Raw genomic sequence first — 55,533 nt, 5'->3', positions numbered from 1 at the left:
GAGCAGCGCTTCGGCCAGCGTAGCCTCATCGTTGAACGGCGCCGGATCGCTCCAGGCAAGCCCGCTGACGCCAACGATGCGGCGCACCAGCGAAAAGCCATTCGAATGCAGGCCCGAGGAAGCCAGCCCCAGCAGCACGTCGCCTTCGACAATATCGTCTGTCGGCAGCAACTGGCCGCGTTCGGCCGCACCGACGGCGAAACCGGCAAGGTCGTAATCCTTGTCGTTATACATGCCGGGCATTTCAGCGGTCTCGCCGCCGATCAGCGCGCAGCCGGCCTGTCGGCAGCCGATTGCTATGCCGCCGACGATTGCCGCCCCCTGGTCGGGGTCGAGCTTGCCGGTGGCGAAATAGTCGAGGAAGAACAGTGGCTCGGCGCCCTGGACGACGATGTCGTTGACGCACATGGCGACGAGGTCGATGCCGATCGTGTCGTGCTTGCCGGCATCGATGGCGATCTTCAGCTTGGTGCCGACACCGTCATTGGCGGCAACCAGCACCGGATCCGTGAAACCCGCCGCCTTGAGGTCGAACAGGCCGCCAAAACCGCCGATCTCGCCATCGGCGCCCGGCCGGCGCGTCGCGCGCACCAGCGGCTTGATCTTCTCGACCATGAGGTTGCCGGCATCGATGTCGACGCCCGCCTCGGCATAGGTGAGCCCGTTCTTGCGCTTGGCCCGGTCGCCCTTGCTCATCGTCGGCGCATCCCTGTTTCCCTCGGCGGCTCTTCGCATGAATGGTTTCGGGGGGCAAGGATGACGACAGGATACCGGGCTTTTGCCCAAGATAAATACGTGGACAGTCGCCCCTTCACCGCTGGTCCTTGCAGCCACAATCCATCTCCATCATCGATCTGCAGAACAAGCATGGCGGGACATGCCTTTGACCATTCCCAACCTCATCACCATCCTGCGCTTCGTGCTGGTGCTGGCGATGCTGAACATGCGCTGGGACTGGGCCTTTGCCGGATTTCTCGTTGCCGGAATTGCCGATGGCGTCGACGGCTTCATCGCCCGCCGCTTCAACCAGCATTCGAACTCGGCGCCTATCTCGATCCGATGGCCGACAAGGTGCTTCTGGTCTCGGTGTTCGTGGTCATGGGCTTCATCGGGCAATTGCCGCTGTGGCTGGTGGTGACCATGGTGTCACGCGATGCGCTGATCATCTGCGCCGTGCTTTTGTCCACGGTCATGGCGCATCCGGTCGAGATGAAGCCGCTCTATGTGTCGTAGGCCAACACCGCCGCCCAGATCGTGCTGGCGCCGTGGTGCTGGGCGAACTTGCCCTTGGCCTCCACCTCGACCCGCTCAGGCCTGCGCTCATATTGCTGTCCGGGGTCTTGACCGTGGCTTCGGCCGCGGCCTATCTCGTGGCTTGGCTGAGGCATATGAGCGGCTATGGCGAAGGCTCCACCCCGGGTAGTTGACAAGAATGCCGCGACTGCCGCGTTAGCAGACGCGGCTGCGTCCCTGGCGTTTCGCCGCCAGATTTTCTTCTGGCTGGGCACGGCAATCTTCCTGGTGCTGTTCCTCTACATTTTTTCCAGCATCCTGTTGCCGTTCGTTGCCGGCATGGTGCTGGCCTATTTCCTCGACCCGGTCGCCGACCGGCTGCAGCGCCTCGGCCTCTCCCGGCTGATGGCGACGGTGGTCATCCTGATCGCCTTCATCGTTCTTTTGGTGCTGGCCTTCGTCATCCTGGTTCCGGTTCTGGCCACGCAGATGGCCGATTTCGCCAGCAAGCTGCCGGAATATCTGACCCGGCTGCAGTCGCTGATCACCAGCTTCGATCCCAAATGGCTGGAGCAGAAATTCGGCGTCAATGCCAATGGCCTGCGCGACGGGCTGAATTCGCTGCTCACTTCCGGTTTCGGCCTGCTGAGCACCGTCTTCACCTCGATCTGGAGTTCTGGCGTTGCTCTGGTGTCGGTGGTCAGCCTGTTCGTGGTCACTCCGGTTGTCGCTTTCTACATGCTGCTCGACTGGGATCGCATGGTGGCGGTCGTCGACAGCTGGGTGCCGCGCGATTATGTCGGGACGGTCAGGGCGATCTCCAGGGACATCAACACCGCGACCGCCGGCTTCGTGCGCGGCCAGGGCACGCTGTGCCTGGTGCTCGGTGGCATGTATGCCACTGGCCTGACGCTGACCGGGCTGAATTTCGCCATCCTGATCGGCCTCTTCGCCGGGCTGATCTCCTTCATTCCCTATGTCGGCTCGCTGACCGGGCTGGTGCTGGCCGTCGGGGTCGCCTTCGTCCAGTTCTGGCCGGACTGGACCATGATCGTTGCTGTCGCGGTGGTCTTCTTCATCGGCCAGTTCATCGAGGGCAACATCCTCCAGCCGAGGCTGGTCGGAAAAAGCGTCGGCCTACACCCGGTCTGGCTGATGTTTGCGCTGTTCGCTTTCGGCGCCCTGTTCGGCTTCGTCGGCCTTTTGATCGCCGTTCCTGCTTCGGCGGCGGTTGCCGTGCTGGTGCGGTTTGCCATTGCCCGCTATCTCGAATCGCCTCTCTACAAGGGACACTCCACCGAGCCCGTCCCGCCGCTGCCCGCCGCTCGCGGCGGGGGCCACCGGTCGCCGCGCGGCTGAACGTGACGGATCATAAGACCGAACCGCCGCGCCAGCTGCCGCTCGACCTTGGCCACGGCACCGGCTACTCGCGCGACGAACTGGTGGTGTCGGCCACCAACCGCGAGGCGGCAGCCCTTGTCGACCGCTGGCCGGACTGGCCGTCGCCGGTGATCGTGCTCGCTGGCCCGGCCGGTTCCGGCAAGACACATCTGGGCTCGATCTGGCAGGCGCGGGCCAACGCAGTGGCGGTCGATGCCCAGCGCATCGGCAATGCCATCACCGGGCTTGGCGGCAGGCCCGCGCTGATCGACGATGTCGACAAGACAGCCATCGACGAGGCGGGCCTGTTCCATCTCATCAATGAAGTGCGCGGCGCCGGGGCCACCTTGCTGTTGACGGCGCGGCGCTTCCCCGCCGCCTGGGGGGTGACGCTGCCCGACCTGGCTTCGCGGCTGAAGGCGGCGGCAACGGTCGAAATCCACGAACCCGACGATTTGCTTCTGGCCGGTGTCATCACCAAACTCTTCGCCGACCGCCAGGTCGAGGTCGAGCCGCATGTCGTGCAATATCTGGTGCGCCGCATCGAGCGCTCGCTGGCCACCGCCATGCGCGTGGTCGAGCGCCTCGACCGCACCGCGCTCGAGCGCAAGACGCCGATCACCAGGGCGCTCGCCGCCGAAACCGTCAGCGCAATGGACGAAGGGCAGGGCGAGTTCGAGGTGTAGGCAGTGGAAGGAGAAGACTCCGCTCCTGTCCCATTTCGAGAAGAAACCTCTGGCATCCATCTTGCAACACTGCGTTTGCCGGCTGACCCCGGTCCTGATCGCGTTCCTGATCGGGTTGTAGGCTCGCCGGGAGTGATGATTGGGGTTCTCGCCCGGCGAGCTTACCTTCAGATAGAATCGCCGCAAGGCCTACGATTGCGCGCCAGCTGTCATTCAGACTTCACCAAGCCGCAAGATCTCATCGTCCTGCATTGAAATGGACCATTAGATGGTCTACTTTTTGAATATGGACCAGAGCATGGTCCATAAAGGAGTGGTCAATGCAGGTATCCGTTACAGACGCCAAGGGGCAGCTCACCGAACTGGTGCGTCGTGCCGAGGCTGGGGATGAAATTATCCTGACCCGCCATGGTCATGCAGCCGTGCGCCTTGTTCCCGTGAAGGCTGCCCCTGACAGGAAAGGCCGCCGGGCATTGCTGGAGGCAATGCGAGCATCCGGCGCTGCCAAGGCGAAGGCCGGGCCGGATGCAGCGCGCAGTCAGGATTTCCTCTATGGCGCTGATGGCCTGCCCGAATGATCGTGGTCGATACCTCGGCCCTGATGGCGATCGTTCTTGCCGAACCTCAATCCAGTGCCTGCATTGCGGCGCTGGAAGCCGAAGACGATATTCTGATCTCGGCTGGCACAGTGGCCGAGGCGCTGATCGTGGCGGATAGGCGCAATGTCGGTGAGGAAATGGCCGGCCTGATCGACGGGCTCGGCTTCGAGGTCACGGCGGTGACACCAGCCTCTGGCCGACGCATAGCCGAGGCGTATGGGCGATGGGGCAAGGGTATTCATCCGGCCGGGCTCAATTTCGGCGATTGCTTTGCCTATGAAGTGGCAAAGGATCGAGCCTGCCGCTTGCTCTATGTTGGCGACGATTTTTCGAAGACCGATATCGAGAGCGCTCTATAGAGCTACGCTTATGCCCACAACGCCGCCAGATACCGGACCAGCAGATAGACCACCGTATGCGCTGCCACGTAGCACGACGCGCTTTAGGTCAGATTGGTGCTCCGGCCGCCAACCCGGCCGGAGCAGGTCCAAAGCGATCGGATCAGCCGCAGACCCTGACCTCTTCGACGACCCTGTGGTGATGGCGCCAGTGCCTGACCAGTTCGATATGGCAGCGGTGATGGCGATGGTGGCGCCGCCATTGGCCATCCTGGTTGTCGCTGTAGTCGTCGCCATAGTCGTCGCTATGGTCTTTGTGGCGCTGGTGATGGCGAAGAATCTGTATATCGCCATCGTCGGACGAATATTGATCGTCGTCATCGGACTGGATAGTCAGACTGGCGGCTTGCGCCGGTGCGATCAAAGCCGCCGTTCCGGCGAACGCGATCATCGAGGCGATGAGAAGGGTTTTCATTGTTTGCTCCTTGGGTTGAACATACACAACTCTCGGAGCGAACTGGTGTTCCAATGTAGGGTCCGATCGGCGAGCGGCTGCTGCTTGGGCAATGCGTGCCGCCATGCGCTACCGGCGAGGCAGCCATTGGCGACCTTGGGAGTGATACCTTGGGCAAGGACTGGCTTTGTGGGAAAAAATGGTCGGAGTGGAGAGATTCGAACTCCCGACCCTCTGGTCCCAAACCAGATGCGCTACCAGGCTGCGCTACACTCCGAGGCCCTGCGGCGTATACGGTTCCGGACCCTGTCGCGCAACCCCTAAAACATCAAACGGGGCTTGGCGGTATGCGCTCCCGCGCAATCCTGGCTGCGATCGCTTTGGCTTGGATGCGGGCATTGGCGAAGCAGCCGCGGATGCTTGGCCGCATGCCGGTGAACCACAGGCCCGGCAGTCTCGGGTCGCTGTCGGCGCCGTTGAACAGCGGCACGCCCTTTTCGTCGAGCACGCCGAGCTTGCCCAGCATGGCCTCGAGCCCGGTGCGGTAGCCGGTCGCGGCGATGACGATATCCGGCTGGATCGTCGCGCCATCGTCGAAAACGACCGTGTCGCGGGTAAATTCCCGCACGGTTGGCAAGACGATGATCCTGCCGTCCTTGATGGCATCGACGGCGCCGTCATCGGTGGCGATGGCGGTATAATCCGACGCCAGCCGGCTTGCGCCGCCCGAAGGCGTCGGCGGCAGGCCGTAGGCCGTGAGGTCGCCGAAGGCCCACCGCTGCGTCGCCGCCATCACCGCATCGGCGAGCTTGAACGGCAGCCGCGCCAGGATCGGCGAAAACCGGTGGACGGCGATCTGGCCGAGGCGCTTGGGCAGCAGTGCCGGACCGTTGCGCGCCGACAGCCAGATCTGTCCGGTGCCGGCTGCCGCCAGGTGATTGAGCACGTCGAAGCCGGAATTGCCGGCGCCGACGACCAGCACTTTCTTGCCCGCATAGGCCTTGGCGTCGCCGAATGCGGCCGAATGGATGATGCGTCCGGCAAAGGCCTTCATGCCTTTCCAAGCCGGAATGAAGGGCTGCCGGTCGCGCCCGGTGGCGATGACGACATGGCGCGCCAGCCGCGGCCCGGCACTGGTCCGCACAAGCCAGTGGTCGCCCTCGAAGCCTATCTCCTCGACCGCAATGCCGAACTCGACCGGCAGCCGGTGCATGGCGTGGAATTCGTTCAAATGGCCGATGATGGTGTTTCGGTGCGGAAAGGCAGGGGTGCCGGCAGGAAAGGAAACGCCCGGCAGCGCCGAAAGGTCGCGATGCGTGTTGAGATGCAGTCGCTCGTGCCGCCCGTGCCATGGCTCGGCCAGCCGGGCTTCCTTTTCCAACACCATCACCGGCACGCCGGTCTTGAGCAGCGCATGGGCTGCGGTCAAGCCGGCTGCCCCGGCGCCGATCACGATCGCGCCGTCGAAAATCGCTTGGCTGTCGGCCTCGGCGTGCAAAATCCCTGCGTCCATGCCTCTTTGTGTCGCCATCATGACCATGACTTTTGATGCTACGCCAGTGTATCCAGCCTATGCCGCTGCCGAAGCGACCTGGTTGCAGGCCGCTTCGGCCTTGCCGTCGGCAGTGTTGCACAGTATTGACTGAAATAAGGCGGCGCTACCGCCAACGCAGCTACGAGGTGCCCATGTCCGCGCGAATTTTCAGCCCAGCCAAAACCGCGATGCAGTCCGGCAAGGCCAAGACCGGCCATTGGGTGCTGGAATTCGATCCCGCCCAACGCAAGAAGATCGACCCGCTGATGGGCTACACCACATCGGGCGACATGCTGAGCCAGATCAGGCTGACCTTCGACACCAGGGAAGAAGCGGTGGCCTATGCCGAAAAGCAGGGGCTGGCCTTCCGTGTCGAGGAGCCGAAAGAGACCAAGCGCCGGCAGATTTCCTATGCGGAAAATTTCCGCTATGACCGCAGGATACCCTGGACGCATTGACCGGCGGTCAGCGCCTGGCACATAGACACCAGCCGGCCAAGATGTCGAATGCCGGCCAGCGGTCCCGTAGCTCAGCTGGATAGAGCACCGGCCTTCTAAGCCGATGGTCACAGGTTCGAATCCTGTCGGGATCGCCAATTTTTCATTTTATGCTACAAGGGTCTCGCCGTCAGGCGTGACCCTCACTCACAAGGAATTTGCGCCCTGATCTTGCTTTGTGAGAGCTTTTGTAATCTATTTTCAGTGGGGTACGGACGGAGCAGGTGAAAGCTTGCTGGCTCGCGAGGGTCACTGTTACTAAGTGAGGCTTCGGCCTTAGCAATCAGCTGCATTCGGGCAACCGAGTGCTTAGTTATCCTTTGAGAAATTGCGTCCGTACCTCTTGGAGCTCTGATGTCGGAAGTAAGCCCCAAGACCGAAAATATAGAGGACAAGATCTGGATCACATCTCGCGTGAGGATGATCTCAGAAGCGCGGATGCTGCGCAACAACAACTGGTCGCTATTTTTGCTAGCATATTATTCAGTTTTCACCGTCGTTCTTGCGGTATTCCCAAAATATTTCGAGGCGTATTTTGTTTATTTTGATGGCATATCCGTAGCTGCTTCGGTGGCCGTTCTGGTAGCGTCCCTGGTGGTTGGTGGGTTTCGCTTCGAACGAACGGCGTCGCTGTTTCGTGATTGCTACCTTGCCTTGCAAAAACTTACGGACAGCGACGTTGATACAAATGCGAAGCGGCAGAGATATTCCGACATTCTACAAATGTGCCCGAATCACTCCAATGGGGACTACTACGACTTTATGGTTAGCCATACCTATCTGAACGGAAAAAGGGTCTGGAGCGCGGGTGAAGAAGTGAAATTTACACCCAACATGGTAAGATCGTACTATTTTCGTCAAATGGTTTTTTGTGTTCTAATGCTTTGCTTGGTTGCCGTACCTTTGGCCTTCGTTCTAGCCCCCCTAATTGCACCGATGGCAAAGGTTGCATGACGCCGCGCGAGCACTTTAAGAAGCAATTTACACCGACCAGCCTCAAGGCGATTTTTGAGGATCGCATTGTCCACACTGGTACTACTGGCAAGGACGGAGTTTCTCCAGCCGCGTTCGGGCAAATTATTGACAGTGAGATCAGTCGCATATTAGCGAAGGTTGGAAGTCGTTCGTACCGATTCACGACGTATAGACAAAAGCTCGTCCTGAAAGGCGCAGGAAAAGCTCCTCGCGAAATTTCTATTGCTACCGTTCGCGATCGAATTGTGCTTCGCGCGATCAATAATATCCTGATTGAATGCTTTTCAGATAAACGGCAAGCTGCTCCGCACCACTTCATACATGAAATATCTCAACTTATTGGACCTCTTGGTGACGAATTTTCGTTTGTTCAAGTAGACGTGCGGGACTTCTATCCAAGTATTTTACACGAAAAACTAATGGCCAGGCTTCGGTCGCGAATAAGGACCGTAGATCTCTTGGAATTGATCGAAGGGGCTATCCGCACGCCGACGGGATCGGCCAATTCCTCGCAGGTCACGTTAGCGGGTGTTCCGCAGGGCCTTAGCATCTCTAACATCCTGTCAGCGATCTATATGACCCGCTTCGATGACATGATGCACTCTCGCCACTCGTATTTTCGATACGTAGATGACATCATTGTCGTCTGTAAAACAGATCAGGCAAAGAAGACGTTTTCGTTTGTTGCTAAGCACTTGGAAAGGATTGGCCTCCTTTGCCATGAGCCGGCCAAGAATAGCAAGAGTAAGATCGTACCTTTAAGCGTCGGCGTCGATTATCTCGGGTACTATATCCGCCCCAAAGCAGTTTCTGTTCGGAATTCATCTTATCGGCGCATGATGGAAAATATCATGGCTGTTTTGACGGCTGCGAAACACACTACCAACAGCAGAAAAATATTAAGGCGCCTTAATATAAAGATTACTGGATGTGTTTTTGAGGAAAAGCGACTTGGGTGGATGTTTTTCTTTTCCATGACCACCGACCTCAGGCAGTTGCGAAGATTGGACGAATTTGTCTCCCAGGCATGGGCGAAAGCCGGAATGGAAAAATTCGGAACACCCAAGACATTCGTCAAGTCATACCACGAAATACGATACCGGCTTAATAAGACGAAATATATACCGAAGTTTGATGAATATACACAAGAGCAGAAAGCGGCACTGATAGCTGATATGGAGGGGAGAGAGGTAGAGGAAGTTCTCAGGTGGTCAAAAGAGCGTATAGATCGGACATTTGCGAAGCGAGTAAAAAAGGAGGCTTCGAAATTGGAGAAGGACATTACTCCATTTAGCTAGGACTTGGTAAATTTGTGAATTTACTAACGGAAAAGGCCTCAGGCATACGGCCTTTTCAGGCCGGTGGTTACAAGGTTCGAATCCTGTCGAGGTCGGAACGCCGCTCGTGTTCAAGCGTTACGGCTGATGGCACCGAAAACCCCGACCATTGCGCGCATCTGGCGCGGCAGGACCTTGCCCGACAGGGCCGACGCCTATGAGCGCTACAACTACGAGGTCGGTATCAAGCCGCTGATCGAGAAAGCGCTGGGCGTGCAGACTTTTCGCGAGGACACGCCGACGCATTCGGAATTCATCACCATCTCCTATTGGGAGAGCGTCGAGGCGATGGCCGCCTTTACCGGCGGCGATCCGCAAAGCATCCACCATCTCGACCGCGACAAGGAGTTCCTGATCGAATTGCCGAAGGGTGTCCAGGTGCTGCGAATCCGTTCCAGCCACGGAATGGTTGGCGGCAGCTGATGTTTGCGGGCTTTGACGCCAGGACCGTTCAAATGGAGGAGACATCGATCTTCGTCAGGGCCGGTGGCTCAGGGCCGCCGCTGCTGCTCCTGCATGGCTTTCCCGAAACGCATGTTATGTGGCGGGACATCGCCGTGGCATTGGCGCCGCACTTCAGCGTGGTTGCCGCCGATCTGAGAGGCTACGGACAAAGCGCCTGTCCGGCTTCCGGAGCCAATCATGCCGCCTATTCCAAACGAGCGATGGCGCGCGACATGGTGCAGGTTATGGACGTTCTCGGTTTCGACCGTTTCATGGTTGCCGGCCACGACCGTGGCGGTCGCGTCGCCTACCGGCTGGCGCTCGACCATCCCGAAACCGTGTCGAAAGTCGCCGTTCTCGACATCGTCCCCACGGCCTCCGCCTGGGATCGGGCCGATGCCAGGTTGGCGCTGGCCTTCTGGCCGTGGAGCCTGCTCGCCCAGCCGGAACCGCTGCCTGAGCGCCTGTTGTCCGCAGCACCCGACGCAGTTGTCGACAATGCGATCGCCGGCTGGGGCTCGGCTCCAGATGCTTTTCCCGCTGAGGTCAGGGCCGCCTATATCGAGGCGCTGCGTGATCCCGCCCATGCCCACGCCATCTGCGAGGAATATCGCGCCGCCGCAGGCATCGACCGCGAGCACGACGCGCAGGACCAGGCTAATGGCTGTCGCATCAGATGCCCGCTGCTTGCGCTCTGGAGCGGCGAGGGCGGGTTGGAGAACTGGTATGCGGAGGAGGGCGGCCCGTTGGCGATCTGGCGGCAATGGGCTGATAACGTCGGAGGCGGCTCGGTCAAGGGTGGGCATTTCTTCCCGGAAGAGCACCCCGAAGACACGGCTGCAAGGCTGTCGAGATTCTTCGCAAGCTGACTGCGGGCCGATTGCTAAAATCCGGGCCTGTGTGTTCCTGTGTCGACTATCTCAGATGGCCGAGGGATTGCAGGATCAAAGTGCTCGAAAGACCAAGCAGGGCGATACCGTAAAACCGGTCGATCCACACGGCGTTTGGCCCAGCCAGAAGCCTTGCAGCCCGCGCGCCAAGGGCTGCGTAAAACGTCAGCACAAACACATCGGCAAGCGCGGCGATAATGGCCAGGATGCCATACTGGATCGCGATCGGCTCATCCACGCGGACAAAATGCGGCAGGATCGCGGGGAAAAGCAGCCAGGCCGCCGGATTTGTGACCGCCACCAGGAAGCAGCGCCCAATGAGTGCCTTGGCTGAATGGCGTGTTTCGGGAAGGTTAGGGTTGAACGAAGGTCGGGATGCGGCGCGCAGGGTACCGATGGCGACGAAAAGCAGATAGCCCGCGCCGAACATCCTGAGAGCCGAGAGATAGAATTCCGAAGCCAGCAGAAGAGCGCCGAAGCCCAGCGCGACGATGCTGATAAGAACGAAATCAGACAGTACGACGCCGGCCATGCCGAGAAACGCGCGTCGAAAACCGTAGCGGGAGCCGTTGGTGATGGCGAGCACGACGTCCGGTCCCGGAACCGCCATTCCGAGCACCGACACGAAGGCAAATGTCACCAGCGGCAGGTTTCCCATGACGCCGCGTAATGTACCCGGCGCTCACCGTCCGTAACGCCCTTCACACAGCGGCTTGGCTATCGCCGATTGTTGTTGGCCACCTTGGCTCAGTGCCCGCCGCGCATCTTCACCACCGCAGTCCTCACCGCCAGCACCAGCACAGTGATGATGATCAGGATCACCGAGAGCGCGGCGATCGCCGGGTCGATGTTGTCGCGCAGGCCCATCCACATCAGCCGCGGCAGCGTGATGGCGTTGACCGAGGTGATGAACAGGGTGACGCCGATCTCTTCCCAGGACAGCACGAAGGACAGCAGCGCGGCGGTGACGATGCCGAACTTGATGTTGGGCATGATGATGCGCGTGGCGCGTTCCCACACGCCGGCGCCAAGGCCGCGCGCGGCAAGGTCGATGCGGCGGTCGAGCTGGCTGAGCGAGACCAGGATCAGCACCGTGGCGAAAGGCACCGTCATCACCGAATGCGCCATGGCGACGCCGAGCCAGGTGTCGTAGCCGAAGAACGAGCTCATGCCCGAGATCGACGTCAGCAGGAAGTAGAGCGTGATCGCCGAGACCACCGGCGGCACCACCATCGGCAACAGCACGAAGCCGACAAGGGTGGCCGTGAAGCGCGGCTGGAACATCCAGACGCCAAGGCTGAAGCACAGCGCCAGCACGGTCGAGATGACGCTGCTGACGATGCCGATGCGGACCGACAGCAGGATGGCGTCGAGCCAGCGCGGATCCTCGATCAGCGCGCGGTAGTGGCGCAGCGACAGTTCGCCCGTCGGCATAGCCAGCATGCGGCTTGGCGTCAGCGACACCGGGATGACCGCCAGCAGCGGCAGCAGCAGGAACAGCGCCACCAGCACGGCGAGGATCAGCGAGACGGGACCGGGGCGATAGGTCGGCATCAGATCAGCTGCTTCGGTCTGACATAGCGGAACAGCAGCGCCATGAGCGCGCCGACGAACAGCACCAGCACGACGCTGATCGCCGCACCCAGTCCCCAGTCGGGGCTTTGGAATATCCTGAGGTAGATCAGCTCGGCGATCATCACGCTGCGGCCGCCGCCGAGGATCGCCGGCGTGACGAAGAAGCCGAGCGAGAAGACGAACACGATCATCGCCGAACCGATGATGCCGGAGCGCGTCATCGGCACGAACACGGTCCAGAAGGTGCGCATGCGGCTGGAGCCGAGCCCGCGCGCCGCGAGCAGCACGCGCTCGTCGAGGCTGCGCATGGCGGAGGCCAGCGGGAACACCGCGAATGGGATCAAAAAATGCGTCATACCGACGATGACGCCGAACTCGTTGCGCACCAGCGCCAGCGGCTCGGAGATGAAGCCGATCGATTGCAGCCAGGTGTTGATCAGGCCGCGGTTGGACAAAAGCGCCACCCAGCCGAAGGCGCGGGTCAGCACCGAGATCCAGAAGGGGACGAGAATGCAGAATTCAGCGATTATGCGCTGTGCCGGGCTGCCGCGCACCCACACCATGGTGATGGCGTATGCCGCCGCCACGGAAACCACGGTGACGATCAGCGCGATGCGCAGCGTGCGGATGAACACAGACTGCACCAGGGCATCGGTGGCGAGCGCGCCATACTGGCCGAGCCCCGGTGTCGGCAAGGTGACGCTCCACTTGACGACGCCGAGGAACGGCCAGGCGTAGGCCAGCACAAGGAACAGCAGCAGCGGCGCCATCAGCACCGCCGCGCCCATCCTGTCGGAGAGGGTGCCTCTCATCGAAGCTCGTGCCCGGCCTGGTCAGGCCGAGATGATCTTGGTGTATTCGTCGAGTGCTGCCCCGTAATTCTTGGCGTACCAGTCCATGTCGAGCGCGATCTGCTTCTTCATGTTTTCGGGATCGACCGGGTTGATGCGCTTCTTGTCGGCGGGGATCAGCGCATCGGCGGCCGGATTGGCCGGACCCTGTCCGAGCTTGTCGAACATCACCAGTTGCTTCTCCGGATCCTGGGCGCTGGCGATGAACTTCATCGCTGCGTCCTTGCCGCCGGGGTTGCCCTTGAGCACGGCCAGCGCGCCGGGCGAAATCAGGCCCTGATCCCAGATGAACTTGATCTTGCCGCCCGAGTCCTGCTCGATCAGCGAGGCGCGGGTCGACCACACGATCGCCATCGAGGCTTCGCCGTTGAGCAGCACGCTCTGGCTCTCGGCGCCGCCGCCCCAGTAAGCCACGACGTTTTCCTTGAAGGCGGCGATCTTGTCATGCGCGCGCTTCAGGTCGAGCGGGTAGAGCGAGGTCGGCGCGATGCCGTCTGCGAGAAGTGCGGCTTCCCAACTCGACACGCCCCATTTGTAGAGCGAGCGCTTGCCCGGAAACTTCTTCACGTCGAAGAAGTCGGCCATGCCGGTCGGCGCGTCCTTGCCGTATTTCTCGGAATCATAGGCGATGACATAGGAGAAGAAATAGGTCGACGCCGCGTATTCCCAGCCGAACCCCTCGCGCATCTTCTTCTTGTCGACGACGGCGTAGTCGATCGGCTCGAGCGCACCCTGCGCGCCGAGCGTGATGGCCGAGAACGGGTCGACGTCGACAAGGTCCCAGGTCGGCGCGCCGCTCTTGAACTGTGCGGCAATCGCGCCTTCGGTCGGGCCCGAACCGTCCATCTTGACGGCGATGCCGGTCTCCTTGGTGAAGGCCTGGCCATAGGCGGCGTCATAAGCGGTGAGGGCATCGCCACCCCAGTTGACCAGCACCAGTTCCTTGGCCTGCGCAAACGCGCCGGTCGAGCGCAGCAGCATCGGCGTGCCGGCCAGCACGAAGGCTGCAAGCTGGGTGAATTGCCGGCGCGAAATCTCGCCGCGCACAGCCCGGGCGGATAGCGCGTCCATGGCTTGTTTTTTGCTTTGGTCTGTCATTTTAGTTCCCCTTTTTCGTTGTTGGTTCCGGTGGTTATGGCGCGCTCCAGATTCTTTGCTGGAAGACTTCGCCGTTCTCGTCGTCATCCTCCGTCCGGAAGGAGGAAACCCTTTTCCGCCGGCCAGGTCAGCCAGACGGAATTGCCTTTGCTGAGTGCAGCCGCGGCGACCTCGTTCGGCACCGAGACGGTCACCTTGGCGCCCTGGCGCGTCGTCAGATCGAGTTTGGTCGCCGCACCCAGATAGGTCGAGCCGATGGCGGTGGCGGCGATGCCATTCTCGCCGGCGGCGGCTTCGCGCGCGATCGACATATGCTCGGGCCGGATCGCCAGGATCGCATCGCCACGGACTTTCTCGGCCTTGCAGAGCATGTTGACCGCGCGGTCCTCGCAGAGGCCCGTCGAGCCATTGTCGGCGGGCTTGACCCCCTTCAACGGCAGCATGTTGATCTCGCCCAGGAACTCGGCGACGAAGCGGTTGGCCGGCCGGTCATACACCTCGTCCGGCGCTCCGACCTGCAGCAATTTGCCATGGTTGAAGATGGCGACGCGCGACGACAGCGCCAGCGCCTCGCTCTGGTCGTGGGTGACGAAGACGAAGGTGGTGCCGGTCTCCTGATGCAGCCGCTTCATTTCGGCCTGCATCTGGCCGCGCAGGCCCTTGTCCAGTGCCGAGAAGGGTTCGTCGAGGAGCAGCACGCCGGGTTCGAACACCAGCGCGCGCGCCAGTGCCACGCGCTGCTGCTGGCCGCCGGAAAGCTGCGCCGGCAGTTTCGTCTCATGGCCCTTGAGGCCGACGCGCTCGATCATCTCGGCAACGCGGCGCTTGATCTCGAAAGCCGATTTCTTGCGTACCTTGAGCGGGAAAGCGATGTTGGCCTCGACCGACATATGGGGGAACAGCGCATAGCCCTGGAAGACCATGCCGGCGGCACGCTGTTCGGCCGGCCGCTCGGTGATGTCGATGCCGTCGCTGAAAAGCTTGCCGGCGGTCGGTTGCACGAAGCCGGCCAGAATCATCAGGAAGGTGGTCTTGCCGGAACCCGAGGGGCCGAGCAGCGTCAAAAACTCGCCGCGGCCGATATTGAGCGTCAGATCGTCCAGCGCCTGGAACGAGCCGAAGCTCTTGCCGATCCCGATTGCCTTGATCTCTGCGGCCCGGCCGGGTTGCTGCATCCTGCCTCTTCCTTGATCGTGGCTTGAGCGTAGGGCAGTGCGCCGGCTCACCGCAACCGAATAGTTTTCGCCTGATCGGCAAATTTGATTCACGGATGGGAGGCTAGTACGGGCTGATCCGGTTCTCCGACAGCTTCGACCTCAACCACCCATTGAATGCTTCCAGCACCGGGTGGCTGGCCTTGGCATGTTCCGACACCAGGAAATACGAGCGCGGCGAGGGGATCGCGATGTCGAAGGGGCGCACCAGACGGCCTTCGCTGAGCGCGCGGCGGCTGGTCAGTTCGTCGCCCATTGCGATGCCTTGTCCGGCGATCGCCGCGGAGAAGACGAGGTTCATGTCCGAGAAGAAGATACCGCTTTCGGTGTCGGGGTTTTCCACCTTGGACAGCGCCAGCCAGCGCGCCCAGTCCTCGGTGTCGCCGAGATGCAGGAGATTGGCGCGCAGCACGTCGGCCGGTTTTGAAAAGCCGCCGACCTTGTTGAGCAGTGTCGGGCTGCAAAGTGGCGTGAACGAGATTTCGCACAGCAACTCCACCGAGCGGTTCGGCCAGTTGCCGACGCCAAAGGCAATGAAGGCATCGGCGTCCGGATTGCTGACATCGTCCAGCCGCCGCGGCGTCAGGATCGACAGCGCCACGTCCGGATACATCTGCCGGAACTCGCCGATGTGGGTGCATAAAAACAGAGAGGCGAAGCCCGGCGTGCAGGAAACGGCGAACGAACCGCCGACGCCCGTGCCGGCCTGGCGCGTCACCGCATCGCCGAGCACCGTCAGCGCCTTTCTCACATCGGCGGCATAGCGCTGGCCACGCGGTGTCAGCGCCACGCCCTTGCCGATGCGCTCCAGCAGGTCGAAGCCGAGGTCGCGTTCGAGGAGCCGCAACTGATGGCTGACGGCGCTGCGGGTCAAATGCAGTTCATCGGCTGCGCGCCAGACGCTGCCGTGACGGGCAAAACTGTCGAGGGCGCGCAGCGCCTGTGTGGAAGGTATTCGCAAGAGGCCTCAGGTGAACCGAATTTGCATGAACCGGAAAAACATATCACTTTTTGCAATGCCGCTTCACTGCTTTCTTGGGCCGCATGGAGAAACCGGTGACGACCTCGGCGCAAGCCACCGCGCTTGCCTGTCTCGATGGCATCCAGCCGTCGCTGTCGGCGTGGACGCGCACCATTTTCGATTTCGGCGAAACAGCCTGGCGCGAATACCAGTCGGCGGCCTGGTATGTCGCGCGGCTGAAGCATGAGGGCTTTTCGGTCGAGGAAGGGTCGGCCGGCATGCCGACCGCCTTTTGCGCCCACTGGACGAATGGCCCGGGGCCGACCATCGGCATGTACGGCGAATACGACGCCGTGCCCGGCAACTGCCAGGACGCGGCAACGGTGAAGCGATCGCGCCCGGGCCTCGGCAGCGAGGCCGGCGGCCACACCGATCCGCATTCCGGGCTTGGCATTGCCAGCCTCGGCGGCTTGCTCGCCACCAAGGCGGCCATGCAACGCCACGGCATCGAGGGCACGCTGCGCTTCACCGGCGAGCCGGCCGAAAAGGTCAGGGGCTCGAAACCGATCCATGCGGCCCAGGGCTATTATGACGGCCTTGCCGGCATGATCTCCTTCCACCCTTTCTACATGCTGCCGCTCTGCAACACGGCGCGCTGGGATACGCATTGCGGCGCCGCCTATGCGATGATCTACCGCTTTGTCTGCGACGAACCCGAAAACTGGGTTCGCACAGGCGATGGCGCGCCGATCCCGCAGGCGCATTCGGCGGTGCGGGCGCCCGGCGCCAACGACGCACTGATGACGATGTACATGGCCTCCAAGGCGCTGCGCGATTCCATGCTGCCCCACCAGGGCGGCTGGTCGGTCAGCGAGGCGATCCTCACCGCCGGGCAGGCGACCGCCGACAATCTGCCGGCGGGGCTGGCCGAGATCCAGTACATGATCCGCGTGCCGACCATTGCCATGGCAGAGCAGGTCATCGCGGTGCTCGACCGTAATGCGGCCGCGGCCGCGGCGATCAGCGGTTGTCGCTATGAGCGCCATTGGGTGTCGAAGTCGAGGCCGGGCCTCGCCAATCACGCCATGGCGGGGATTGCCTATGAGGCGCTGTCCACCGTTGGCGCGCCGAGCTGGGACGAGGCGGCGAAAGCGATCGGTCGCGAGGTCCAGGTCAATGCCGGCGGCACCGCGACCGAAAACCCTTTCATCGACGAGATGGAGCGGCTGGTTTCGCCGCAAGAGGCCGAGGCAATCCTGCGCCGCGATTTGCCTCCGTCGCAGATCAACTCGACCTCCGACGACTACACCGACATGTCGTGGCACACGCCGACCGCACGCTTCTATGTCGCCCGCCCGGCGCTGCGCTCCGCGAATGGCCATGCCTATCCATCCTGGGCGATGAACGCGCTGGGCGGTATCTCGGCCACCATCGACCCGATGGTCATCTGCGCCGCCAAGACGGTTGCGCTTGCAGCCCTCCGCCTGCTCGAGGACAAGGCCGCGCGCGATGCGGCCATGGACGAATTCGTCACCCGCACCGGCGGCGGCATTGGTGGCTCCAACTGGATCGCGCCGCTTTGCGACTATGACCCGCCGATCAATTTCCGCTGGCCGGAATATGTCACCACCGCGCGGGGGCGCGATTGGTGGATTCCGAGCAGCCAATCCAATCAAGCTGCATAGTCAAATCGAGGAGAACCTTATGACCGTCCATGATCGCATCATCGCCGAACCGTTCTCGCTGCAGCGCCGCAATCCCGCCGGCGGCACCAAGCCGCTGACATCATGGGGCTTTGCCAACGAGACCGACGTGCTGACAGACGTGTTGCTCGGCTCGCCAAACTTCCTGCGCCACCTCTCGACCAGCTCGCTGTCGCGCAAGCATTTGCGCGAAGCGCCCTGCAACGTTCAGATCGCCCAGGCGCAGCACAAGGACCTCGTCGCCGCCTATGAGCATTTCGGCGTCAACATCCACTGGCACGAGCCGACGCCGGAACTGCCGATGCAGGTCTATTCCAGAGACTCCAGCGTCATGACGCCCTACGGCGCCTTCATCACCGCCATGGCCAATTGGTGGCGGCGCGGCGAGAACTATGCCGCCATCCGCACCTATGAAAAGCTCGGCATCCCGATCTACGACATGGTCACGGCTGGCACCTTCGAAGGCGGCGACTTCAACGTCATCGAGGAGGGCGTGGTGCTGATCGGCTGCGGCGGCGCCCGCACGCAGGAAGAGGGCGCCCGCCAGGTGCAGGACTGGTTCGAAAAGGAAGGCTGGGAAACGCGCCTCGCCTTCATCGACGAATATTACGTCCATATCGACCTGATGGTGGTGCCGATCGCCGAAAAACTCACCGCGGTGTGTCTGGCCTGCACCGAGCCCGGCATCGTCGACTGGCTGAAGGGCAAGGGCCACGAGATCATCGACGTGCCGTTCCAGGACACGATGGCGCTCGGCTGCAACTTCATGTCGCTCGGCAAGGACAGGGTGATCGCGCCGACGTCGAGCCAGTCGCTGATCGGCCAACTCAAAGCGCGCGGCTTCGAGGTTGCTGCCGTCGACATGAGCGAGATTTCCAAGACCGGCGGCGGCATTCACTGCATGGCGCAGGCGCTCAAGCGCGAGCCGGCGTAAGGGCACGAATTGCCGCCGGGACCTGTGACGGACTGCTGCCAGATTTGACAAAACAGGCCTGGCAGAGGAAATTAATGCCATTAGAGGAGGGATTCTGTGAAGAAAACTTACGAAAAGCCGAGTCTGGCCAAAGCCGGCAAACTCGGATCGCTGGTCGCTTCAAACCCGTCGAAGCCCGCCCCCTGAGCGCAACCAGCCGCTGAAGGCCGAAATTCGGTCGTCCTGGTTATCGGCGACCGGATCGCGCTGTATGATTGAAGGGAGCCCGCCGGCTTTGAACGGCGGGCTTTTTGCTTTGCGCCAGAGCGCTGCCGCGTCTGCCGGCCAGTCCAATCTGCCCGAACCTGAATTGAACTTGCTCCGGGCGTTTTCCAGATGCGCCCGCATCGCTTGGCCGGCCGCTTCCGGGTCGCGGCGCTCGATCGCCTCGAACACCGCCTGGTGGCCGGCAAAACTCGTGCGGTTTCGATCTCCGTATTGGCCACGTGGATGCGCTGATTGATCAGCCATTCGACCTAGCCGTTGATTTTGAAACCAAGCCAGCTTCCCCAAAAGATCATGCCCAAACAAAGCCATAGCGCGAAGACCACCTGCGCGCCGTTCCCGCCCGCCCGGCGATCAGGGAGTGGCTGGCGTGAGATGGCCGCGCTGACGACGGAACGAGATCGCCTCGTCTGGCCGGCCGGACTCGCGACGGCGTGGTCCGGCCGGAGTTCCATCTGCTATGCGGGTATCAATACGGCGATGCGATGCACGCCGACCTCCTTGCTTGTATTCGTCGCTTCATCGGTCTTGCCCTTGGAGCAGGTGTACATATCACCCGTCTTGAGCTTGAATTCCTTGTCCGCTTTCTTGATCGTGAATGCACCTGAGGTAATGGTGCACACCATGTCGTTGTCCATCACGGTTTGAGGAGCATGTGCTCCGGGCTGAAACACAACGTCGATAATTGCGATGCTCTTGTAGGCGGGAATGTCTGCATTGCCGGTGCCGACCTCCACCACCCTGACACCGGGCGCAATCTCCTTGCCCTCTTTCGGGCCGTATTTCTTGATTTTTGCCGATGCCGCCAAGGTGAACAAAGGCGCTACCGCGGCGGTCGTCAGACCGAGGGCAATTGCAGACCTGCGATTCATGGTTTTCATTGCATCCTCCCGATGCTCGTCATGCATGGATATGCATGACTTCGATATATTAGCACGAGCGAATTTACTTGTATGCAAGCGGCTGGGGCGCAGGCCAGCAAAGGGTATCGCTCCGGCGGGTAAGTCTATTTCACTGTAGCTTCCGCCGGAACTTCGAATGACAGCTCGAGCAATCCTGCAGGATCAGGTGCAGGAGATGCTCCGCCGGCACTTTGGTAGGATCGACTTCCACGGTGCTCGGCCGCTTGCCGAGCAGGCTGCCGCCGCCCATTGCCGGGCCGGTGCCCATGCGCATGTCATCAGTGATGACGGCCGGCGCGCTTTGGGCCTTGGCGGCCAGCGCGCGCGCCAGCGCCCCGATATGATTTGCCAGCGCCTCGAATTCCGCCCGTGACTGATCGATCTCCAGCCTGGCCTGCGAAGGCGGTCCAAGCGAGCCGCTCGGAAATTCGGCAATCAGGGCAGGGCCGGTGCGAGCGCGCAGCGTGTCCGCTGCCGCCTTGAAGGCTGCGGCGTCATAGGGTTGCCTGCGGTCGAACATGCCGGCAATGGTTTTCGCAGCCGCCGCCATCTCCTTCATCGACGCCTGGCGGGCCGCGACCATCGGTCCGCCGCCGACGGAGGCGGCCATCGTAAGGGCACAGACCAGCCACAGCAGCGCCGCTTTCACAGTCCATCTCACGGCGCCATGTCCTTGCCCCATCCATCTGTGATCAGCCAGCCGCAGCAGGGGTTCGACCTGCAGTCGGATTCTTCGGTCGTGATGCCGGTTCTCATCGGTAAATTTCCGTCGCCGGAAGTCTCCGTCTCTGAGCGGATAGACCTTCCAGCCACCGGAAGGTCAACTGATTGAGAAGGCCGATCAGCGGGCAATCAGCACAGGCTTGCAGCAAGCTGACGCAGCGTTTCCTTGACTTGGATCGCAAAAACGGGCAGCAAGGCGGGGGTGAGGGAGAGCATTCTACCGTGGCGCAGACCATGGAGTGCTCTTTTTTTCGTATCAGGCGCCGCATAATCGGTGGCTGATGGAGGGATTGGTTAACCAACTTTGTCCATCTTTTGATTCAATCGGCAACAGACGCGAAAGGTGCAGGGGGCACCAGCGAACTGTGGATGTCACGGATGCGAGGGTCGCAAGCCTGCATGCCGATTGAGAGTGGTTGTATGGCGTTTTTGCGTTTGAAAGACCGGGGCGACACTCCTGAACGGGGTTTGACTTCGAAGAGATCCGGCCAGCGCTGGGTGGTAGTGCCGGTTGTCGGCGCGGCCTTGGCGCTGTGGTCGGTGGCAACCATGGCCGGCCTCTATTCGCTCGGTACCTCGCTCACCGCAGCCTCCAACAGCCTTCCGCACAGTCTGCTTCTGCCGAACGCAGCACTTGCCGATTCGCGCCGCAGCCTCGCCAATTCGTGGGCGCCGCGGCTTTCGGCGCAAAAATCACAGGCCTCGCTGCTCAGCCAATGCGACGCCGGCTGCGCGCATGCCGCCGCGAACTTCGCGCATGACGGCAAGATGGCGCGGCTGAAGCCGGCCGCGCACGCTGTGGCCCCGAGCAGTGTCGCCTCAAACATTGCGCCAAACACCAGCGTCGCTCTCGCCACTTCGCGCGGCATGCGCTTCGACGGCGTGGTGGCCAAGGCAGAGCTGTCGCCGCAAAAGCTGGCTGCCGCCTTCGCCAAGGCCTCGAATGCGCCCTTCATGCTTGCTAGCCTTCCGGTCGCTGCCCGTTTCGCCGAAGTCCGGCTGCCCGATCAGCATGGCCCCGCCTCGGAACGCTTTGGGCCGGAAGTGGCTGAGATCGAACGCTCATCGCGCCTGGCGCTGGCGCTGGCCAACAGCTTGCCGGAAGACGCTGACATGCTGGCCCCGCCGCCGGCCGTTGAAGCAATCGCCGGAGGGCAGGATACTGAGCAGGCCGAGGTTCAGGTCGCTTCGCTGCCGCCGCAGGACGATCTGCCCGACAACATTGCGTTGCCCGGTTGGCGTCCACGCGCCGAAACCGCTCAGCCTGCCGAGGCTCGGCAAGCCAGCAAGCCCAGGGCAGCCAAGCCACAGACCGACAGGACGCCCGAGAGCCCCGCACCCCAGTCGCCGGGCAATTCGTCGCCGCGCTCGCCACGCAGTACTTCGGAGGTCGCCGCACTGCCTGGCGTGCCAGACAGCCAGAGCATCCAATCAAGCCGGATCAAGCCTGGCAAACGGTCGAAGACACAGGCCGGCGAGATGCTGGCCTATGCCAAGCCGGACGTCCCGGCGGGCGGTGTCGGTCGCGCCTTCAAGGATCTGTTCGCCACGCCCGGAATGGGCGGCGGCGTCGCCGTCTACGATATCTCGGCCAAGACCGTCTATATGCCGGACGGCTCGCGGCTGGAGGCCCATTCGGGGCTGGGTTCGATGGTCGACCAGCCGCGCTTCGTGCACAAGAAGAATGTCGGCCCGACGCCGCCCAACACCTATGATCTGCGGCTGCGCGAATCCCGCTTCCATGGCGTCGAGGCGCTCCGTCTCACTCCCGTCAGCGGCGGCAACAAATACGGCCGCGACGGCCTGCTTGCCCACACCTACATGCTGCGCGGAGGCCGTGCGGAGTCCAATGGCTGCGTCGTCTTCAAGGACTATGCCCGCTTCCTTGCCGCCTACAAGAAGGGCAAGATTAAGCGCCTCGTCGTCGTGCCGCGCCTGACCAAGCCGCTGACGCGGGTCGCTCAGGAAGGCCGGGGAGCGTAAGGCAGTAGGCAGTAGGCAGTAGGCAGTAGGCAGTAGGCAGTAGGGCCCAGGAGCGTCCATCGCCTGTTGATTGTTTTTCTGCCCCTATTGCCTATTCCCCACTGCCTATTCCCTTTTCACCCCCAGGCAGACTATGAGTGACCCCTGCGGGTCGGCTTCACCACGAGGACATCCATGACAATACGCGCTGTCGTTTGGGGCGAGAACATCCATGAGCGGACCAATGAGGTGGTCGCAGCCCTCTATCCCGAGGGCATGCACACGACCATCGCCAAGGCGCTGAATGCCGACAAGGCGATCTCCGCCTCGACCGCCACGCTCGATCAGCCGGAGCACGGCCTGCCGGCCGACCGTCTGGCCGAGACCGACGTGCTGGTCTGGTGGGGCCACAAGGATCATGGCGCGGTGGCCGACGAGATCGTCGAGCGCGTCGCCCGCCGCGTTTGGGAGGGGATGGGGCTGATCGTTCTCCATTCCGGCCATTTCTCGAAAATCTTCAAGCGGCTGATGGGCACGCCCTGCACGCTGAAATGGCGCGAGGCGGGCGAGCGCGAGCGGCTTTGGGTGACCAGTCCCAGCCATCCGATCGCCGAGGGCGTCGGCGAATATTTCGAGCTCGAGAATGAAGAAATGTATGGCGAGCAGTTCGCCGTGCCCGAACCTCTGGAGACCGTCTTCATCTCCTGGTTCCAGGGCGGCGAGGTGTTCCGTTCTGGGCTGACCTATCGCCGCGGCGCCGGCAATGTCTTCTACTTCCGCCCGGGCCACGAGACCTATCCGACCTATCACGACGCCAATGTGCACAAGGTGCTGCGCAATGCGGTGAAGTGGGCGCACAATCCGCAGGGCACCAAGTCGGCGATCCTCGAGGCGCCGAACGTGCCGGTCGAGAAGGCGCTGGAGCCGATCGTCGAGCGCGGCGGCAAGCTGCACGCTTCGGGCGAGGCCGGCTTCCGCTAAAGCAAAATCCAGGAAAAAAGGCGTAGCGGTTTTCCGCATGGGTTTCCTAGACCGTATCTGCGCCATATGATTGAATCGAACCAATTCGCTCGGAGTGCAGAGAATGCGGCTTTTGATACTGGGTACCGGCTGGATGGCGCAGGAGCATGCCCGCCGCTTCGGCGGTATCGACGGCGTCGAGATCGTCGGTGCTGTCGACGTCGATGAAAAGCGCGTTGGCGAATTTGCCGACGGGTTCAAGATACCGAAGCGATTCACATCGCTGGAAGACGCGCTGGCGTGGGGCGAGTTCGATGCGGTCGCCAACGTCACGCCCGACCGCATTCACCACCCGACCACCATGGCGCTAATCGCGGCCGGCAAGCCGGTGCTGTGCGAAAAGCCGCTGGCCGAAGACTTCGGCAAGGCAAGCGAGATGGCCAAAGCGGCTGAGGCTGCCGGCATCGTCAACATGGTCAATCTCACCTATCGCAATGTCGCTGCCTTGCAGAAGGCGCGGCAGATGGTGCTGGCCGGCGAGATCGGCACCGTCCGCCACGTCGAGTCCTCCTATCTGCAGAGCTGGCTGGTGTCGAAATTCTGGGGCGACTGGCGCACCGACCCGAAATGGCTGTGGCGGCTGTCGCGTGACCACGGCTCCAACGGCGTGCTCGGCGATGTCGGCATCCACATCCTCGATTTCGCCAGCTATGGCGCCGCACTCGACATCGACCACGTGTTTTGCCGGCTGCGCACCTTCGACAAGGCGCCAGGCAACCGCATCGGCGAATACGACCTCGACGCCAATGACAGCTTCGCCATGACGCTGGATTTCTCCAACAGCGCCTTTGGCGTCGTTCACGCCAGCCGCTGGGCGACCGGCCACATCAACGAATTGCGCCTGCGCATCTATGGCGACAAGGGCGGCATCGAAGTCGTGCACAATCTCGAGGGTTCGGAACTGAAGGCGTGTGTCGGCGAGGATATCGAGAACGGCAAATGGCAGGTGCTCGACGCCGGCACGGTGCCGACCAATTACCAGCGCTTCGTCGATGCGGTTCGCAGCGGCGTGCAGGCCGAGCCTTCATTCCACCATGCCGCCGAACTGCAGAAGGTGCTGGATCTGGCCATGGTTTCGGAACAGAAGCGGACGGAACTGAGGGCCAGCGCCGATACGCAGTGATGTGAAGGGGAGGAAGAAACTATGGTCTCGCGCCGCGCGCAATGTCTCTGCGGCCAGCTTTCAGCCGTCTGTTCGGGCGAGCCGGTGCGCATCTCGGTCTGCCACTGCCTCGACTGCAAGCGCCGCACCGGCAGCGCCTTCAGCTACAATGTCCGGTTTGCGCAAGCTGATGTATCGATCGAGGGGCGGGCGAAGCAGTTCACGCGCACCGGCGACGAGGGCGGCCGCGTCATCTACAATTTCTGTCCGGAGTGCGGCGCCGCCGTCCACTATCGCATCGACACGCAACCCGGCGTGATCGCCATTCCCGTCGGCGCCTTCGCCGACCCGTCGTTCCCGCCGCCATTTCAGTCTTTTTACCACGAAAGCCGGCGCTGTGAGTGGGTCGAGATCAATGCCGAGCCGCTGGCGACGTTCGACTGAAGGCCGCTTTTTGGATACCCGGAACCGTCCGCACGCTCCGCGCCTTTGAGAGGGCATCGCCCCTGATTGCCATTGCCGGGCCGTTAGCCATCGCGCTCGGCTGCCCCATGAATAGGCATAAGTCAAGACGAATCCGGCTTGCGGCCCGATTGCTGACATGCTTACCTGACGGCATGTGTTCAATGGGGGTATATGGATGGCTAAGGAATCTTCGAATTCCGCTTCTTCAGAAAAGAAGGCGGACGTAAATCTGATAGGTAACACAGAAGGAAACGGGCTGAACTTCATGGGAGTTCAGGCTCGCGAAAACGGAACCGCCGGCGACGCCGTCGGTGTCGACAAGATCCGTGACCTGCTGTTCGGCAACCAGATGCAGGACTATGACCGCCGTTTTTCCAAGCTTGAAGAACGGGTGTTGCAGCGCTTCAAGGATGTCGAGTCCGAGGCCAAGCGCAATCTCGAAATGTACGAGTCGAATGCAAAGAAGCAGATCGATTCGCTTGCAGGGCAATTGCGGAGCGAAAAAGATTCACGAGCCGATGCCGACAAGGAGATCGACCGGAATCTTCGCGAGCAAAACCAGGCTCTTGAAAAGCAGGTGCGCACGTTGTCGGATCAGTTGAGCGCGCTCGAGCGCGATGTTTCGGACCGGATAAATCGAAACGATCATTTGCTGCGTGAGGAAATCAAGCAGAAGAATGAAGGCGTTCAGATGCTGATCGAGAAGATGTTTGCCGACCTCAGCAACGTCAAGACCGACCGAAATCTTTTGGCTGGCCTGTTTGTCGAGGTTGCAAAGTGTCTCAATCAGGATCCCGTCGGGAGCAAGAGCAACTCGGACCGTAGCTGGAAAGTGAGTTGATGGGACCTTGACGTTCACCGTCGACCCATTCAACCTTCCGCAAAGAACAGCCTCGAACGATACAGAGATTGATCGCGAGGCTCTGGCTCGTCTTTTGATCGAAATTGCCCGGAACGTTGATCCGGACTACCGTGCGCAGTTCGAGGCGGTTCCAACCGCCGATCCGCGCATGGAAACGCTGCGGCAGTTGCTGGTCAGCCGCGAAATCTCCGAGCTTTCACGCGTCACGCATCTGCTCGACGAACCCGAGCAGCTTGCGGCGGCCGTGGGCGACGTTCTTCCCAGTGCTGCCGGACGAGCGCCTTACGCGCAACTCGGCGAGGCGCTTGCGCCAGCTGTCGAACGGGCTGTGCAACGGTCGATCCAGAAGAGCCCGCGCACGCTGACGGACATATTGTACCCGGTGTTTCTGCCGGCAATTCGCAAGTCGATCGGCGAAAAGATCGACCAGACCTTTCAGTCGCTGAATGAAACTCTAAGGCACATATTCACCTGGCACGGGCTCAAGTGGAGACTTGAAGCCTGGAGAACAGGGGCAAGCTTCTCGGCAGTTGTTCTGAAGCATTCCCTTGTCTACCGTGTGGAACATGCGTTTCTCATTCATCGGAATTCCGGCCTTTTGATAGCGCATGTAACTGCCGACAATGCGACGAGCGAAGATCCTCAGCTCATTTCTTCGATGCTCAGTGCGATTCAGGATTTTGTAAAAGACTCATTTAACGAGAAAGAGCAGAGCGGCCTGGACACAATCCGTTTCGGCGAGCTTCGTCTCTGGTCGGAAGTTGGACCGTTTGCGACACTGGTTTCGGTGATCCGGGGAAATCCGCCGGAGGAATTGCATGAAATCGTTCGCGATGTGTTGCTTCGCATCCATGAGCAATCCTCAGAGGCTTTAGAGCAGTTCGACGGCGACGGTTCGCAGCTGGCCTCCGTAGAGGCGCAGTTGCAGACCTGCGTCGAGCTCAAGCAAGAGGAATCAAACGACGGATTTCCGTGGCTGGTGGCGGCCGTTGCCCTGTTGCTCTTGAGTCTGGCAGGCGGTTGGTACTTTCTTTCCTGGCAATCAGCGCAGCGCTGGCAGGCTTACGTGTCGCGAGTGGAGGCCCAGCCGGGCATCATCGTTGCCGAACAGCAGGTACGCGATGGCCAGTTCTATATTGCCGGCCTGAGGGACCCGCTTGCCGTCGACCCGCAGTCGCTGTTGTCAGGCACGGGAGTCGATCCGGCCGGGGTTCATTCGCAATGGCAATTCTATCAGAGCCTTGAGCCGGAGTTCGTGCTGAAGCGGCTGACGGCGTCGCTGGCTCCGCCGGATTCAGTGCGACTTTCGATTGTCGATGGCCGCATCGTCGCCGAGGGTGAGGCTCCCGACACCTGGATCAGCCGGGCGCGCGCGGCGGCCCAGCAGCTTTCGGCAGGCGGGCCGGTCTTCGATATCTCGGGGGTTCGTGACGTAAGTCCCCAAGTGCGCGAGGCGGAGCGCTGGCACGCCTATGTGTCGCGACTGGAGACCCAGCCGGGCATCATCGTTGCAGACCAAAAGATAAGCGACGGCCAATTCTATATTGCCGGCCTGCGAGACCCGCTTGGCGCCGATCCGCAGTCGCTGTTGTCGGGAACAGAGGTCGATCCCGCCCGGGTTCATGCGCAGTGGCAGTTCTATCAGAGCCTTGAGCCGGAGTTCGTGCTGAAGCGGCTGACGGCGTCACTGTATCCGCCGGATACAGTACGACTTTCGATCGTCGATGATCGCATCGTTGCCGAGGGTGAGGCTCCCGACACCTGGATCGATCGCGCGCGCGCGGCGGCCCGGCAGCTTTCGGCAGGCGGACCCGAATTCGACATCTCCAAGGTTCGTGACGTGAGCCCCGAAGCACGCGCGGCGGAGCACTGGCAGTATTATGTGTCGCGACTTGAGGCCCAATCGGGAATCATCGTCGCCCAACAAACGGCGAGGGGCGGACATTTCTATATTTCCGGCTTGAGAGACCCGCTTGCCGCCGACCCGCAAGCCCTGCTGTCCGGAACGGACGTTGATCCTGCCCGCGTTCATGCACAGTGGCAATTCTATCAGAGCCTTGATCCGAAGTTTGTGGTGAAGCGGCTGACGGCGGCGCTGTCCCCGCCGAAAACCGTTCAGCTCTCGATCATCCAGGGTCGCATCGTGGCCGTGGGTGAGGCTCCTGCCGGCTGGATCAACCGCGCGCGGGCCGCCGCTGAACAACTTTCGGCGGACGGAGTGGTTCTGGATGTCTCGCAGCTGCGTGAGCTGAACCTCGCAGAACTTAATCATTTGAGGCAGGCCATCCAGACGACCGATATTTTCTTCTCTTCCGGCAAGGTTGTGCCGGGACCGGAGCAGACGCCGGTTCTCGACAGGTTGGCGGATCAAATAAAGGAATTCGCCCAGAGTGCCCGCAATTCCGGCGTAACGGCGCGGTTCATGTTGACCGGGCATTCGGACACCACGGGCCGTGAGACGGCCAACGCGTCGATCAGCGCCGCCCGCGCCGAGACAGTTCGTGCGCTTCTCAACAAGCGGGGCGTCGCTCCCGAATTGCTGCTGGTTCGGGGCGCGGGCACTTTTGAGCCGGCTGTACCTGAAAACAGTCTAACCGGTAGCTCCACCAATCGCCGGGTTTCGATTACCGTAAACCTGGACTAGCGGAGCCCAACATGTTGCAAAAAAAGATCTGCATGCTGGGCGGTTTCGCTGTCGGAAAGACGAGTCTGGTCCGCAGGTTTGTGCAGAGCATCTTCTCAGAAACCTACTTGACCACCGTTGGAGTGAAAATCGACAAGAAGAGCGTCGCGCTCCCGGACAAAACCGTGGATCTGATTTTGTGGGATTTGGCCGGCGAAGACGATATCGGCTCATTCCGCGTCAGCTATGTTCGCGGTGCAACCGGGCTCGTGCTTGTCGTCGATGGAACCCGCGCCGCTACTCTTGCCGTGGCACTCACGCTGCGCGAACGGGTCGAGGCCGAATTCGGCGCCATGCCGTTCGTATTGCTGTTCAACAAGTCCGATCTGGCCGATCGGTGGGCGATATCGGATGGTGAGATCAACGAGTTGAGGCAACGTGGATGGCAAATCTATCTAACAAGTGCGCTTTCGGGCGAGCAGGTCGATGACGCCTTTCGTCAACTTGCCTTGATGGTCACCAAATAGACCATGCATGAATTGCCAAAAGAAGTCAGAAATTGGTTTTTCAATTTCTTCTTCGACGGGCACGCTGTCGCTTATCTGAAAATCGACCCTGAGCTTTGCATAGCTGCCAAGGGCGGTAATGTTGAACATTACGGGCTGTCATCACTTCGCATCGGCAAGCCTGTTGCCGAGCAGCTTGAATTCATGGAGGGTTTGCTGCCTTGCCCGGAGCTTCCGTTTCGCATGGACATGGTTGAACTGCCCGGCGGGCGTGTCGCCGACCTCCATTTTTTTGCTGACAATGCGTGCGTGTGGCTGCTTTTTCTGGACGCCACTGCCGAACGAGACAACAGGCAGCGGCTTCAACAGAAGGCCTATGAAATGACGCTCCTGCAAGAGAGGGAGCGTCAACTCAACGAAAAATTGCAATCGACGAACGAGGCGTTGAGGAAGAGCCAGGAGGGATTGGCGCGTGAATATCAGCGCGCCGAAAACCTGCTCCTCAACATTCTCCCGGCCTCGATCGCGGAGCGATTGAAAGCGCAAAAGAAAATTGCCGACAACCACGCAGAGGTGAGTGTGCTTTTTGCCGACATCGTCGGTTTTACGGAACGAGCGCGCAGCGTCGGAGCGGTGACGACGCTCGCTATTTTAAACTACTTCTTCAAGGCGGCGGATCGGCTCTCTGAGCGATACGGCTGCGAAAAGATCAAAACAATTGGCGATTGTGTGATGGTGGTCGCCGGCCTGCCCACGGCGCGATCCGATCATGCAAAGGCCCTCACGCGCTATGCGATTGAGCTGCGCAAAGCGGTCAAGCGGGAACGCTTCGCAGGAGAACCGATAAGGCTGAGAATTGGAATTCACTCAGGACCGATCGTCGCCGGCGTCATAGGCAAGAGGCGGTTCGCCTATGACCTGTGGGGTGAGACCGTTAATCTCGCCTCACGTATTCAAACGTCCGCGGAGCCCGATGAAATCCGTATTTCCGATGCAACTTGCCAACTGCTTGGACCGAAATTTGCTTGCGACCCACTCGAGGAAACGGAATTGCGCGGTGCGGGTCGCGTGCGAATGTGGCGGCTCCCGAGCTGATCCGTCGCCTGCGGTGCGACCGTGGAGCGCCGATAGCGGCGCCCGAAAGCCATTGGGTGACCTGATCTTGCGATCGCAAAGCACCCTTTGCGCTTGCCCGGAAGGCCTCTATTCTGGAGCACAGTGGCCGCTGGTGGGATAGAATGTCGGTACTGCCTTTTCTGAGAATCTACGCACCGCTAAATGCGGTGCTGGCTGCGCCTGGGCTTCTGGCGGTGGCTGCGCTCACGATGCCGAACATGTCCGGACGAAGCAGACTGCTTCTGGCTGCCGTGCTCGCTGTAATTTGGGCCGCCTATCTTCTGCAGATGGCCGAGACCCTGCTCAAGCGCTGGGCGGGAGACCTTCGGGACAGGACGCCGGCAATCGCAATCGATGTGCTCGCGGTTTTGGTTCCACTCGCCGCATTCCTGCTCGACGGCACGCCCGACCGCAGCCTCTACTGTGCTGTCTGGCTGCTGAAGCCGCTGCGCGACTCGACGTTCTTCCCGCTGCTTGGCAGGGTTCTGGCCAACGAAGCGCGCAACCTGGTCGGCGTCACCACGGTCTTCGGCCTGGTTCTGTTCGGTGTCGCACTTGCGGCCTATGTCATCGAGCGCGACGTCCAACCGGAAAAGTTCGGCAGCATTCCCGAGACAATGTGGTGGGCGGTGGTCACGCTGTCCACTACCGGCTATGGCGACGACATTCCGCAAAGCTTCGCCGGCCGCGTCCTTGCCGGGGCCGTCATGATGTGTGGCATCGGCATCTTCGGGCTCTGGGCCGGCATTCTTGCCTCCGGCTTTTATCAAGAAGTGCGTCGCGAGGATTTCGTCCGCAATTGGCAATTGATTGCCGGCGTTCCGTTGTTTCAGAAGCTTGGCCCGGCCACGCTGGTCGAGATCGTGCGCGCGTTAAGACCTCGCACGGTGCCGGCGGGCGCCGTGATCTGCCGCAGCGGCGAGACCGGCGATCGGATGTTCTTCGTCGTGGAAGGCCGCGTCAGCGTCGCGACGCCGAACCCGGTGGAGCTTGGCCCTGGCGCCTTCTTCGGCGAGATGGCGCTGATCAGCGGCGAACCGCGTATGGCGACCGTCACTGCCGCAACTTCTGTCTCACTCCTGTCGCTGCACGCGGCGGATTTCCAGATGCTGTGCAGCAGCAGCCCGGAGATCGCGGAAATCATCCGCAGGACCGCGCTCGAGCGGCGCGGCGCGGCGCCGGTGGCTTGACCGTACAGCCGATGGTGGCCCGGCTGGAACTGGATGGTACGGCTCTATCGACCACTCGCGGAGGTTCTGGACGGCACATGGAAGTTCCCAGAGGCGTAGCCGGAGACCTAAACGTAGCCGATCCACTCTACCGGCGGCTCGTTTTTTTGGCGCTGTACGTCGACAGTTCCTGCCCCGCGGCCTTTCGGACGACCGGCTTTGGCTAAACTCTAATGCCTTAGAATCTTGCTTAGAAAAGCCCGGCTGCGGTCGGTCTTCGGGTCGGAGAAAAACGCCTCCGGCGTGCCGCTTTCGACGATGGCGCCCGCGTCCATGAACACCACGCGCTGCGCCACCTTGCGGGCAAAGCCCATTTCGTGCGTCACCACCATCATGGTCATGCCTTCCTCGGCCACCGCGACCATGACGTCGAGCACTTCGGAGATCATCTCGGGATCGAGCGCGGAGGTCGGCTCGTCGAACAGCATGATCTTGGGCCGCATGCCGAGGCAGCGCGCGATGGCCACACGCTGCTGCTGGCCGCCGGACAGCTGTGACGGGTAGGCGTTGACCTTGTCGGCGAGGCCGACCTTGGCCAGCAAGTCGCGCCCGGCCTGCTCGGCCTCGGCGCGGGGGATCTTGCGCACATGGATCGGCGCCAGCGTGACGTTTTCCAGCGCCGTCTTGTGCGGGTAGAGGTTGAACGACTGGAAGACGAAGCCGATCTCGGTGCGCAGCTGCGTCATGTTGGTGGCGGGGTCGCCGAGGCGCTGGCCGTCGACGACGAGGTCGCCATCCTTGATCGCTTCCAGGCCGTTGATGCAGCGGATCAGCGTCGACTTGCCCGAACCACTTGGGCCGCAGACGACGACCACTTCGCGCGGCTCGACGCTGAGCGTGATGTCCTTCAGCACATTGAGCGAGCCGAACCATTTGTTGACGCCGCGAAAGTCGATCATGCCCGTTTTGGTCAGGTTTGTCTTGGTCGGGCTTGGATTGGTCATGGCGGTCAGCCCTTTGGGTTCGATGTCACAGCTGCACCTCGCCATGCCCCGCGCCCATGCGGCGCTCCAGCCGGCGGGCGAGCATGATCAGCGGATAGCAGACGACGAAATAGCCGACGCCGACCAGGAAGAAGACCAGCAGGCCGTTGGGCACACGCTGCACCACAAGCCAGCCGACGCGGGTGAGGTCGGTCAGCCCGATCGCCGAGACGACGGAGGAATCCTTGATCAAGAGTACATATTGCCCGACCAGCGGCGGCAGCACGATGCGCATCGCCTGCGGCAGCACCACCTGGCGCATGCGTTGCCAGCGCGACAGGCCAGACGCCAGAGCTGCCTCAACCTGGCCGGTCGGCACCGAGCGGATGCCGGCGGCGACGATCTCGCAGATGAAGCACGCGGCGAGGTTGGTGAGCGCGATGATGCCGGCCGTGAAGGCATCGAGCTCGATGCCGAATTCCGGCAGGATGAAGAAGATCAGGAAGATCTGCACCAGGAACGGCGTGCCGCGGATCAGGTCGACCCAGGCGCCGATCACGCTCGAGATCAGCCGGTTGCCGCCGGTGCGCAATATGCCGAGGCCGAAGCCAAGCAGCGTGCCCAGCACCAGGCTGATCGCCGACAGCATCACGGTCATGCCAAGGCCGCGCAAGGCGAGGGGGTAGCTGCCGGCCAGGCTTTGCAGCTGTTGCCAGATCATGTGCTGCTCCTTGCCGGCTGCAGACCGAGCCACCGACTGGACAGCCCCGCCAGTCCTTTGAGGCAGTAATAGAGCAGCAGATAGAAAGCGGCGATGGTGAGAAAGCCTTCCGCCGGCATGAAGCGGTCGGACGCCAGCAACTGGCCGGCGCGCGTCAGTTCGGAAACCGAGATCAGCGACAAAAGCGCGGAATCCTTGACCAGCACGATCGCCTGGCCGAGCAGCGGCGGGATCGTCACCTTGAAGGCTTGCGGCAGGATGACCAGGCGCATGCGCTGGACATAGGTCATTCCCGAGGCAACCCCGGCCTCGACCTGGCCGCGCGGGATCGACAGGATGCCGGCGCGGATGATTTCCGCGACATAGGCGCCGCTGTTCAGCGACAAAGCGATGATGCCGACGACGAGCTCGGGCAGGACGAAGCCGAGACGCGGCAGGCCGAAATAGAGGAAGTAGAGCTGCGCCAGCAACGGCGTGGCGCGCACGGCATCGATATAGCCCTTGGCCAGCACGCGAAACAGCTGGCCGCGCTGCAGGTTCATGGCGGCGAGCACGATGCCGACGGCCAGCGCGCCCGCAAAAGACAGCGCCGACAGCCACACGGTCGTGATCAGACCCTGCCCGAACAGCGGCAGATATTCGACGATGGTGCGGAAGCTGAAATTTTCGAGCATGGCGGTGAATTGTGAATGGTGAATGGGCAGTAGTGAGTAGTGAGTGGTGAGCAGTGAAGGGCGTCCGGAATGGCCGTTCACCATTCACCATTCACCATTCACTACTTCCTACTCACTACTCCCTGCTTACCTCTGCTTAGTGATCCTTCTTCCAGGCGTCGGAATTGACCCAGTAGTCGAGGTTCTTCTGCAAGCGGCCGTCGATGCTGACCTGGTTGAGGAACAGGTTCATCCAGATCAACAGGTCCGGCTCGTCGTAGCGGGTGGCGAAGGCAAGCGGCTCCTTCGACAACAGGTCCGGCATGATGGTGAAGGTGCCGGCGGGATAGGCTGTCGACTGACCCTTGACCGCCGAGACGTCGTTGACGCCGCAATCGGCTTGGCCGTTGTTGACCGCGTCGAGCAGCAGCGGGCCGCCGCCCTTGTAGCTCTTGATGTCGGCATCCGGGAAGGCGTTCTTGGCTTCCTTTTCGCCGGTGGCGCCTAACAGCACGGCGATCTTGGTGCCCTTGGCCTTGCAGTCCTCGGTTGTCTTGAACTTGCTGTCGGCCTTGGTGAAGACGGTGCTGCCCGTATACATGTAAGGTGTGGTGAAGGCGACCTTCATGCCGCGCGCCAGCGTCGGCGTCATGTCGGCGACGAGCAGGTCGGCCTTGCCCGAAAGCAGCGCCGGGATCAGCCCGTCCCAATCATAGTCGAGGAAGGTGATCTTGACGCCCATTTCCTTGGCCATCAGTTCGGCGAGTTCGACCGAACTGCCGGTGCGCTCGCCGGCCGCGCCGACCAGCGAGAAGGGAGGTCCTTGCGTCTGTACCGCGACGCGCAGTTCGCCGCGCTTGGTGATCTCGTCGAGCGTTCCGGCACTGGCAGCAGCGGTCAGGCCCGCAAGCGCAAGTCCGGCGATGAAAAGCTTGGCAATCTTCATTTGGCATTCCTCCTGTTATCGTTGTTGTTCCACTTTGTTATTCCACCCTTTCGGGTGTTTTTTGAGCGGCGGCACCGTTTGCCGGCGGCAGCCACCGTTCGAAAATCCTCAGTCCCAGGCCACCGTCTCGGTCACCTTGATGCCACGCCTCGCCAGCTCGTCGAAGAAGGGTTCGTCCGGCACATGCAGCAGCGGGTTGAGCAGGCCAGGTGTGGCGATCTCGCGCCGCGCCAGCATCTGCGCCACGATGCTGGCGGGATAGCCGACGCCGAGGCTCATGCCGAACAGGCCTGATGCCAGGTCGCGTTCGATGATCAGGTCCGATGTCACCGTCTTGGCGCGACCACCTTCGAGACCGGAAAAGACATTGCGCATCACGCAAAGGTCTTTCTCGTCGGCGCCATATTGCAGTTGCGGGCCGAGCAGCCGGCCGAGAAATTCGCGCGGGCTGGCGCTGGTGCCGGGCACCTTGTCTTCGGAGAGGAAGCCGAGTTCCTTCAGCGGCGCCCAGAACGCCGACCATCCCGGCCAGCGCAGCGTATAGCGGCCCGAGCGTTGCAATCCCTTGGCGGTTGCCAGCATCTCGACATAGTGCAGCGCGTCGCCATTGGGGAAAGCTTCCAGCCGGCCGAGGCCCGCGACCTCGATCTCGTGGATGAAGGCATTGTCGTGCTGTCGGCCGGCCGGCACTTCGACGCGCTTGCCATGCTCGATCATCACGCTGTCGCGATTCTGGCTGACCAGAACCATGTCGAAATTCCAGCTCACCTTGTAGCAGAGCGGCTTGGCCATCGCCTTCGGTTCGGGGATGCCGCCGCAATAGGAATCGATCGAAGAAATCGAAGAGAACTGCTTTGCGGCGCGCGCGTAGAGCACGAGGTCGATGCCGGGGTCGAGCCCGCATTCGGTCATGATCGAAACGCCGGCCTGTTCAGCCTCCTGCGCCAGATCGGCAATCGCCTTGCCGTAATTGGTGGTGACCAGCGGCGTGCGCGTTGCGATCGCGGCCTGCACCGCCTCGCGCATCAATGGCTGCGGCAGCAGATCGATGGCGGCGTCGACATCCGCCAGCACGGTGGCAAGTGCCGGGCCGATCGCGCCCTCGGGCATGACGAAACGCACGCGGGAAAGGTCGGTCAGGCCGGCAAGCCGGGCAGGGCCGTCGGCCGACGTATCGACGCAGACGACTTCCTCGACGCCGGCGCTGGCGACGAGATCGGCGATGGCCGCCCGTCCCTGCAGGCCGAGGCCGCCGAGAACAGCTATTCTCATGCCGGCTCCTTGCGCGACGGTGTTTCTTCCGACCAGCAGCCTTCGGGAAGGCTGACCCATTTGTTGCATGAAGCCATGACGACGAAGGTTTCGCTGCGCACGACTTCGCCGGGAATGCCGGCGCCGGGGATCAGCTCGCTGGTGATGCGGTAGAGGTCGGCGACATCGCCGGCCACGGTCACGTCGACAATGATGTCGAAGCGCCCGGTAACCACCGAGGCCGAGTTGACGAAAGGCAGTTCGGCAATGCGCTGCGCCAGTTCCCGGGCGCGGCCACGTCCCTGCGCATTGATGCCGACAATGGCCGAGATCAGCTCGGGGCGTTCGGTCAGATTGAGCAGCCCGACGATCTTCAAGAGGTTGCGGTCGAGCAGATTGCGCAACCTTGAGCGCACCGTCGGCACCGAGATCGCCATCGTCTCGGCGAGCCGGTTGATGCCGGGCTGGGCATCCTGCGACAACAGCTTTACCAGCCGTCGATCGGTTTGATCGAGATGCTCACGCAAAAGGCAAGGCTTTCATAAAGGGAAAGAAACGATCGGATTTTCTTTCGGATATGAAAAATACCTTATGAGGAATTTTTAACAGCAGCAAGAGCTATGTCATCCCTCTGTGTCCCTTCCGTGTGCGTTCGGGCTAGACAGGATCAGGGGCCTCTGTCCTGCTGGACATCTCCTCACAAGAGGGAAATCGCTAGTTTCGTCGAGGTTGCCACATTTGTTCTTGTTTTGTTCCAGCAGCTATGCTACTAATTTGGGGTAGGTGCTGATTCGCGCCGCCAGCCCGCCTTCCGAGGCGGGTTTTTTGTTTTCAGCATACCTTTGAAGGTTCATCGCCGCCTTTGAGGCTGGCGGGACAGCGCCGTTCGGGGCGCTGTGTTCGAAGGCGAAAAAGCAAACGGCGCAAGAGGTGTGCTTCGAATTTCATGGAAAGGAACGGTGAATCGATATGAAGAAGATTTTTCATCTGTTGGTGCTAACTGCAATCTGCACCATTGCTGCTACCATGGTGCCAATTGGCGCCGCATATGCCCAGAATGCGCCCTACTGGCGTGCGGACTGGGAGGAGGGGCCTTGCACCGGAGCCTCGTGCTATACCGACTGGTCTTTCGTTCAGGCGGAGGATCCCGCGGAAGCTGATCCCAACCTGAACGCAATTGTCAGCGGCTTGGTCTCGACCGGCGCGGGGAATGTATCCTCGCACGGCGGCAACAGCTTCGGAAAGTTCGAAACGACGGTGGCTGCCATCAATGCTGGAAAGCCCCATTCCAAAGTCTACAAAGAGTGGCTCTTTCCAGGCGGCCTGGCCAAGAACGACGCTTTCGGACGTCCGCTCCAGGCCGTGTCGCCATCAGGGATCGATGGGACCTATGTCTCGTGGTTTTTCATTCCGTCCAATTACCAGGCGGCCAATGGCTGGACGAATATCTTCCAGTTCAAGGTGACCGAGCAATCGCCTTTCTCGCAGGAACCAACGTGGTGGGTCAACTTGCGCGACAGTCAGACTGAGGATTTGCTGCTGCTGCATGTGGAAAATGCGGCAGCCGGAACCTACAATCCGGCTAATGATGTTCCCGCACCGAAGGGCCGTTGGTTTCAGCTGCGCGCGGATCTCTATGAAGGGGTGGGCATCGATTGGTATCTGGACGGGGTGTTTTGGCAATCATCGTCAAACGCAACGTGGCCGGTCGGGCGGGATTCAGACGGATCAGGTACACCTCAGTCATTTGTGTTTGGCGTGGGTCACTATGGTGGAGTTGGCAAGATCTATACGGACGATGCCTATTTGATCGCAAAATAGCTACTGCCAAATTGCCCTGGCGCATAAAACACTAAGCTGCTTCGGGTCCAAACGGGGCAGCTTTTTTTGCACTTGAGCACGTCGCGTTTGAACGGGACCCCTGCGACGCGCTTAAGTCTCTGTTCATGCATGTCGTCGTCCCAAAACCGCTGTGCATTTTGGGGCGACAGGCAGTCGAGGATGTGCGCGACAGCACTAGGCGACGGAGTTCGAAGACGATCTTGCCCCGCCGTGGTCGCTTGAACGCGACGGTAGGTCGTAGTGAGCAACGCACCCGCATGGCAGGCCGACCGAGTTGCGGCGTAGCCGCAACTCACGCCTTAACCTGATAAGCGGAGAGGCTCATTCGCGACATGGCCAAAAGCGGCCTTTCAATAAAACTATAACTCGCCAGGGACACGGCGATGCAGGCGGTGACAATAGCTATGCTTGCAAGCCATGGTGACACATTGGCGGCTGCAACGACAGGAGCGATCGCGAGCAGCACGATAGGATGGGTCAGATAGAGAGAGTAGGAAGCATCTCCCAGCCTTGCCAGCACGCGAGGAGCAAAAAGTCGGAAGTAGCTCTCCAGGCTGATGCAACCCGCGACAAGGATCAGCGCCGGGATACCTTGAGCAAGGGTTCGCGGCAAGTTGAAGCCAAGTACCATCACCAGTGTGGACACGATAGCGAACCCGACAGCCGAGGCACCCAGGAAAGCGGGCAGACGCACCAGTCTGCCGACCAGATGGCCGACAGCCATGCCGGCAAGGAACTCAAACAGGATTGGCGTGGTATAGAAAAACAGCACAGTGTCGGCGGCGGGTTTGAAGATAATGCGTGCGGCTACGGCGATTGCAAAGACAACGCCAATGGTGGCCATTTGCGTCAGCGCACCAAAACCCATAGTCGCCGCGAACAGAATGTAAAACAGGATTTCCAGATTGAGCGTCCAACCCACGCCAAGCACTGGCTGGACATAGCCTGTGGCCGTATCGAGATAGGGCACGAAAAGCAGGCTGTTGGCAATCTGCTCAAAGGACACTCCACGACCGGCAAACAGCCAAAGTGCGGCGACCATGAGGAAGGTCATGACCCAATAGAACGGAACGACGCGCGTGAACCGCTGCATCAAAAAAGCACGGTGGTCGCGATGTCTGTTCTCCGTCGAGAGAACCATGACGAAACCGCTGATGACGAAAAACAGGTCGACGCCGCTGTTTAGAATGGGAATAGGCAAATCGAGCACGCCTAGTGCGGCCGGAAGATGATAGATAACAACCATAAGGGCTGCTAGCCCCCGCAGGGTCTGTATCGATGTATATTGTTGGATCCGACGCGGCGCAGCGTGATCATTATCCGGAATGACGTTCATTAAAAAAGTCCCCGATGCGGGAGAATATTAACATAGATGAGACCGTTGATGCGACTATTAACTGCCGGTTTAATTAATACATAAAATTTGAATAGCTTCCACCGACTTTCGCGGCCCGGGCCTTGCGATCGCCATCGTCTCGGCGATGCCTTGCGCGCTGCTTGTATGCGCTATCGCCCGGCCTGGAAGATCGCCACCGCTGCCGCCGTCAGCGCGGCATTGCCGGCCGCAACCGTGCCATCCGGCAGATGCTTCCCATCCTCCAGCCCGACGCGCGTCGACCAGTTGCGATCCGCCGCACGGCGCACGAACGGCCACACCGTCGCGTTCTCGCCATGCAGCAGGATGGCACGGCGAATGCCGGCGCGCTCCAGGACCTGTTCGATGCCGTCGGCGACCGCAAAAGCCTCGTCTAGCGTCTGCTCGGAAATCTCGATCAGGACGCGCAGCACGCGCCCGCCATGGTCGAGGCTGACGAGGCGCTCGGCGTCGGCGACCGAGGCCAGACCCGCCTCGATGCCGATGCCGCGCTGGCGCAGGCTCTCCATGACGATGGGTGCCTCCGCCTCGCTGAGATTGACAGAGGCATAGTCCGGCAATTCGCGCCAGCCGGCGATGGCGACCAGCGTGCTTGTATCGTCATTCTCGATCCAGGCGCCGGTAGAAACGCCGATCAGCGTGCCGGGGCAGGCGCGGCGCAGCGCTGCGATCGTCGGGTCCATCGCTTCCGGCGCAAGGCTCTCGCGGCGGTCCGCGCCGCGGGCATGGACGTGCAGCTCAGCTGCGCCGGTGGCAACAGAGGCCGCGCCATCGCGCGCCATGGCTTCGGCGTCGAGCGGCAGCGTGGGGTGAAAATCGGCGGCGCGCGCGCCGTTGATGCAGGTCTGGACGATCATGGCTCTCGCGATCCTGTTGCCGATGGGCGAGCCTAGCAAAGGGCAGGGTGGAGAGGAAACGGGCGCGGTAAAGACTGCTGACAGTGTGTCGCGCCAAACCTGGGCAATGCCGAGTTCCTTCGCACCCCCCTCTGGCCTGCCGGCCATCTCCCCCTCAAGGGGAGAGATCAGCTGCGCCTACGGCGTCGCAACGTTGGAGACTGGCGAAGGCAGAGGTGAGGTCCAATCTCCCCCCTTGAGGGGGAGATGCCCGGTAGGGCAGAGGGGGGTGTCTCGCGGAAACCTCAGGTGGTGTTCGGCGTCGCCGCGCCCATCATCGCTACGATCAGCACCGAAGCACCCCGGCCTCCCTTTCAATCGCCGTCCTCGCTCCAGATCAGCTGCAGCAGCCGCAGCAGTGTTGCCCGATCTTTTTTCGTCAGCCGTTGCAGGAACCGGTCCTCGTGGTTGCGCACTTTGAGCCGCCATGCCGGCATGGCGGCTTTGGCTGCCTTGGTCAGAGCGAGCACCTGCACGCGCCTGTCCTGCGCATGGTCATTACGCTCGACCAGCCCGCGCTCCTCGAGTTCGGCCAGCAGCGGCGCCATGTTGGCGCTTTTCATGCCGAGCCGGCGGCAAAGCTCGGCGGCGCTGATGCCGGGCCGTTCGTCGATCAGCGCCAGCATGCCGTAGGTGACCGGGCGCAGTGAGGCATCGGCCATCTCGGCGGTGAAATCATTGAGCGCCAGGGTCGAAGCTCGCCGCAGATTGTAGCCGATCTGTGCGTCGAGCCTGTCTTCAGGCGCCACCCTAGCCACCTTGCCGCTGCGGTCCGATGTCTCGTCCATGCTGCAACCGATCGCTGCGACCAAGGTTCTTGTCAAGCAAAAAAGACTATGCAACATAGCAATTCTAAAAGCTATGTCACATAGCGATTGATGCGGGGGAAGAGCACAACTCTTCTCCCCGCCACACAGGAACGCAAGCCGGAGGAGAGTTGCCATGACCGAAGAGACCGTTGCCTTCGACATCGAGGACGGCATCGCCTGGGTGCGCTTCAACCGGCCTGAAAAACGCAATTGCATGAACCCGGCGCTCAACCGGCGCATGATGGAGGTGCTCGACCAGCTGGAATACCGCGATGATGTCGGCGTGCTGGTGCTGTCGGGCGAGGGCAGTGCGTGGTCGGCTGGCATGGACCTCAAGGAGTATTTTCGCGAGACCGAGGCCAAGGGGCTGGGCGCCGTCCGCAAGGCGCAAGGCGAGGCCTATGGCTGGTGGCGGCGGCTGCGCTGGTATCGCAAGCCGACCATTGCCATGGTCAATGGCTGGTGCTTTGGCGGCGGCTACGGCCCGCTGTTTGCCTGCGACCTCGCTTTCGCCGCCGACGAGGCGCAATTCGCTCTGTCGGAGATCAACTGGGGTATCCTGCCCGGCGGCGGCGCCACCAAGGTGGTGGTCGATCTCCTGTCGATGCGCGACGCCATGTATCACGCGCTGACCGGCGAGCTGATCGACGGCAGGAAGGCGGCGGCCTGGAAGCTGGTCAATGAAAGCCTGCCGCTGGCGGAGCTGAAGCCACGAGTTACCGAGGTGGCGAACATCCTGCTGAAGAAAAACCCGGTGGCGCTGAAGGCGACCAAGGATGCTATCCGCCGCGTCGGCGAGATGACCTACGACAATGCCGAGGACTATCTGGTGCGCGCGCAGGAAGCGGCCAATTCCTACGACAATGACGGCCGCAAGGAAGGCATCCGCCAGTTCATCGACGAAAAGAGCTACAAGCCCGGGCTCGGCGCCTATGACAAGGCGAGGTGATCCCGGCGACCGACTGAGCCGAGAGTGAGGGCGCAATCCGGGGAGAAGATGCGAATGCCGGCCTGGACGACTTCAGACCCCGTGGCGCTGCACGCGGGCGCGCAGCCGCAGCGCGTCGCCTGCGTCGATCTCGCATCCGGGCGGCGCTGGACTTACCGTACGCTCGACGAGGCCATCCAGCGCGCCATGGCTGTGCTGGAAGACTACGGCATCGAGCCGGGACAACGCATCGCGACGCTCGCCCGCAACAGCGCCGATCTACTCATCGCGCAGCAGGCCGCCATGCGGCTCGGCGCCATCTTCGTGCCGGTCAACTGGCGCCTTTCCGCCGTCGAGCAGCAGACGGTCCTGGCCGATTGCGAGCCGGTGCTGCTGCTGCACGACGCGGCGCTGATTACGGCGCTGCCAAAAGGCTGTGTACCTGTGGAGGTCAGGGCCTTTGCCGCGGCGGTCGAAGCGCAAGCGCCCGCGCTACGACGCGCTTTGCCGGCGGGCGATGTACCGTCGATCATCCTCTACACCTCCGGCACATCGGGCCGGCCGAAGGGTGTCATCCTGACCGAGGCCAATGCGTTCGCCACCGCGGTCAATTTCGGCGTGCTCGGCCGCGTCGGCAATTCCAGCATCTTCCTCTGCGACGCGCCGATGTTCCATGTCATCGGCCTCATCACCAGCCTGCGTCCGCCCTTGCTGCAGGGCGGCACGGTGCTGATCTCGTCCGGCTTCGAGGCCGGCCTCACCAACCGCCGTCTGGCAGACCCGGACCTCGGCGTCACCCACTATTTCTGCGTCCCGCAAATGGCACGGATGCTGCGCGACGGCACCGCGTTCGCGCCGGCGAACTGGACCACGCTGACGGCCATCTTTACCGGTGGCGCGCCCAATCCCGCCGCCGACATCCTTTGGTGGCTGGAGCAGGGCGTGCGCATGGTCGACGGCTTCGGCATGACCGAAGCCGGCACCGTGCTCGGCATGCCGGTCGAGGCACACCAGATCGCCCGCAAGGCCGGCTCCGCCGGCCTGCCGGCGCCGTCTTTGTCGCTGCGCATCGTCGACGAAGATGGCCACGACGCCGCAGCCGGCGAGCCGGGTGAGATATGGCTGTCAGGCCCCAATGTCACGCCGGGCTACTGGAACCGGCCCGATGAGACGGCGCAGGCCTTTACATCGGATGGCTGGTTCCGCACCGGCGACATTGCGCGCCGCGACGAAGATGGTTTCGTCACCCTCGTCGACCGCCGCAAGGACATGTTCATTTCGGGCGGCGAGAACGTCTATCCAGCCGAGGTCGAGATGGCGCTGCTCGATCATCCCGACATTTCGGACGTCGCCGTCATCGGCATCGCCGACCAGCGCTGGGGCGAGGTCGGCCGCGCCTTCGTCGTGCTGAAGGCTGGCTGCGTCCTCGATCCGGCGGCGCTCGCGGCGCACTGTGCGGCTCGCATCGCCCGCTACAAGGTGCCGAAGGAATTCCTGCTCACCGACGCGTTGCCCCGCACCGCCTCCGGCAAGATTCAGAAACACATTTTGCGCGGCTGCCGGTGACCCCACCGCCGTCCTTCACTGCGCCCGCGCTTTGGCCACGTCGGCCGGTGTGATGGCGGATTGCTTGCCGCCGAAATGCGCCAGCACATAGTTGCCGAGCGCCGCGATCTCGACATTCGAATAGGCATTGGCGAAAGCCGGCATCGCCTGCTTGCCGAGCGGCGTCGTCATATGCGCGCCCTTCAGGATGACCTGGATGAGGTTTGTGCCATCGGGGTCGTTGACCGTGCGGCTGCCGCGCAGCGCCGCATAAGGTGTCTGCAGCCCTTCGCCGTTCCATCCGTGACAGCTGGCACAGGCGCCCTGGAACAGCTTCAGGCCGAGCCCGCCTTGCGCCACTGAATCGGCAGACGGAGCGTAGGCGATGGACGTCGTCAGTGTTGCCGGCGGCTCGACTTCGACGATCGCCTTGTCGCTGCTGACTTGCGGCGGAACGGTTTTTACGTAAGTGACGATCGCCTTGATGTCTTCCGGCGTCAAATGGCGCAGGCTGTAGTCGACGGCTTCGCCCATGTTGCCGGTGGCCGCACCACGCCCTTCCGCATGACCCTTGGAGAGATAGTTGGACAGCTGCTCCTCGCTCCAGCTTCCGATGCCGGTCGTCTTGTCCGAACTGATGTTGTAGGCCTTCCAGCCCTGCAGTTCGGCGCCGGCGAATTTCTTGCTGTTGTCGAGCCCATAGAACAGGTTGCGGGGCGTGTGGCATTCGCCGCAATGCGCCATCGCTTCGGTGAGATAGGCGCCGCGGTTCCATTCCGCGCTCTGCTTTTCGTCTTGTGGCAACGGACCGTCGGGAACGAACAACAGGTTCCAGAACCGCAGGACATAACGCTGGTTGAACGGAAAACTCAGATCGTTCTTCGGCGCCTCGGCGTGCACCGGCGGCAGGCTGAACAGATAGGCCTTGATCGCCAGCGCATCTTCCGTGGCCATCCTGGTATAGGAGGCATAGGAAAAGGCCGGATAGAGATTGCGGCCTTGCTTGTCGATGCCCTGATGCAAGGCACGCACGAACTCCGCGTCGCTCCAGTCGCCGATGCCGGTTTCCTTGTCGGCGGTGATGTTTGGGGAATAGACGGTGCCGAACGGCAGCTTGAAGGCAAGGCCGCCGGCATAGGGCTGGCCGCCTCCGGTTGTGTGGCAGGCGACGCAATCGGCGGCGCGCGTCAGATATTCGCCGCGATCGATCAGCGCCTGACCGGTCGGCAGTTTCGCCGCCGCCATGGAGACGTCCGGCAGCGACGCCGGTTTGAACAGGAAGATCGCAACGCCGGCGGCGATGACGACCACGACAGCGAGGAGGATGCGGACCAAGCTTCTCATGGCCTGGCCCTCACAGCGCTTCGGCTTCGGTTTCGATGCCGGTCTCCGGGCGCTCCCTGCTGTTCGCCAGCACCGCCAGCAAGGGTGCTGCGGGCGGCGGCACCATCGACACGCTGGTCTTGTCGGCGCCGTCGCTCTTCAGCTGGTTGCGGTCGATGGGCAGGCTGCGCAGGCGTTTTCCCGTCGCGGCAAAGATCGCGTTGGCAAGGGCAGGCCCGGCCGAAACCGTTGCTGTCTCGCCGATGCCGCCGGGCGATTCCAGGCTCTTGACGTGATAGACCTCGATCTTCGGCGCCTCATTGTTGCGCAGGATGCGGTAGTCGTGAAAATTACTCTGGTCGACGCGGCCATTGCTGAAAGTGATGCCGCTGTAGAGCGCCGCCGACAGGCCGAAGATCAACCCGCCTTCGATCTGGGCTTCGACCGTGTTTGGGTTGATGGCGATGCCGCAATCGACGGCCACCACCGCGCGCTGCAGCGTAATCTCGCCGGCCGCTGAAACCGAGATCTCCAGCACCGCGGCCATGAAGCTGCCGAAGGCATCGTGCAGGGAAATGCCGCGGCCGCTGCCGGCCGGAAGCGGCGAGCCCCATCCCGACTTTTCGGCCGCAAGCTCGAGCACGCCTGCGGCCCGCGGCTGGTTCTTGGTCAGCGCCCGGCGATACTCCACCGGATCCCTGCCCACCGCATAGGCGAGTTCGTCCATAAAACTTTCGACCACGAAGACATTGTGCGTCGGCCCGACACCGCGCCACCAGGTGATCGGCACCGGCGGATCCTCGCGCACCCAGTCGACCTGGATGACCGGCAGATCATAGGGCGGTTTGGCGGCGCCCTCGACGGCATCGTCGTCAAGCTTGTCCTGAGGCCAGCCGCCGGGGATGTAATTACCCAACACCGAACCGCCGGCGACATGGTCGATCCACACGGTTGGCAAGCCGTCGGCGCCGAGACCGGCTGATATCCGGTCGTAGTAGGTCGGCCGGTAGAGATCGTGCTGGATGTCTTCTTCACGCGTCCAGATAACTTTGACCGGGTAGCTCACCTGTTTGGCGATCGCCACCGCCTGGCCGACATATTCAGCGACAAGCCGGCGGCCGAAGCCGCCGCCGATCAGGTGATTGTGCACGATGATCTTGTCGAGCGGAAAGCCCGTGACCTGTGCCGCCCAGCCTTGCGCCTGGGTGGGCACCTGGGTGCCGAGCCAGATCTCGCATTCATCGGCGCGCACATGCACGACGCAGTTGACCGGCTCCATCGGCGCATGGGCCAGGAACGGCAGCTCATAGCTCGCCTCGACCGTCTTGACGGCGGCTTTCAGCGCGCCGGCGACGTCGCCTTCCTGGCGCGCCATGATCGGTGTCTTGTTTTTGGACGCAGCCTTCAGCGTGTTCATCATATCGGCGCTTGAAAGCCTGGCGTTGGCGCCTTCGTCCCAGGTGATGGTGAGGGCCTCGAGGCCTTTCTTGGCCGCCCAGAAATGATCGCCGATCACGGCGACCGCATTGTCCAGCCTGACGATATCGCGCACGCCTGGGACGGCGCGTGCCGCCGTCTCGTCCACATCGCCGAGCTTGCCGCCGATCGCCGGACAGGCGGCGACCGTCGCCACCTTCATGCCGGGCACGCGCACATCGATGCCGTAGACCACTGCGCCATTGACCTTGCCCGCCGTGTCGACCCGGCGCAGCGACTTGCCGATTAGCTGGAAATCCTTGGGGTCCTTGAGCTTGACGTCGCTCGGCACCGGTTGCTTGCCGGCCGCGTCGGCGAGCGCGCCATAGGCCAGCTGCCGGCCTGTCGGCAGATGCGTGACCACGCCAAGCTTGGCGCTGCATTCCGAAATCGGAACCGCCCATTGCGCGGCTGCTGCCGCAACCAGCATCGTGCGGGCAACGGCGCCTGCCTTGCGCAGCGATTCCCAGGTTGCCCGCATCGAGGTCGAGCCGCCCGTTGCCTGGCCGCCAAGCGCAGCGGTGGCGTACAGCTTGTCGTTGGGCGGCGCGTCGACGACCTTCACCTGGTCCAGGCCGACTTCCAGTTCCTCGGCAATCAACGTCGCTTCGCCGGTGTGCGTGCCTTGGCCCATTTCGATGTTGGGCAGGATGAAAGTGATCTTGCCGTCGCTGTCGACGCGGATAAAAGCATCGGGTGAAAAGGCGGCGGTGACGTCGCCCTCGACGGGTTCGGCGGCGGCAAAACCGGGCCTGGTGCCGGCGCCCAGCATGGTGAAGCCGAGCAGAAGGCCGCTGCCCTGCAGGAAGGCACGGCGCGAGGTGAATTTTTGGGTGGGGGAGGAGGACGGCTTGCTCATGGCTGGCTATCTCCCTCAGGCCTTCGCGGCCTGTTTTATGGCCGCTCTTATTCGCGTGTAGGTGCCGCACCTGCAGATATTGCCGGACATGGCGGCGTCGATATCGCTGTCGCTCGGGTCGGGGTTGCGCTCCAGCAGCGCCGAGGCCGACATGATCTGGCCGGACTGGCAATAGCCGCACTGGATGACTTCAAGGTCGAGCCATGCCTGTTGCACTTTCTTGCCCGATGGCGTCGCATCGATCGCCTCGACGGTGGTGACATGGCGCGACCCAACCGACGCGACCGGCAACACGCAGGATCGCACCGGTTGCCCGTCAAGCTGCACCGTGCAGGCGCCGCACTGGGCGATGCCGCAACCGAACTTCGTGCCGGTCAGGCCGATGACATCGCGCAGCACCCACAGCAATGGCATATCGTCCGGCACGTCGACACTGCGATCCTCGCCGTTTACATTGAGCGCAATCATGGGCCTCTCCTCGGTTATCCGCATCCCCGTGGACAATGCAGTAGGCACCTGTTTGCCGGTAGTGTCTAATCACATGCATGTTGTTCGGCACCGCAACGCGTGTGCAAATCGCACTCGTGTGCGCGCCACAGTGCCCCTGATCTTTGCCGGGCTGCCGGCTGAAAGGTTTTTGCGATGGCTGAGTTGAAGGTCAGAACCCGCGTCACCGGCGCGACGGCGACGCTGCAGCCCGGCGGCTTGCCTTCCATCACCACTCCGACCGGCGGTGCAGTCGATGTCGTCACCGGCGTCAGCGCGCCGGGCTTCAATCCGCTCGACCTGCTCTACGCCTCGCTCGCCGCCTGCATGGTGCTGAGCGCGCGCATCGCCGCCTCCCGCCTCGGGGTTGCCGCCGCGCTTGGCGAGGTGCGCGCCGAGGTCGGCGGCGAGAAGGCCAAGGACGAGCCGTCGCGCGTCGAAAGGCTCAACATCAGGCTCGACATCTCAGGCGATCTCGACGCTGCGACCAAGCAGCGGATCGTCGAGGACGCCGAAGCGATCTGCACGGTGTCCAACACGCTGCGCGCCGCGCCGCAATTGCATACGACGCTTGGGTGAGGGCTTCGCAGAATGCCTCGCTGCCACCAACCAAGGACCGTCCCATGGCCATGATCCCGCCGATCGACTACGCCTCGGCATCGCATGACATCCGCGCCGAGCACGACAGGGAGCTTGGCCTGCGCGGACGCATGACCAACATGAAGCGCATCCTGCTGCATTCACCGGCGGCCCACCGCATCTATGCCGAATGGTTCACCCTGCGCGATCTGCTCAAGCCCGCACTCGACGACCGCGCTGTCTGGCTGTTGTCGCTGGCGATCTCCGAGAGATGCCGCGCCGAGATACCGCTTACCTTCTTCCGCCGCGCGCTGATCGACAGCGGTCTTGATCCCGAGGCGATCGAGCCCAGCGCTGAAGAAGCTTTGCTGATCGAATTCGGCAAGGCAGTCGCTGCCGATACCAACGCCGTTCCCGACGATGTCTGGGCGGCACTCAAGGCTCGCTACGACGACACACTGCTGGTCAACCTCGTCGCCTTCGCCGGCATCATGGTGGCGACCTGCGTGTTCACGAATGCGGTGCGCGTTGATCTCGACCCGGAGCTGGAGGTGTATCGCAAGCGGTGAAGCGCGTTTTCCCTTCTCCCACAGGGGGCGAAGGGGAAGATCGCGCTTCACCTCCGCAGGAATCGGGTGGTTCACGCCCGCCGTTCGCCCCACTTTGATCACATCAAAGGAGGCATCCATGACCATCCATTCGACAAGCACCAAACGCGCAGCCCATTCGGCCGAAGCGCGCATCGCAGCGCAGGACTGGAGTGCTCTGATCGGCGAACTGAACAGCCACGGCAGCACCGTCATGCCGGCGCTGCTTTCACCCGAGGAGTGCACCGAGATCGCCGGTCTCTATCCGCATGAGGACCATTTCCGCAGCCATGTGGTGATGGCCCGCCATGGCTTCGGCAAGGGCGAGTACCGCTATTTCCGCTATCCGCTGCCGGATCTGGTCGGTGGCCTGCGCACCGCGCTCTATCCCAGGCTCGCCGGCGTCGCCAACGACTGGAACGAACGCATGGGCGTTGCACGGCGCTATCCCGATGACCACGCCGCCTTCCTCCAGCTTTGCCACGAAAGCGGCCAAACGCGGCCGACGCCGCTTCTCCTGCAATATGGCCCCGGCGACTTCAACTGCCTCCATCAGGACCTCTACGGCGATCTCGCTTTTCCCCTGCAGGTGGCGATCCTGTTGTCGCAGCCCGGCGAGGATTTCACCGGCGGCGAATTCGTGCTGACCGAGCAGCGCCCGCGCATGCAAAGCCGTGCCGAAGTGGTGCCGCTGACCCGAGGCGATGCAGTGATCTTTGCTGTCCACAATCGCCCGGTGCAAGGCACGAAAGGGCACTACCGCGTCAATCTCCGGCACGGCGTCAGCCGCCTGCGCTCGGGACGGCGGCATACGGTGGGGATCATTTTCCACGACGCGAAGTGACAATTCGTCGGACACAGCCAAAGCACCTCACTACCGCTGCTTATTGACATGGCGAGTTCGGCGGAACAGTCTCCGCTTGTGTAAGAGAGGGGCATTTATGAAACGATCCTATGAGAAGCCGACACTCGTCAGACGGGGCAAGCTCGCCTCGCTCGCCGCCCAGCAGGTGCCGTCAATAGAAGCGGAAGTGCCCGCACCGAACTGAGTACAGAAGCTGGTTCAAAAACAGCCCGTTGCGCAAAATCGCGCGGCGGGCTGTTTTGCATTCTGGAGGTGCGGACCGCAGCGGCTTTTGCGCGCGGCGTCAAATGGGCGCTTCCTCTGGCGCGGCCGATCGCGTAAGGGCCGGGGAAAATCCTCCAAGGTTCTTCCAGTCGCATGATCCGTCTTGAAAGCATCAGCAAACAGAACGGCCGCCAGCTTGTCTTCATCGAGGCCTCGGCCTCGCTACAGAAGGGCGAGAAGATCGGCCTTGTCGGTCCGAACGGCGCCGGCAAGACGACTTTGTTTCGCATGATTACCGGCCAGGAGCAGCCCGACGAGGGCCAGGTGCAGGTCGATCGCGGCGTCACCATCGGCTATTTCAGCCAGGATGTCGGCGACATGGCCGGCCACAGTGCTGTGGCCGAAGTGAGGAACGGCGCCGGGCCGGTCAGCGACGTGGCGGCCGAAATGGCCGAACTCGAGGCGGCCATGGCCGATCCCGAGCAGGCCGACCGGATGGATGAGATCATCGAGAAATATGGCGAGGCGCAGCACCGTTTCGAGGAACTCGACGGCTATGCGCTCGATGGCCGCGCCCGCGAAGTGCTGGACGGCCTGGGCTTCAGCCAGGAAATGATGGACGGCGATGTCGGCAAACTGTCCGGCGGCTGGAAGATGCGCGTGGCGCTGGCCCGCATCCTGTTGATGCGGCCCGATGTCATGCTGCTCGACGAACCGTCCAACCATCTCGATCTCGAAAGCCTGATCTGGCTGGAGCAGTTCCTGAAAGGTTATGAGGGCGCGCTGCTGATGACCTCGCACGACCGCGAGTTCATGAACCGCATCGTCAACAAGGTGGTCGAGATCGACGCCGGTTCGCTCACCGCCTATTCCGGCAATTACGAATTCTACCAGCAGCAGCGGGCGATCGCCGACAAGCAGCAGCAGGCGCAGTTCGAGCGCCAGCAGGCCATGCTGGCCAAGGAGATCGCTTTCATCGAGCGCTTCAAGGCGCGGGCGTCACACGCCGCCCAGGTGCAGAGCCGGGTGAAGAAGCTCGACAAGATCGATCGTGTCGAGCCGCCCAAGCGCCGTCAGATCGTGAATTTCGATTTTCAGCCGGCGCCGCGCTGCGGCGAGGATGTCGTGACGCTGAAGAACGTCCACAAGGGCTATGGCAGCCGCTCGATCTATGAGGGGCTGGACTTCCAGGTCCGCCGCCGCGAGCGCTGGTGCATCATGGGCGTCAACGGCGCCGGCAAGTCGACACTGCTGAAGCTGGTGGCCGGCGCGTCTGACCCGGATGCCGGCACAGTTGCTCGGGGGCCGAGTGTGAAAATGGGCTATTTCGCCCAGCACGCCATGGAGGTGTTGGAGGGCGAACGCACCGTGTTCCAGACGCTGGAGGACGCGTTTCCGCAAGCCGGCCAGGCGCCGCTCAGGGCACTCGCCGGCTGCTTCGGCTTTTCCGGCGACGAGATCGAGAAGAAATGCCGGGTTCTGTCAGGCGGCGAAAAGGCGCGCCTGGTGATGGCGCTGATGCTGTTCGATCCGCCCAATCTTCTGGTGCTCGACGAGCCGACCAACCACCTCGACATCGCGACCAAGGAGATGCTGATCACGGCGCTGTCGCAATACGAAGGCACCATGCTGTTCGTCTCGCACGACCGCCATTTCCTGGCCGCACTCTCCAACCGCGTGCTGGAACTGACGCCAGAAGGCATCCACACCTATGGCGGCGGCTATACCGAATATGTGGAGAGGACCGGGCACGAGGCGCCGGGGCTGCGGACCTGACGCAGGTCCTGCGTCCGCATTTGCGTCCAGCAAAGCCAGGATTTGTCAGCTCGCCGCCAGCCATTTGCGCGACTGCGCGAAGGCCTTGAAGGCTTTGGCATCCATCGGGTAGCCGAACAGGAAGCCTTGCAGGATGTCGCAGCCAAGCTCTTTCAGGATGCGCGCGTGCTCCATCGTCTCGACGCCCTCGGCGATCACTTCGATCCCGAGCGACTTGCCGATGTCGATGATGGACGACACAAGCTGCCGCTGTGCGGTTGAGCTGGTGATGGGGGTGACCAGCTGGCGGTCGATCTTGAGGCGACGGGGCCGCAACTTCAACAGCGAGACGATCGAGGCATGCCCGGTGCCGAAATCGTCGATCTCGACGTCGATGCCGAGCCCCTTGATGTGTTCGATGTTCCAGCTGACCAGCTCGTCGTTTTCGTCGAGGAAAATCGACTCCACCAGTTCGAACGACACGGTCCCTTCCTTGATCGGAAGCTTGCGCAAACCCTTGATCAGGTCCCTGTCTTCCAGGCGCCGTGCGGAAACGTTGACCGAGACGCGCGGGATGTTGAGGTGGCTGCGCGACCAACGCTCAAAATTATCGAGCGCCTGCTCCAGGACGGTGCGGTCGATAAGCGCCACGACATTGAGTTCTTCAGCCACCTTGATGTAGGCGTCGGGGGTCAGCATGCCGCGTTGCGGATGATCCCAACGCGACAGCGCCTCGACGCCGACGATCTCCAGCGTCTTGGCGTCGAACTGCGGCTGATAGTAGACGATGAATTCGTTCCGCTCGAGCCCGCCCAGAATCTCGTCGGCGGTCTGCTTGGTCCGCACGATCTCGCTCTGCAGCTCTTCGTTGAAAAACTCGTAGCGGTTGCGGCCGCGGCCTTTCGCCCGGTACAGCGCCAGATCGGCATTGACAAGCAACTGCCTTGCATCGACGCCGCTATTGGCCGCAATGCCGATGCTGACGCCGAACCGGCACTGGTGACCCAGATAGTCGACCGGCTGGCGCATCGCATCGATAATGTGGTCGGCCAGCGCGGCGAGTTCCTTGTCGTCGCGTCCATGGCTCAGCACGACAAACTCGTCGCCGCCGATGCGCGCAACGAAATCGGCACTGCCGACGCTGGCCTTGATGACTTTCGAAGCATGCACCAGCAATGCATCGCCCGCTGCATGGCCGAGCGTGTCGTTGATCTGCTTGAACCGGTCAAGGTCGAGATGCAGCAACGCCGCACGGCCGTCGGCTTCGCGGTTTTCGGCAAGCATCTCGTCCAGATACCGACGGTTGGGCAGACCGGTCAGCGAATCATGCATCGCGACATGCTCGATGCGGGCTTTGGCCAGGTTCAGTTCGGCATTTTTCGATTCTGAAAGGCGACGTTCACGCACGAGATTCTCGTTGAGCAGCACGTCGCCTGTCACATCCCATTCGGCGCCGATCATTTTTGGCGTGCCGTCGATGTCCCGGAAGAAACTGGCGCGGGTGCGCACATGGCGAATGGTGCCGTCCGGCCGCAGGAGCCGATACTGCGAAGAGTAGGGGCCTTGTGTTGCAACAGCCGAATCGAAATCTGCTTTAGCCCGTTCGAAGTCTTGGGGATGGATCGCCAGCGCCCAGTCGTCATAGCTACGGGTCTTGCCGCCGCCGGGTTTGCCATAGATTTCGTTGATGCGGTCGTCCCATACGAGTTCGTTGCTGACGGTATCGTGCTCCCACACGCCTATAGCAGAGGCTTCCAACGCCAGCTCCAGCCGCCGGGACAGGCGCCTCAACTCGGCGTCACTTTTCTGCCGCTCACCGAAAAGACGTCCTGCCACGAGGATCGGCAGCACCACCAGCGCGCCGGCAAGCGCCATGAGCAGACGCAACAGCCACTCATTTTTCGGAGCGGTCGGCCAGCCGCCCTTCGGTATGGCTGAAATTTGCCAGGAGCCTGAAGGCAATTGCACCTCTGCCATCACCGGATTGCCGGACACGACATTATCGCCGCCGAAGAACAGTTCCCCGCCGCCGCCGAGCGCATCCTTGCCGATAAGCGCCACATCGATATCCAGATCAGGGTCGGTCAGTCCGCTGGCAGCGTAGAGCCGATCGACATCGATCACGGCCGAGACGATACCCCAGAAACGGTCGCCGCCACCCGCCGTCGGCACGAAGACCGGGATACGGCCGATGAAGCCACGTCCGCCTTGCGCCAGTTTGACCGGCCCGGCGAGCACCAGCGCGCGCTGGTCACGGGCGCGAAGCGCGGCCATGCGTTGCGTATCGCTCTTGCGGTAGTCCAGCCCGATGGCTTTTTCATTGCCTTCCAGCGGATACATCAGCGCGATGACGAGGTCGGGGGCGCCGGCAATATCGCGCAACTGCGATTTTTGCTCGAACAGATTACGGGCGAGTGCCGCAAATCTTTGCTGGCCCATATAAGGCTCGGTAACGATTGTCGAAACGAGACCCTGAACCAGCTGGAGATTGCCGCCTATGTTGCCTTCGAGCTTGGCGCGTATGATGTTGACCTTGGCCAGGACGTCGGCGCGCGCCAGCTGATCGGAGACCTCTCTGTTCCTCTGGTCGGCAACCAGGGCGCAGACGAGAAGCACGACAAAGGCAATCGCCGCCGGCAAGTTGGCGGAAGAAAAAACGGCCCGTTTCAACCGGCCGGAATTGAGCATTGCACCTGCCAACTCGATCCGAAGACCTTTCCAGGACAGTAGTCCTTCGGTCGACCATAGTAGCTAAAGCTTAAGTTTGAGCTTCGAGACGAATCCGAGAACAAACGGTAAGCTTTTGGCTGCCAGGGTCCAGCCGAAATCTGAATGAGTGTCCGAAAGTAGGACGCCAGGTTGCAGCGTTCTGCAACCCGGCGGCGAAGTCATATTCGCCTCAGATTGCAACAAGCCGCCTGATCTTGCCGCGCGGGCCCTTGCGGGAGGCTTACTTCCCAGCCATTTGATCGGCCAGCGCCTGCGCCTGGGCGAGCAGCGCCGGGAAAGCCGGGTCAGCCGGCAGGCGCTGCGCCATGCAGGCCCGGTAGTCGCTGTCGCCCTTGTCCCAGGCGGCGTTGGAGGACTCGAACGCTTTTTCGTCCTTCAGGTCCGATGCCTGGTAGGCCTCCTGGAATTTCTGCGCGGCGGCGTCCGCAGCAGCCCACACGGCGTCGCAGGCGGCGATCTTCGGAACGGCAGGGGCTGCCGGCGCTGCGATAATTCTCACGCTGTTGCCTTTGACGAGCGTAACGATGACTTCCTGCTCATAGATCGGCCCGACGTCCTGCGTCCAGCCGCCGAGCCGTGCGAAGGCGATGTCGGCGCCTTCGGGTTTCTTCAATGGAAAGTCGAGTGTTCCCTCGAAGGCGGCGTCGCTGTTGATCGCCTGGGTGTAGAAGGCATCGAGCTTAAGCGCCTCATCGATGCCGGCGGGCAGTTTGAAACTCTCGTCGGTCTCGGCGGTTCTGGACTGGAGCCAGCGCTCCAGCAGCCCTCGCGTCGTTGCCACCAGGCTGGGGCCGTCGTCGCCCTTGGTGTATCGCAGCCCATCGAGCATGCCATAGCCGATATCGGAGTCGCTGAGGCTTTCGATATTGATTGTGCCGGTTGGCGGAAAGTCCTTGACCGCCAGCGGCCCGATAATGCCGGCAAGACGCTGCTGGAGGTCGGCCAGCGCCTTCTCGTTCTCAGCGTCGATGGTCTCGATTGCCGCGTTCGCACTGTTCAGCGCTGCGATATCAGCAATCGCCTTGTCACGCGCGGCCACATAGTCGTCCTCCGGCGAGGCCGCGAAAGCCACGCTGCTCACCAGTGCAAACAGAAACGTCCAGACCCACCGCATGATATAAACCCTGCTCTACGTTCGATTCCAAGGATACATGACAACATTGGGCTGAAAAAAGACGCCGTTGGAGCTGCAGATCTCCCCACATGAGGGGGAGATGGCCGGCAGGCCGGAGGGGGTCGCGGCGCCGGCTCGGCCGGGCTCAGATGCCGAGCGGCGGCCCGCAATGGGATGACGCGCACCCCC

The 55,533-nt window shown here is 62.0% G+C and carries 54 protein-coding genes, 2 tRNA genes and 1 pseudogene (1 of these 57 only partly in view); 29 read left to right on the top strand and 28 right to left on the bottom strand.

Annotated features, from left to right (window positions below; all coding sequences use genetic code 11):
• Together purM and NKJ64_RS15335 are read right to left on the bottom strand one after the other, a co-directional pair.
• Positions 1-696: the 5' portion of a phosphoribosylformylglycinamidine cyclo-ligase gene (purM, locus tag NKJ64_RS15340; RefSeq protein ID WP_023670283.1), read on the bottom strand. Its footprint begins 384 nt before the window's first position; only the first 696 of its 1,080 coding nucleotides appear in the window; its start codon is at positions 694-696; its stop codon lies beyond the left edge, outside the window.
• Positions 697-811: 115 nt separating this feature from the next.
• Complete coding sequence (locus NKJ64_RS15335; protein WP_023670284.1) at positions 812-1,033, bottom strand: hypothetical protein; 222 nt, start codon at positions 1,031-1,033, stop codon at positions 812-814.
• Between NKJ64_RS15335 and NKJ64_RS15330 the strand changes: the two are divergent.
• The 5 genes and pseudogenes from NKJ64_RS15330 to NKJ64_RS15310 all read left to right on the top strand — a co-directional run bounded on the left by NKJ64_RS15330 (position 935) and on the right by NKJ64_RS15310 (position 4,257).
• A pseudogene (locus NKJ64_RS15330) lies at positions 935-1,427 on the top strand (CDP-alcohol phosphatidyltransferase family protein). The gene NKJ64_RS15335 and the pseudogene NKJ64_RS15330 sit on opposite strands and share 99 nt — an antisense overlap.
• Positions 1,399-2,592: an AI-2E family transporter gene (locus tag NKJ64_RS15325; RefSeq protein ID WP_352462872.1), complete on the top strand. Its 1,194-nt coding sequence runs from the start codon at positions 1,399-1,401 to the stop codon at positions 2,590-2,592. Before NKJ64_RS15330 ends, NKJ64_RS15325 begins: the two are co-directional and overlap by 29 nt.
• Positions 2,593-2,594: 2 nt before the next feature.
• Entirely contained in the window at positions 2,595-3,299 is a 705-nt protein-coding gene (gene hdaA / locus NKJ64_RS15320) for a DnaA regulatory inactivator HdaA (protein ID WP_352462871.1), read from the top strand.
• A gap of 320 nt (positions 3,300-3,619) precedes the next feature.
• Positions 3,620-3,877, top strand: a complete 258-nt coding sequence (locus NKJ64_RS15315; protein ID WP_023705316.1) for a type II toxin-antitoxin system Phd/YefM family antitoxin — start codon at positions 3,620-3,622, stop codon at positions 3,875-3,877.
• The gene (locus tag NKJ64_RS15310; protein WP_023819147.1) at positions 3,874-4,257 is read left to right on the top strand and encodes a type II toxin-antitoxin system VapC family toxin; all 384 of its coding nucleotides are present in this window, start codon (positions 3,874-3,876) and stop codon (positions 4,255-4,257) included. The genes NKJ64_RS15315 and NKJ64_RS15310 overlap by 4 nt, the downstream gene beginning before the upstream one ends.
• Positions 4,258-4,399: 142 nt before the next feature.
• Here the strand turns inward: NKJ64_RS15310 and NKJ64_RS15305 are convergent, their stop codons facing one another.
• From NKJ64_RS15305 to NKJ64_RS15295, 3 genes are all read right to left on the bottom strand, one after another.
• On the bottom strand, positions 4,400-4,711 hold the full coding sequence (locus NKJ64_RS15305; protein WP_352462870.1) for a hypothetical protein: 312 nt from the start codon (positions 4,709-4,711) through the stop codon (positions 4,400-4,402).
• 179 nt (positions 4,712-4,890) lie between these two features.
• Positions 4,891-4,967 (bottom strand) — tRNA-Pro (locus NKJ64_RS15300).
• A 51-nt stretch (positions 4,968-5,018) separates the two neighbouring features.
• Positions 5,019-6,203, bottom strand: a complete 1,185-nt coding sequence (locus NKJ64_RS15295) for a flavin-containing monooxygenase (protein ID WP_352462869.1) — start codon at positions 6,201-6,203, stop codon at positions 5,019-5,021.
• A 173-nt stretch (positions 6,204-6,376) separates the two neighbouring features.
• Here NKJ64_RS15295 and NKJ64_RS15290 point away from each other — a divergent pair, with 173 nt between their 5' ends.
• The 6 genes from NKJ64_RS15290 to NKJ64_RS15265 all read left to right on the top strand — a co-directional run bounded on the left by NKJ64_RS15290 (position 6,377) and on the right by NKJ64_RS15265 (position 10,346).
• Positions 6,377-6,682 carry an ETC complex I subunit gene (locus NKJ64_RS15290; protein WP_023670294.1) on the top strand — a complete coding sequence of 102 codons (306 nt, stop codon included), beginning with the start codon at positions 6,377-6,379 and terminating at the stop codon, positions 6,680-6,682.
• Between the two features lie 60 nt (positions 6,683-6,742).
• Positions 6,743-6,819 (top strand) — tRNA-Arg (locus NKJ64_RS15285).
• 256 nt (positions 6,820-7,075) lie between these two features.
• Positions 7,076-7,675, top strand: coding sequence for an SLATT domain-containing protein (locus tag NKJ64_RS15280; RefSeq protein WP_352462868.1), 600 nt, complete (start codon positions 7,076-7,078; stop codon positions 7,673-7,675).
• A complete protein-coding gene (locus NKJ64_RS15275; protein WP_352462867.1) occupies positions 7,672-8,994 on the top strand; it encodes a reverse transcriptase domain-containing protein in 1,323 nt (440 codons plus the stop codon). The genes NKJ64_RS15280 and NKJ64_RS15275 overlap by 4 nt, the downstream gene beginning before the upstream one ends.
• 126 nt (positions 8,995-9,120) lie before the next feature.
• Entirely contained in the window at positions 9,121-9,456 is a 336-nt protein-coding gene (locus NKJ64_RS15270; RefSeq protein WP_352462866.1) for an antibiotic biosynthesis monooxygenase family protein, read from the top strand.
• The gene (locus tag NKJ64_RS15265) at positions 9,456-10,346 is read left to right on the top strand and encodes an alpha/beta fold hydrolase (RefSeq protein WP_023727817.1); all 891 of its coding nucleotides are present in this window, start codon (positions 9,456-9,458) and stop codon (positions 10,344-10,346) included. Before NKJ64_RS15270 ends, NKJ64_RS15265 begins: the two co-directional genes overlap by 1 nt.
• A 46-nt stretch (positions 10,347-10,392) precedes the next feature.
• Here the strand turns inward: NKJ64_RS15265 and NKJ64_RS15260 are convergent, their stop codons facing one another.
• From NKJ64_RS15260 to NKJ64_RS15235, 6 genes are all read right to left on the bottom strand, one after another.
• Positions 10,393-11,007 carry a LysE family translocator gene (locus tag NKJ64_RS15260; protein ID WP_245259945.1) on the bottom strand — a complete coding sequence of 205 codons (615 nt, stop codon included), beginning with the start codon at positions 11,005-11,007 and terminating at the stop codon, positions 10,393-10,395.
• Positions 11,008-11,114: 107 nt separating this feature from the next.
• The gene (locus NKJ64_RS15255) at positions 11,115-11,921 is read right to left on the bottom strand and encodes an ABC transporter permease (protein WP_023747881.1); all 807 of its coding nucleotides are present in this window, start codon (positions 11,919-11,921) and stop codon (positions 11,115-11,117) included.
• The gene (locus NKJ64_RS15250) at positions 11,921-12,754 is read right to left on the bottom strand and encodes an ABC transporter permease (RefSeq protein WP_023670301.1); all 834 of its coding nucleotides are present in this window, start codon (positions 12,752-12,754) and stop codon (positions 11,921-11,923) included. Before NKJ64_RS15250 ends, NKJ64_RS15255 begins: the two co-directional genes overlap by 1 nt.
• A 21-nt stretch (positions 12,755-12,775) precedes the next feature.
• Positions 12,776-13,891, bottom strand: a complete 1,116-nt coding sequence (locus NKJ64_RS15245) for an ABC transporter substrate-binding protein (RefSeq protein WP_023727815.1) — start codon at positions 13,889-13,891, stop codon at positions 12,776-12,778.
• A gap of 83 nt (positions 13,892-13,974) precedes the next feature.
• Positions 13,975-15,066, bottom strand: coding sequence for an ABC transporter ATP-binding protein (locus NKJ64_RS15240; RefSeq protein WP_352462865.1), 1,092 nt, complete (start codon positions 15,064-15,066; stop codon positions 13,975-13,977).
• A gap of 103 nt (positions 15,067-15,169) precedes the next feature.
• Positions 15,170-16,066 carry a LysR substrate-binding domain-containing protein gene (locus NKJ64_RS15235; RefSeq protein WP_023705214.1) on the bottom strand — a complete coding sequence of 299 codons (897 nt, stop codon included), beginning with the start codon at positions 16,064-16,066 and terminating at the stop codon, positions 15,170-15,172.
• A gap of 83 nt (positions 16,067-16,149) precedes the next feature.
• Here NKJ64_RS15235 and NKJ64_RS15230 point away from each other — a divergent pair, with 83 nt between their 5' ends.
• Both NKJ64_RS15230 and NKJ64_RS15225 read left to right on the top strand, forming a co-directional pair.
• Positions 16,150-17,751, top strand: a complete 1,602-nt coding sequence (locus NKJ64_RS15230) for a zinc-binding metallopeptidase family protein (RefSeq protein ID WP_352462864.1) — start codon at positions 16,150-16,152, stop codon at positions 17,749-17,751.
• Positions 17,752-17,770: 19 nt separating this feature from the next.
• Positions 17,771-18,703, top strand: a complete 933-nt coding sequence (locus NKJ64_RS15225) for a dimethylarginine dimethylaminohydrolase family protein (protein ID WP_023711883.1) — start codon at positions 17,771-17,773, stop codon at positions 18,701-18,703.
• Positions 18,704-18,862: 159 nt separating this feature from the next.
• On the opposite strand, the gene NKJ64_RS15220 is transcribed toward NKJ64_RS15225, so the two are convergent.
• The 3 genes from NKJ64_RS15220 to NKJ64_RS15210 form a co-directional block, all read right to left on the bottom strand.
• Complete coding sequence (locus NKJ64_RS15220) at positions 18,863-19,279, bottom strand: FCD domain-containing protein (RefSeq protein WP_081731252.1); 417 nt, start codon at positions 19,277-19,279, stop codon at positions 18,863-18,865.
• A 146-nt stretch (positions 19,280-19,425) separates the two neighbouring features.
• Complete coding sequence (locus NKJ64_RS15215; RefSeq protein WP_023684778.1) at positions 19,426-19,848, bottom strand: hypothetical protein; 423 nt, start codon at positions 19,846-19,848, stop codon at positions 19,426-19,428.
• A gap of 130 nt (positions 19,849-19,978) precedes the next feature.
• Entirely contained in the window at positions 19,979-20,530 is a 552-nt protein-coding gene (locus NKJ64_RS15210) for a cytochrome c (protein WP_031201257.1), read from the bottom strand.
• 482 nt (positions 20,531-21,012) lie between these two features.
• On the opposite strand from NKJ64_RS15210, the gene NKJ64_RS15205 reads away from it, so the two are divergent.
• From NKJ64_RS15205 to NKJ64_RS15165, 9 genes are all read left to right on the top strand, one after another.
• Complete coding sequence (locus NKJ64_RS15205) at positions 21,013-22,575, top strand: DUF2778 domain-containing protein (RefSeq protein ID WP_502902870.1); 1,563 nt, start codon at positions 21,013-21,015, stop codon at positions 22,573-22,575.
• Positions 22,576-22,749: 174 nt separating this feature from the next.
• A complete protein-coding gene (locus tag NKJ64_RS15200; RefSeq protein WP_023684782.1) occupies positions 22,750-23,535 on the top strand; it encodes a ThuA domain-containing protein in 786 nt (261 codons plus the stop codon).
• A gap of 103 nt (positions 23,536-23,638) precedes the next feature.
• Positions 23,639-24,697 carry a Gfo/Idh/MocA family protein gene (locus NKJ64_RS15195; RefSeq protein ID WP_352462862.1) on the top strand — a complete coding sequence of 353 codons (1,059 nt, stop codon included), beginning with the start codon at positions 23,639-23,641 and terminating at the stop codon, positions 24,695-24,697.
• 21 nt (positions 24,698-24,718) lie between these two features.
• Complete coding sequence (locus NKJ64_RS15190) at positions 24,719-25,120, top strand: GFA family protein (protein ID WP_023689042.1); 402 nt, start codon at positions 24,719-24,721, stop codon at positions 25,118-25,120.
• A 196-nt stretch (positions 25,121-25,316) separates the two neighbouring features.
• Positions 25,317-25,982, top strand: coding sequence for a hypothetical protein (locus tag NKJ64_RS15185; protein ID WP_023670314.1), 666 nt, complete (start codon positions 25,317-25,319; stop codon positions 25,980-25,982).
• Between the two features lie 7 nt (positions 25,983-25,989).
• Positions 25,990-28,647, top strand: a complete 2,658-nt coding sequence (locus NKJ64_RS15180) for an OmpA family protein (protein ID WP_352462861.1) — start codon at positions 25,990-25,992, stop codon at positions 28,645-28,647.
• An 11-nt stretch (positions 28,648-28,658) separates the two neighbouring features.
• Positions 28,659-29,153, top strand: a complete 495-nt coding sequence (locus tag NKJ64_RS15175) for a Rab family GTPase (protein WP_023670316.1) — start codon at positions 28,659-28,661, stop codon at positions 29,151-29,153.
• A gap of 3 nt (positions 29,154-29,156) precedes the next feature.
• On the top strand, positions 29,157-30,227 hold the full coding sequence (locus NKJ64_RS15170; RefSeq protein ID WP_352462860.1) for an adenylate/guanylate cyclase domain-containing protein: 1,071 nt from the start codon (positions 29,157-29,159) through the stop codon (positions 30,225-30,227).
• Between the two features lie 143 nt (positions 30,228-30,370).
• The gene (locus NKJ64_RS15165) at positions 30,371-31,438 is read left to right on the top strand and encodes a cyclic nucleotide-gated potassium channel (RefSeq protein ID WP_352462859.1); all 1,068 of its coding nucleotides are present in this window, start codon (positions 30,371-30,373) and stop codon (positions 31,436-31,438) included.
• Positions 31,439-31,647: 209 nt separating this feature from the next.
• Here NKJ64_RS15165 and NKJ64_RS15160 read toward each other — a convergent pair whose 3' ends face one another.
• From NKJ64_RS15160 to NKJ64_RS15135, 6 genes are all read right to left on the bottom strand, one after another.
• The gene (locus NKJ64_RS15160) at positions 31,648-32,376 is read right to left on the bottom strand and encodes an amino acid ABC transporter ATP-binding protein (RefSeq protein ID WP_023670319.1); all 729 of its coding nucleotides are present in this window, start codon (positions 32,374-32,376) and stop codon (positions 31,648-31,650) included.
• Between the two features lie 70 nt (positions 32,377-32,446).
• Positions 32,447-33,121 carry an amino acid ABC transporter permease gene (locus NKJ64_RS15155; protein ID WP_023821289.1) on the bottom strand — a complete coding sequence of 225 codons (675 nt, stop codon included), beginning with the start codon at positions 33,119-33,121 and terminating at the stop codon, positions 32,447-32,449.
• Entirely contained in the window at positions 33,118-33,795 is a 678-nt protein-coding gene (locus NKJ64_RS15150) for an amino acid ABC transporter permease (protein ID WP_023695534.1), read from the bottom strand. The genes NKJ64_RS15155 and NKJ64_RS15150 overlap by 4 nt, the downstream gene beginning before the upstream one ends.
• A 136-nt stretch (positions 33,796-33,931) precedes the next feature.
• Complete coding sequence (locus NKJ64_RS15145; RefSeq protein ID WP_023684789.1) at positions 33,932-34,720, bottom strand: ABC transporter substrate-binding protein; 789 nt, start codon at positions 34,718-34,720, stop codon at positions 33,932-33,934.
• A gap of 108 nt (positions 34,721-34,828) precedes the next feature.
• Positions 34,829-35,992, bottom strand: coding sequence for a saccharopine dehydrogenase family protein (locus NKJ64_RS15140; RefSeq protein WP_352462858.1), 1,164 nt, complete (start codon positions 35,990-35,992; stop codon positions 34,829-34,831).
• Positions 35,989-36,498: an Lrp/AsnC family transcriptional regulator gene (locus tag NKJ64_RS15135; protein ID WP_023670324.1), complete on the bottom strand. Its 510-nt coding sequence runs from the start codon at positions 36,496-36,498 to the stop codon at positions 35,989-35,991. The genes NKJ64_RS15140 and NKJ64_RS15135 overlap by 4 nt, the downstream gene beginning before the upstream one ends.
• Positions 36,499-36,940: 442 nt before the next feature.
• Between NKJ64_RS15135 and NKJ64_RS15130 the strand changes: the two genes are divergently transcribed.
• Positions 36,941-37,792 carry a hypothetical protein gene (locus NKJ64_RS15130; protein WP_023727808.1) on the top strand — a complete coding sequence of 284 codons (852 nt, stop codon included), beginning with the start codon at positions 36,941-36,943 and terminating at the stop codon, positions 37,790-37,792.
• A gap of 313 nt (positions 37,793-38,105) precedes the next feature.
• Here NKJ64_RS15130 and NKJ64_RS15125 read toward each other — a convergent pair whose 3' ends face one another.
• The 3 genes from NKJ64_RS15125 to NKJ64_RS15115 form a co-directional block, all read right to left on the bottom strand.
• Positions 38,106-39,149, bottom strand: coding sequence for an acyltransferase family protein (locus NKJ64_RS15125; protein ID WP_352462857.1), 1,044 nt, complete (start codon positions 39,147-39,149; stop codon positions 38,106-38,108).
• 170 nt (positions 39,150-39,319) lie between these two features.
• On the bottom strand, positions 39,320-40,045 hold the full coding sequence (locus NKJ64_RS15120) for a 3-keto-5-aminohexanoate cleavage protein (protein ID WP_023701861.1): 726 nt from the start codon (positions 40,043-40,045) through the stop codon (positions 39,320-39,322).
• 353 nt (positions 40,046-40,398) lie between these two features.
• Positions 40,399-40,872 (bottom strand): MarR family winged helix-turn-helix transcriptional regulator, encoded by a 474-nt coding sequence (locus NKJ64_RS15115; RefSeq protein ID WP_031209572.1) that lies wholly within the window; start codon positions 40,870-40,872, stop codon positions 40,399-40,401.
• Positions 40,873-41,026: 154 nt separating this feature from the next.
• Between NKJ64_RS15115 and NKJ64_RS15110 the strand changes: the two genes are divergently transcribed.
• Entirely contained in the window at positions 41,027-41,842 is an 816-nt protein-coding gene (locus NKJ64_RS15110; RefSeq protein WP_023701859.1) for a p-hydroxycinnamoyl CoA hydratase/lyase, read from the top strand.
• 48 nt (positions 41,843-41,890) lie between these two features.
• Entirely contained in the window at positions 41,891-43,387 is a 1,497-nt protein-coding gene (locus tag NKJ64_RS15105) for an AMP-binding protein (protein ID WP_502902869.1), read from the top strand.
• Positions 43,388-43,402: 15 nt separating this feature from the next.
• On the opposite strand, the gene NKJ64_RS15100 is transcribed toward NKJ64_RS15105, so the two are convergent.
• From NKJ64_RS15100 to NKJ64_RS15090, 3 genes are read right to left on the bottom strand one after another with little or no spacing between them, the layout of a single operon-like run.
• Positions 43,403-44,710 carry a c-type cytochrome gene (locus NKJ64_RS15100; RefSeq protein WP_352462855.1) on the bottom strand — a complete coding sequence of 436 codons (1,308 nt, stop codon included), beginning with the start codon at positions 44,708-44,710 and terminating at the stop codon, positions 43,403-43,405.
• A 10-nt stretch (positions 44,711-44,720) separates the two neighbouring features.
• Positions 44,721-47,024 carry a xanthine dehydrogenase family protein molybdopterin-binding subunit gene (locus NKJ64_RS15095; protein ID WP_023754671.1) on the bottom strand — a complete coding sequence of 768 codons (2,304 nt, stop codon included), beginning with the start codon at positions 47,022-47,024 and terminating at the stop codon, positions 44,721-44,723.
• Between the two features lie 15 nt (positions 47,025-47,039).
• Entirely contained in the window at positions 47,040-47,492 is a 453-nt protein-coding gene (locus tag NKJ64_RS15090) for a (2Fe-2S)-binding protein (RefSeq protein ID WP_031197152.1), read from the bottom strand.
• A gap of 174 nt (positions 47,493-47,666) precedes the next feature.
• Between NKJ64_RS15090 and NKJ64_RS15085 the strand changes: the two genes are divergently transcribed.
• From NKJ64_RS15085 to NKJ64_RS15070, 4 genes are all read left to right on the top strand, one after another.
• Positions 47,667-48,089, top strand: coding sequence for an OsmC family protein (locus NKJ64_RS15085; RefSeq protein WP_023754670.1), 423 nt, complete (start codon positions 47,667-47,669; stop codon positions 48,087-48,089).
• Between the two features lie 44 nt (positions 48,090-48,133).
• Positions 48,134-48,658: a carboxymuconolactone decarboxylase family protein gene (locus NKJ64_RS15080; RefSeq protein WP_023754669.1), complete on the top strand. Its 525-nt coding sequence runs from the start codon at positions 48,134-48,136 to the stop codon at positions 48,656-48,658.
• Positions 48,659-48,776: 118 nt separating this feature from the next.
• Positions 48,777-49,520, top strand: coding sequence for a 2OG-Fe(II) oxygenase (locus NKJ64_RS15075; protein ID WP_023754668.1), 744 nt, complete (start codon positions 48,777-48,779; stop codon positions 49,518-49,520).
• Positions 49,521-49,898: 378 nt separating this feature from the next.
• A complete protein-coding gene (locus NKJ64_RS15070; RefSeq protein ID WP_352462854.1) occupies positions 49,899-51,521 on the top strand; it encodes an ABC-F family ATP-binding cassette domain-containing protein in 1,623 nt (540 codons plus the stop codon).
• Positions 51,522-51,566: 45 nt separating this feature from the next.
• Here NKJ64_RS15070 and NKJ64_RS15065 read toward each other — a convergent pair whose 3' ends face one another.
• Both NKJ64_RS15065 and NKJ64_RS15060 read right to left on the bottom strand, forming a co-directional pair.
• Positions 51,567-54,188 (bottom strand): bifunctional diguanylate cyclase/phosphodiesterase, encoded by a 2,622-nt coding sequence (locus tag NKJ64_RS15065; protein ID WP_023827696.1) that lies wholly within the window; start codon positions 54,186-54,188, stop codon positions 51,567-51,569.
• Between the two features lie 262 nt (positions 54,189-54,450).
• Positions 54,451-55,344, bottom strand: a complete 894-nt coding sequence (locus tag NKJ64_RS15060) for a hypothetical protein (protein ID WP_023693888.1) — start codon at positions 55,342-55,344, stop codon at positions 54,451-54,453.
• Between the last annotated feature and the right edge of the window lie 189 nt (positions 55,345-55,533).

This window comes from Mesorhizobium sp. M0062, assembly GCF_040323125.1.
GTDB lineage: Bacteria > Pseudomonadota > Alphaproteobacteria > Rhizobiales > Rhizobiaceae > Mesorhizobium.
The sequence above is the reverse complement of the archived record's forward strand: the minus strand, read 5'-3'. Positions and strand labels throughout refer to the sequence as shown.

Excerpts from the sequence above, each read along its gene's own strand:
- NKJ64_RS15220 (WP_081731252.1), bottom strand. The coding sequence starts at position 19,279 with ATGGCTTTGTTTGGGCATGATCTTTTGGGGAAGCTGGCTTGGTTTCAA.
- NKJ64_RS15215 (WP_023684778.1), bottom strand. The coding sequence starts at position 19,848 with ATGAAAACCATGAATCGCAGGTCTGCAATTGCCCTCGGTCTGACGACC.
- NKJ64_RS15065 (WP_023827696.1), bottom strand. The coding sequence starts at position 54,188 with ATGCTCAATTCCGGCCGGTTGAAACGGGCCGTTTTTTCTTCCGCCAAC.
- NKJ64_RS15200 (WP_023684782.1), top strand. The coding sequence starts at position 22,750 with ATGACAATACGCGCTGTCGTTTGGGGCGAGAACATCCATGAGCGGACC.
- NKJ64_RS15085 (WP_023754670.1), top strand. The coding sequence starts at position 47,667 with ATGGCTGAGTTGAAGGTCAGAACCCGCGTCACCGGCGCGACGGCGACG.
- NKJ64_RS15310 (WP_023819147.1), top strand. The coding sequence starts at position 3,874 with ATGATCGTGGTCGATACCTCGGCCCTGATGGCGATCGTTCTTGCCGAA.
- NKJ64_RS15265 (WP_023727817.1), top strand. The coding sequence starts at position 9,456 with ATGTTTGCGGGCTTTGACGCCAGGACCGTTCAAATGGAGGAGACATCG.
- NKJ64_RS15100 (WP_352462855.1), bottom strand. The coding sequence starts at position 44,710 with ATGAGAAGCTTGGTCCGCATCCTCCTCGCTGTCGTGGTCGTCATCGCC.
- NKJ64_RS15305 (WP_352462870.1), bottom strand. The coding sequence starts at position 4,711 with ATGAAAACCCTTCTCATCGCCTCGATGATCGCGTTCGCCGGAACGGCG.
- NKJ64_RS15150 (WP_023695534.1), bottom strand. The coding sequence starts at position 33,795 with ATGCTCGAAAATTTCAGCTTCCGCACCATCGTCGAATATCTGCCGCTG.
- NKJ64_RS15125 (WP_352462857.1), bottom strand. The coding sequence starts at position 39,149 with ATGAACGTCATTCCGGATAATGATCACGCTGCGCCGCGTCGGATCCAA.
- NKJ64_RS15175 (WP_023670316.1), top strand. The coding sequence starts at position 28,659 with ATGTTGCAAAAAAAGATCTGCATGCTGGGCGGTTTCGCTGTCGGAAAG.
- NKJ64_RS15080 (WP_023754669.1), top strand. The coding sequence starts at position 48,134 with ATGGCCATGATCCCGCCGATCGACTACGCCTCGGCATCGCATGACATC.
- NKJ64_RS15290 (WP_023670294.1), top strand. The coding sequence starts at position 6,377 with ATGTCCGCGCGAATTTTCAGCCCAGCCAAAACCGCGATGCAGTCCGGC.
- NKJ64_RS15315 (WP_023705316.1), top strand. The coding sequence starts at position 3,620 with ATGCAGGTATCCGTTACAGACGCCAAGGGGCAGCTCACCGAACTGGTG.
- NKJ64_RS15190 (WP_023689042.1), top strand. The coding sequence starts at position 24,719 with ATGGTCTCGCGCCGCGCGCAATGTCTCTGCGGCCAGCTTTCAGCCGTC.
- NKJ64_RS15185 (WP_023670314.1), top strand. The coding sequence starts at position 25,317 with ATGGCTAAGGAATCTTCGAATTCCGCTTCTTCAGAAAAGAAGGCGGAC.
- NKJ64_RS15145 (WP_023684789.1), bottom strand. The coding sequence starts at position 34,720 with ATGAAGATTGCCAAGCTTTTCATCGCCGGACTTGCGCTTGCGGGCCTG.
- NKJ64_RS15060 (WP_023693888.1), bottom strand. The coding sequence starts at position 55,344 with ATGCGGTGGGTCTGGACGTTTCTGTTTGCACTGGTGAGCAGCGTGGCT.
- NKJ64_RS15230 (WP_352462864.1), top strand. The coding sequence starts at position 16,150 with ATGGAGAAACCGGTGACGACCTCGGCGCAAGCCACCGCGCTTGCCTGT.
- NKJ64_RS15325 (WP_352462872.1), top strand. The coding sequence starts at position 1,399 with ATGGCGAAGGCTCCACCCCGGGTAGTTGACAAGAATGCCGCGACTGCC.
- NKJ64_RS15110 (WP_023701859.1), top strand. The coding sequence starts at position 41,027 with ATGACCGAAGAGACCGTTGCCTTCGACATCGAGGACGGCATCGCCTGG.
- NKJ64_RS15170 (WP_352462860.1), top strand. The coding sequence starts at position 29,157 with ATGCATGAATTGCCAAAAGAAGTCAGAAATTGGTTTTTCAATTTCTTC.
- NKJ64_RS15105 (WP_502902869.1), top strand. The coding sequence starts at position 41,891 with ATGCGAATGCCGGCCTGGACGACTTCAGACCCCGTGGCGCTGCACGCG.
- NKJ64_RS15250 (WP_023670301.1), bottom strand. The coding sequence starts at position 12,754 with ATGAGAGGCACCCTCTCCGACAGGATGGGCGCGGCGGTGCTGATGGCG.
- NKJ64_RS15095 (WP_023754671.1), bottom strand. The coding sequence starts at position 47,024 with ATGAGCAAGCCGTCCTCCTCCCCCACCCAAAAATTCACCTCGCGCCGT.
- NKJ64_RS15165 (WP_352462859.1), top strand. The coding sequence starts at position 30,371 with ATGTCGGTACTGCCTTTTCTGAGAATCTACGCACCGCTAAATGCGGTG.
- NKJ64_RS15090 (WP_031197152.1), bottom strand. The coding sequence starts at position 47,492 with ATGATTGCGCTCAATGTAAACGGCGAGGATCGCAGTGTCGACGTGCCG.
- NKJ64_RS15245 (WP_023727815.1), bottom strand. The coding sequence starts at position 13,891 with ATGACAGACCAAAGCAAAAAACAAGCCATGGACGCGCTATCCGCCCGG.
- NKJ64_RS15130 (WP_023727808.1), top strand. The coding sequence starts at position 36,941 with ATGAAGAAGATTTTTCATCTGTTGGTGCTAACTGCAATCTGCACCATT.
- NKJ64_RS15120 (WP_023701861.1), bottom strand. The coding sequence starts at position 40,045 with ATGATCGTCCAGACCTGCATCAACGGCGCGCGCGCCGCCGATTTTCAC.
- NKJ64_RS15275 (WP_352462867.1), top strand. The coding sequence starts at position 7,672 with ATGACGCCGCGCGAGCACTTTAAGAAGCAATTTACACCGACCAGCCTC.
- NKJ64_RS15270 (WP_352462866.1), top strand. The coding sequence starts at position 9,121 with ATGGCACCGAAAACCCCGACCATTGCGCGCATCTGGCGCGGCAGGACC.
- NKJ64_RS15225 (WP_023711883.1), top strand. The coding sequence starts at position 17,771 with ATGACCGTCCATGATCGCATCATCGCCGAACCGTTCTCGCTGCAGCGC.
- NKJ64_RS15205 (WP_502902870.1), top strand. The coding sequence starts at position 21,013 with ATGGCGTTTTTGCGTTTGAAAGACCGGGGCGACACTCCTGAACGGGGT.
- NKJ64_RS15155 (WP_023821289.1), bottom strand. The coding sequence starts at position 33,121 with ATGATCTGGCAACAGCTGCAAAGCCTGGCCGGCAGCTACCCCCTCGCC.
- NKJ64_RS15335 (WP_023670284.1), bottom strand. The coding sequence starts at position 1,033 with ATGCTGGTTGAAGCGGCGGGCGATGAAGCCGTCGACGCCATCGGCAAT.
- NKJ64_RS15140 (WP_352462858.1), bottom strand. The coding sequence starts at position 35,992 with ATGAGAATAGCTGTTCTCGGCGGCCTCGGCCTGCAGGGACGGGCGGCC.
- NKJ64_RS15115 (WP_031209572.1), bottom strand. The coding sequence starts at position 40,872 with ATGGACGAGACATCGGACCGCAGCGGCAAGGTGGCTAGGGTGGCGCCT.
- NKJ64_RS15070 (WP_352462854.1), top strand. The coding sequence starts at position 49,899 with ATGATCCGTCTTGAAAGCATCAGCAAACAGAACGGCCGCCAGCTTGTC.
- NKJ64_RS15160 (WP_023670319.1), bottom strand. The coding sequence starts at position 32,376 with ATGATCGACTTTCGCGGCGTCAACAAATGGTTCGGCTCGCTCAATGTG.
- NKJ64_RS15295 (WP_352462869.1), bottom strand. The coding sequence starts at position 6,203 with ATGGACGCAGGGATTTTGCACGCCGAGGCCGACAGCCAAGCGATTTTC.
- NKJ64_RS15255 (WP_023747881.1), bottom strand. The coding sequence starts at position 11,921 with ATGCCGACCTATCGCCCCGGTCCCGTCTCGCTGATCCTCGCCGTGCTG.
- NKJ64_RS15195 (WP_352462862.1), top strand. The coding sequence starts at position 23,639 with ATGCGGCTTTTGATACTGGGTACCGGCTGGATGGCGCAGGAGCATGCC.
- NKJ64_RS15075 (WP_023754668.1), top strand. The coding sequence starts at position 48,777 with ATGACCATCCATTCGACAAGCACCAAACGCGCAGCCCATTCGGCCGAA.
- NKJ64_RS15280 (WP_352462868.1), top strand. The coding sequence starts at position 7,076 with ATGTCGGAAGTAAGCCCCAAGACCGAAAATATAGAGGACAAGATCTGG.
- NKJ64_RS15240 (WP_352462865.1), bottom strand. The coding sequence starts at position 15,066 with ATGCAGCAACCCGGCCGGGCCGCAGAGATCAAGGCAATCGGGATCGGC.